The following is a 45902-nucleotide window of genomic DNA, read 5'->3' as shown; positions in this document are numbered from 1 at the left end:
CCGCTCCCACGTGACGGCGGTGTTTAACAGGTACAGAGCCTTTTCGTTAGGCTATGCCCCCCGTGGGGCCGGCTAGGTAATGCCTGGAACGAGGCAATGCGTAGGGTGGGTTAGGCGCATGACCACGGACTATCTGCTGTTGCATAGTCCGTGGCGCCGTAACCCACCAGAGCGGGTAGGCCGATTAACGCTGGGTGGGTTACGTGGCGCCCCCCATTACGCAGTTGCTTTGCCAGCCCGCCTCAGCGCCACTAACCCACCCTGCCGAATCTGCGTACAACAGTTAACGGCTACAGAGACATCAGTGCGGCTGGCGGTCGACGTTGTCCTGCAGGGCCTGTTGCGTCAGCCAGGTCAGGCGCAGGTGCAGTTGCGCGGCAAACGTGCGCGCCGCCAGTTCTTCGTGAAAAGTCACCGCGCGCCGGCCCATGCGCACTTGCCAGAGTTGCCGGCCGCGCTGCTGCAACGACTCGATTTGCACGTCCACTGGGTTCAATTGACTGGTCGATCCTTTGACGGCTGGTGACGGGTTTTGAGCAGCGACAGCAACACGCCGCCGGCCAACAGCCCCAAGGTTACGCTAAGCGAGACCAGGGCTGGAATCTTGCCGATAAAACCGTGCAGAAAAATCTTCCCGCCGATAAAGATCAACACCAGCGCCAGCGCGTATTTCAGGTAGATGAAGCGGTGCATTAGGGCCGCCAGGGCGAAGTACAGCGAGCGCAGGCCGAGAATCGCGAAGATATTCGAGGTGTAGACGATAAACGGGTCCTGGGTGATGGCGAACACCGCCGGCACACTGTCCACGGCAAAGATCAGATCGGCCAACTCGATCAGCACCAGCGCCAGCAGCAGCGGGGTGGCGTAGTGCAGCAGCTTGCCGCTGACGGGGTCGCGCAGGCGCACCAGAAAGCGCCCTTCATGCAGCTCGTCAGTCACGCGGATATGCCGACGGAGGAACTTCAGCATGGGGTTTTGCGCGAGATCGGGGTGCTGCTCTTCGCGGGTGAACAGCATCTTCACCCCGGTCAGCAGTAAGAAAGCGCCGAACACGTAGAGAATCCAGTCGAATTGCTGCACCAGCGCCGTGCCCAAGCCGATCATGATCGCGCGCAGCACGATCACCCCGAGAATCCCCCAGAACAGTACGCGGTGCTGGTAGCGCCGGGGAATGTTGAAGAAGCCGAGAATCATCGCCATGACGAACACGTTGTCCATCGACAACGATTGCTCGACCAGAAAGCCGGTGTAGAACTCCAGCGCCTTGGTCGCGCCGAGCTGCCACCAGACCCAACCACCAAAGGCCAGGCCCACGCTGAAATAGCCGCTGTAGAGCAGCAGGCTCTCGCGCATTTCGATTTCATGCTGGTCGCGGTGCAGCACGCCGAGGTCGAACACCAGCAGCGCGATGACGATGGCGAGGAAGGCCAGCCAGAACCAGCTGGGCGTGCCGAGGAAAGGGCTGGTTAAAAAGGCATGTAGAGCAGTCATAGGCCCTCCCTGTTGTCTGCCTAAGTTGAAAGTCAACTTAGTGACTCCGACATCACGGTGAGGATTCACCGCCAGAGGGGCCCGGCGCCACATGAAGTTAAGGCTAGAAGGCGCGGGCGTTACCTGCAAGCTGCGCGGGCATGGCCCGCGAGCGCGGACGGCGCAAAGGTTTCGTTAGTAAACCCAGACCTCGACGCGGCGGTTTTTGATGCGCCCGTCGTCGGCATCGTTGGCCGCCACCGGCAGTTCGTCGCCCAGCCCGGTGATTTCGCGGAAGATCACCCCTTGCTTGGCCAGTTCGCGGCGTACCGCCATGGCGCGCAACTTGGATAACAGCTCGGCGCGGGCAGGGTCGGCCTTGGGGTCGCCGAAGCCGACCAGCACGACTTTCTGACGCAACTTGTCCTGGCTTTGCAGGTAGGCGAATACCCGCTCGAGGTCACGCTGGGCCTTGTTGTCCAGGCTGGCGCTGCCTTCCTGGAAACGAAAGTTCACCGACAAGCGCTGCGCTTCACGGGCCAAGGCCTGGTACGCCTCGGGCATCGCGCTGCTGGGGGCGACGCTCACGGCCTGTACGGTTTGCGCAATAAACCCGCTCTGGTCGACGATGGTTTGTCCGCGCGGGCTGTGGGCAAAGCGCACCAGCGCCTGGGCCCAAGGGTTTGGCAGGTCGGGCTGGTTGTAGAGGAACAGTCGCCGCGATAACGGGTAGTCCTCGGTGGCGATTAAGGTCACGCTCGGCGGCATCGCCTGCGATTCGCCGGCGGCAATGGCCAGCGCCTTGGCCTGACGAATATACGGCAAGCCGATAAAGCCGATGCCCTGTGGGTCCTGGCTAACCGCGTCGGAGAGCTTTTCGCTGGACTCGAAGCGTTGTGCGGTGGCCGCCAGGGCTTTGCCGTTGGCACTCAGCACCAGCTCCTTGAAGGTGTCATAGGTGCCGGAGTTGTCGTCGCGGGCATACAGGTTGATGGGCCCGTTAGCGCCACCGAGTTGCGCCCAGTCCTGCACCTCGCCAGCAAAAACCTGCGCTAACTGCTCGATGCGCAGCGCCCCGAGCGGGTTGCTCGGGTGGAGGATGACCGCCAGGCCATCGATGGCGATGACCTGCTCGGCCTCGCGACTTTTCAGGTCGCCCAGCGCTGCCAGGCTGCTGAGCTCGCTGTCCTTGATCGGCCGCGAGGAGGCGGCCAGTTCGGCAGTGCCGTCTTTTAGTGCAGTAAAGCCCGTACCCGATCCATGGGCCGCGACCTCGATGGTCACGTGGCGGCCGTCTGCGCTGGTGCCGATGATTTTCTGCTCGTTCTCGGCATCGCCGGCGGTCACCCGAATGGCGCTCAGGCCCTGTTCCTCAAACAAGCCTTTAACCAGCGCCGGCGCCAGCTTGGCGCCGATGGTGTTGGAGCCTTGAATACGCAGTGCGCTGCTGTTGTCCGCAGGAATCGGCAGGGCGGCGAACACCGACCAGGGCAGGGCGTAGCAGATAAAACCAAGCAACAGAAACGTGGTGGTACGGCTCCAGGTTTCCCGTTCACAAGCAGGCAGGGCGCGCGACATGCGGCAAACACCTTGTATGGGTGGATGAAAGTGCCGCGACGATAAGACAAACAGGTGACTGCAATATGACAGCGAGCCGCCCGCCTGGTGGCTCTAACGCGGGGCGTCGGCGTGGTGCGCGAGAATCTCGTAGGGTGAGGCTGAGCCAACGACGTGCCCACTCAAGCTGTTGGGCTTCGCGTCGCTCAGCCAATCTACACGGCCTTAGCTCAGCTCCAGCCAGATTGGTGCGTGGTCGGAGGGCTTTTCCATGCCGCGCAGGTCGTAGTCGATGCCAGTGGCCTTGATGCGTGGTTGCAAGGCCTGCGAGGCGAGGATCACATCGATGCGCAGGCCGCGCTTGGGCTCGTCTTCAAAGCCACGGCTGCGGTAGTCGAACCAGCTGAAGCGATCGTTCACCGCGGGGTTGAGGTGACGGAAGCTGTCCACCAGCCCCCAGTTTTTCAGAGTGGCCAGCCACTCGCGCTCTTCCGGCAGAAAGCTGCATTTCCCGGTTTTCAGCCAGCGCAGGCGATTCGGCTCGCCGATGCCGATGTCGCAGTCTTGCGGCGAAATATTGATGTCGCCCATCACCACCAACGGCTGCTCGGTGTTGAATTGGTCGAGCAGCAACTGCTGCAAGTCGGCGTAAAAGCGTTGTTTGGCCGGGAATTTGGTCGGGTGGTCGCGGCTTTCGCCTTGCGGGAAATAACCGTTCATCACGGTGATCGGATTACCCTGGGCGTCGGCGAACGTGCCGTAGATAAAGCGCCGTTGAGCGTCCTCTGCATCGCCGGGAAAGCCCTTGTGCAGCGCCAGTGGCGCCTGGCGCGAGAGCAGGGCGACGCCGTAATGGCCTTTCTGGCCGTGGTAGTGCACGTGGTAACCCAGTTGCCGGATATCCGCCTCGGGGAATTGCTCGTCGGCGACCTTGGTTTCTTGCAGGCCGATCACGTCGGGCTGGTGTTTCTCGATCAACGCCGCCAATTGATGCGGGCGCGCACGCAGGCCGTTGATATTGAAGGAGACGATCTTCATGGGCGGCAAGTCCTGGGGGCTTTGTCTGGATAAGCTGCGATGCTAGCCGATCCGCTGGGCAGGCAGCCAGTTATCTGGCGGGCGTCTGGCTGCAGTGCTAGGGTGGCTGAATCAAGAACAACAAGAGGTCATCCTTATGCCCCAGCGCCTTGCCGAAGTCCGTTTGCTCGATGGCGGTTACGCCCGCGAGGCGCGCTCGCTGCTGTACCACGCTTATCGCCACGACCCGACCTTCGCCTATTTATTCGAGGCCGAGCGACCGGGTTACGACCAGCGCGTGCGTGCCACGGTGCGCGAGTTGGTGCAGCAGCATTTCAGTGAAGATTTACCCGCGCTCGGCTTGCTGATCGACGATCGCCTGATTGGCATGGCGCTGATTGCCCCACCGCAGCGGCGTCTGGATATCACCGAAAGCTGGGCCTGGCGCATGCGTATGTTGCTGACCACCGGGTTTCGCTGCACCAAGCGCTACCTGGAGTACCACGACGCGGTGCTTGCCTGCCTGCCGCCGGGGCCTTATCACGTGCTGCCGCTGATTGGCATTCATCCGGAGTTCCAGGGGCAACACCGCGGTGAGCAACTGCTCGAAGCGCTGCACAACTGGTGCGCCGAGGATGCCGGTTCGCAGGGGGTGGTGCTGGATACCGGCAACCCGCATTACCTTGAGTTCTACAAGCGCCAGGGGTACGAGGAAATCGGTGAAGTGGCGGTAGGACCGATCATCGAGCACGTGTTCTTCCATCCCAATCCACAGCCTGCGGTCAAGGCCAGCGCCTGATCGGCGAGCTTGATTGCCCCCCAGCAGTTACCGGCTGGCGCTGCCCAACATCTCTAGAATGCCGGCTGGCTCGTGTTAGCATCCGTTCCCATGATTGTGTTTTCCAGGTTCTGCGTCGGATTGGCGCTCTTACTGCTCAGCTCGTCGGTATTGGCCGAAGCGCGCTTGGTCGTGCGTATCCAGCCGGCCAACAGCGCGCTTAAAAGCAATGTCGAAGGTTATATCGGCAGCCTCGGCGAGCGCGATGCCGAGTCCTTGCAGCGCTTTCGCCGGGTGGCCGAGGCACAGGCGCACAAAGCGCTCCAGGCCTTGGGCTATTACCAGGCGCAGGTCGACAGCGAGGTGGCCGATCAGCAGCCGCCGCGTCTGACCCTGCGCATTGCCCCTGGCGAGCCGGTTCGCCTGCGTGAGGTCACCCTGCGCATCGACGGGCCGGCCAGTCGGCTCAGCGCATTTCGCCTGCCCAACAGCGCTCAGCTCAAGGCTGGGGCGGTACTCAATCACGGGCGCTACGAGGCCGCCAAACGGCATATCGAGAACCAGGCCTCGCGCTATGGTTTCTTCAAGGGGCGTTTCACCGAACAGCGCTTGAGCATCGATCCGCGCGCCGGCATCGCCGATATTCAGCTGGTCTACGACAGTGGTCCGCGCTATCGGCTCGGCGCGGTGAGTTTCGAGGGCGATGCGCCGTTCGACGAGACCTTGTTGCAGCGCATGGTGCCATTCCCCGCCGACAGCCCGTACGACGCCGAGCGCATCGCCGAGCTGTACCAGGCGTTGCGCTCCAGTGGCTACTTCGAATCGGTACGGGTCGATGCCAACCCGACTGAGGCGGATCAACAGCAGGTCCCCGTCAAGGTCCAGCTGCAAACCCGCAAGCCGCGCAGCATGGGGCTGGGGTTGGGGTTTTCCACCGACGTTGGGCCCCGCGGCCGAGCCAACTGGACGCGCCATTGGGCCAACCCACAAGGCCATAGCTATGGTGCGGAGATGGAGCTGTCGGCGCCGCGGCAGAACGTCGGCCTGTGGTACGACGTGCCCCTCGATCCGCCGTTGACCGACAAGTTGCGCTATGCCGGCGGCTATCAATACGAGGAACTCGCCGATACCGACAGCCTCAGCCGTTTGCTGACCCTCGGCCCGGAATGGCACAGCCAACTGGACAGCGGCTGGCAGCGGGTCATTTCGCTGAAGTGGCAGCGCGAAGAATACGAACTGGGCGACGACTCCGGTTTGAGTACCTTGCTGATGCCGGGCATCAGTTATGCCTACCTGCACAGCGATAATCAGATCGATCCGAATCATGGCTATCGCCTGCAATTCGACCTGGCGGCTGCCAAGGAGGGTCTGCTCTCCGACGCGGACGTCGTGCATGGCAATGTGCTGCTCAAAGGCTTGACCACCCTGGCGCGCAAGCACCGCTTGCTCGGTCGCGTGCAGTTCGGTGGCACCGAGTCCAACGGCTTCAATGCTTCGGTCCCGCCATCGCTGCGGTTTTTCGCCGGTGGCGATCAGAGCGTGCGTGGTTACGATTACCAGAGCCTGTCACCGGAAAACGCCGACGGCGACAAGATCGGTGGCCGCTACATATTTGCCGTCAGCGCCGAGTATCAATACAGCGTGGCCGAGCGCTGGCGCGTGGCGACCTTTATCGACCAGGGCAATGCCTTCAATTCGTTGGACTTCCCCAGCTTGAAGAGCGCAGTCGGCCTGGGGCTGCGCTGGGTGTCGCCGGTCGGCCCCTTGCGCCTCGACCTGGCTCACCCGCTGGACAGCGAAGGTGGCGTGCGCCTGCACTTTTCCATGGGACCTGAACTGTGAGGCGGGTGGTGAAATTCAGCCTGACGGCCTTGCTGGGCGTGTTACTGGTGCTGCTGGCGGTTATAGCGCTGGTGCTTGGCAGTAACGCCGGCAGTCGTTGGGCGTTGGCCCAGGTGCCAGGGTTGCAGGTGGACGACTTCAGCGGGCGCCTGGGCGGCGAGTGGCGTGCCCAGCGTCTGCACTGGCAGCAGGGCGCCAATCAGCTGGAGGTGACTGCGCCGATACTGGCGTGGTCGCCGTGGTGCCTGTTGCGCATGACGCTGTGCGTCGAGCAACTGCGCGCCGAGCGCATCGCCCTGACCTTACCGACCGACAGCGAAGCCAGCAGCGAACCGTTCAGCTTGCCCGAGGTAAACCTGCCGCTGGCATTACAATTGGGTGAGGTGCACATCGGCAGCCTGCAACTGAATGGTGCCGAGCAGTTGCAAGGCCTGCAGCTGGCTGCGCATTGGTCTGCCGGCGCTATTCAGATCGAGCGCTTGCGCCTGCAACGCGGGGATATGACCCTGGACCTGCGTGGCCGCGTGCAAGCCAATGGTCAGTGGCCGCTGCGCGTCGACGGCACTCTCGACCTGCCGGCGCCCGAGCAACAGGCGTGGCAACTGGCGCTGCACATCGAGGGTGAACTGTTGCGCAGCCTGGACGTAACGGCGGACAGCAGCGGTTACCTGGTTGGCCAACTGACCGGCAGCGTGCAGCCGCTGGCGGACCATCTGCCGGCGACCGCGCAACTGACGGCGAACGGCTTCACCGCCAGCCGCGAACTGCCGGCGACCTTGCGCCTGGACAAGGTTGTGCTGAACGCCAGCGGCGATCTGCACACCGGCTATGCGCTCGACGGCCACGCCGAGCTGCCGGGCGAGGGCGGCGCGGTGGCGCTGCTGTTGCAAGGCCTGGTCAGCGCCAGCGGCGCGCACATCGAGAGCTTGAGCCTCAGCGCCAGCCCTGAGCAGCGCGTGCAGCTCAGCGGCCAACTGGATTGGCGCGAGGAGTTCAGCCTCGACAGTCGTTTCGCTTGGCAGGATTTCCCCTGGCAGCGGCTCTATCCCATTGCCCAAGAGCTGCCTGTGGTCCTGCACACGCTGAGCGGCGAGCTGGCGTATCAGGCGGGGCACTACCTGGGCCATTTTGCCGCTGAGCTGGAGGGGCCTGCCGGAGCGTTCAGCCTGGCCAGCCCGCTGAGCGGCGACATGCAACAGGTGTTTTTGCCCGAACTGCAACTGCGCGCCGGCCGGGGCCGGGCGGATGGTCAGCTGAGCCTGGGCTTCGCCGACGGCCTGCGCTGGGATACCAACCTGCAATTGCAGGATTTCGACCCGGCGTACTGGCTGGCAGAACTGCCGGGCACCTTGGGCGGTCCGTTGCGCAGTCAGGGTGAGCTGAAGAATGAGCAGCTGAGTATGAGCGCGGACCTCGACCTCACTGGCCGTTTGCGCGGTCAGCCGGCCTTGTTCCAAGCCCGCGCGACAGGGGCCGGGCAGCGTTGGACGCTCGGTCATCTTGACCTGCGTCTGGGCGATAACCGCATCGATGGCAGTGCCGAGTTGAACCAGCGGCTGAGTGGACAGTTGCGCATAGGCTTATCGCGCCTCGGTCAGTTGTGGCCAAACATGCAGGGCCAACTCGACGGCCAACTTGACCTGGCCGGCAGCCTGCAAGCGCCACAAGGTCAGCTCAAGCTGCAAGGCCAACGCCTGGCGTTGGCCGAACAGCAGCTGCAGCGCCTGCAACTCGATGCGTCGCTCAACAGCCAGCAGCGCGCGCGAGTCGACCTGGATGCCACGGGCATCAGCGTCGGCGAGCGCAATCTGGGCCGGCTGACGGCTAGCGGGCAGGGCGATCAACGTCAGCAGCAACTGAGCGTAACGCTCGATGGTCCGTTGCTGAACAGCGCGCTAGCGCTCGACGGCAGCCTGAGCAACGGCGCGTGGCGCGGCCGCCTGAGCCGTGGCGAGGTGCAAAGCGGCGGCCAGGACTGGCGCTTGCAGCAACCGGCGACGCTGGTGCGCCTGGCCAACGGCCAACTGACCCTGGGGGCACATTGTTGGCGAGCGGCAGCGGCCAGCCTATGCGGCGACGAGCAGCGGCTGTTGCCCGAGCCGCGCTTGCGCTATCGCCTGGCGGATTTTCCCCTCGACAGCCTGGCGCAGTGGTTGCCGAAAGACTTTGCCTGGCAGGGCCAGCTGAATGCCGAGGTCAAGCTAGATTTGCCGTCCAGTGGGCCGAACGGACAGATCGTGCTGGATGCCGGCAGCGGCACCTGGCGCGTGCGCGAGCAAGAGCAATGGCTGGATTTCGCTTACGACAGCCTGCGCCTGAGCAGCCAATTGCAGCCGCAGCGGATTGACACGCAGGTCGAACTGCGCGGGCCAAAAATCGGCGAGTTGTCGTTGCAGGCCCAGCTTGATCCGCGTCCGGCGAGCAAGCCGCTGTCCGGCACGTTCCGCCTGAGCGGCCTGGACCTGGCGCTGGCGCGGCCTTTCGTGCCGATGGTCGAACGCCTTGCCGGGCAGCTCAACGGCAGCGGCAGCTTGGCCGGCAGCCTGTTGGCGCCGCAGGTCAACGGTAGCCTGCAACTCAGCGGCGGCGAGATTGCCGGTGGCGAGTTGCCGAGCAACTTCGAGGATCTACAACTGCAAGCACTGATCGCTGGCGAGCGCCTGCAACTCAGCGGTGGCTGGCGCAGCGGCGACAACGGCCAGGGCAGCCTGAATGGCGAGCTGGCCTGGGGCGCCGGGCTGACCGGCGAAGTGCGGGTGCGTGGCAGCCGTTTGCCGATCAGCGTCGAGCCGTATGTCGACCTGGAGGTCGAGCCGGACCTGACGCTGCGCCTCGACGCCGAACGCCTGTCGGTGGCGGGCAAGGTGCTGATTCCGCGCGGCCAGATCGTCGTGCGCGAACTACCGCCGTCGACAGTAAAACTCTCCGACGATGCGGTGATTGTCGGGCGCCAGACGGCTGAGCAACAGGCTGTGGCGATCGCTATGGATATCGATGTCGAGGTTGGCCAGGAGCGCCTGAGCTTCAGTGGTTTTGGCCTGAGTGCCGATCTGGCCGGGCGTGTGCACATTGGCGACGACCTCGATACGCGTGGCGAGTTGAACCTGAATAACGGGCGTTTTCGCGCCTATGGCCAGCGCCTGACCATCCGCCGGGCGCGCTTGTTGTTCGCCGGGCCGATCGATCAGCCGTTTCTCGATGTCGAGGCGATTCGCCGGGTCGACGAAGTGGTGGCCGGCCTGCGCCTGACCGGCAATGCCGAACAGCCGAAAAGCGAGGTGTTCTCCGAGTCGGCCATGAGCCAGGAGCAGGCGTTGTCTTACCTGGTGCTTGGCCGACCGCTGTCGAGCAGCGGCGGCGACAACAACATGCTGGCGCAAGCCGCGCTGGCGATGGGCGTGGCCGGTAGCGCCTCGGTGACCGGCGATGTGGCGCAGCGCCTGGGCATCGAGGATTTCCAGCTAGACACCGAAGGCAGCGGTAATAGCACCAGCGTGGTGGCCAGCGGTAACCTGTCGGAGCGCTTGAGCTTGCGCTACGGGGTGGGCGTGTTCGAGCCGGTGAACAGCGTAGCGTTGCGCTATGAGCTGAGCAAACGCCTCTATCTTGAGGCTGCCAGCGGTTTGGCCAGTTCCCTCGACCTGTTTTACAAGCGCGATTTCTAAGCCGGCGACACGTTGTTATGTGCATGCGCCGGCACTCCGCTAAAAGCAAATACGCCGTGTTAGCATCCGTCGCCCAACGGCGGCCTCTGTGTTGCTGGTCTTAGCGTCAATGGCGGATGAGTTTGGCGACGTGATCGCGCGGTTTATCCACGGCGCGGTTCTACTACCGGCATGGCAACCATGCCTGCACTGAGCAAGAAGAAATAAGGAGCTGCAAATGGAATTCATCAACGCGCTGGTCAACCAGATCAACGGCCTGGTCTGGGGGCCGCCCATGCTGGTGATGATCCTCGGCACCGGTCTGTTCCTCATGCTGCGTCTGAAGCTCATGCCGCTGACCCATATCGTCACGGGGTTCCGCCTGATGTGGCAGGGCCGTACCAAAGGTGACGCGGCCAGTGGCGAAATCAGCCCGTTCCAGGCGCTGATGACCTGCCTGGCCGCCACCGTCGGTACCGGCAACATCGCCGGCGTCGCCACCGCGATTTTCCTCGGCGGCCCTGGCGCGCTGTTCTGGATGTGGTGCACGGCGCTGGTCGGCATGGCCACCAAGTACTGCGAAGTGGTGCTGGCGGTGCATTACCGCGAGAAGGACGAGCGCGGCGCGCATGTCGGCGGGCCGATGTACGCGATCAAGAACGGTCTGGGCAAGAAGTGGGTCTGGCTGGGCACCGCGTTCGCCATCTTCGGTGGCTTTGCCGGGTTCGGCATCGGCAACATGGTGCAGGTCAACAGCATGGCCGACGCCCTGGAAGCCAGCTTTGCGATTCCCGCCTGGGTCACGGGCGTGGTGACCATGGTCATTACCGGCCTGGTGATCCTCGGCGGTATCCGCCGTATCGGTAAGGTCGCCGCCTCGTTGGTGCCGTTCATGTGCGTGGCCTATATCGTCGCCTCAATCGTGGTGCTGGTGGTGCATGCCGATGCGATTCCCGGCGCCTTCGAGCTGATCTTCACCCACGCCTTCACCCCGGTCGCGGCCACCGGCGGCTTCGCTGGCGCGGCAGTGATGGCGGCGATCCGTTTCGGCGTGGCGCGCGGCATCTTCTCCAACGAAGCGGGCCTCGGCACCGCCGGTATCGCCCAAGCGGCCGGCACCACCAACAGTCCGGTGCGCTCGGGGATGATCGGCATGATCGGCACCTTCATCGACACCCTGATCATCTGCTCGATGACTGGCCTGGCGATCATCTGCTCCGGTGTGTGGACCAGCGGCGCCAGCGGTGCGGCACTCTCGGCGGCAGCGTTCGAGTCGGCCATGCCGGGCGTGGGCAGCTACATCCTGACCATCGCCCTGGTGGTATTCGCCTTCACCACCATCCTTGGTTGGAGCTACTACGGCGAGCGCTGCTGGGAATATTTGGTCGGCACCAAGGCGATCATGCCGTTCCGCATCGTCTGGGTGCTGGCGGTGCCGTTCGGCGCCGTCGCCCACCTGGATTTCGCCTGGCTGGTGGCGGACACCCTCAATGGCTTGATGGCGATTCCCAACCTGTTGTCCTTGCTGCTGCTCAGCCCGATCGTGGTCAAGCTGACCCGCGAGCATTTCGCCAAGCCGTAGCGTCGCGGCACTGATCTGTATGCCTTAGCGGTGGCGCGTCGACTCTGGCGGCGATCCGCGCGCGCCAACGTCTTATGGGTGTGGTTTTAGCCGTGGAAAATCTTCTTTTTCGACGATTTTCGCGGCTAAACCCGCATATAAGCGCCGTGTGTTGGCCGTGTAGCAGGGGCCTTGGCCGCGAGTTCCTGGGCTGCCTTGAGCGCTTTGCCTGCACCGCTCGCGGTCAAGACCGTTGCCACAACAGCCTGACTGCTCATGCCGCATGCTCGGTATCGAGATTTAAGCGGAGCAGCGTCTTTTTAAGTGCGCCATGTTCTACTCTGGCTTATCGTTTTCCTTCAAGAACAACCCACCCACCTAAATAAGAGGACTTCCTCATGGCTCAAGTAACCCTGCGTGGCACCCCAGTAGACGTCGCTGGCGAATTGCCGCAAGTCGGTCAGCAAGCCCCGGCCTTTACCCTGGTTGGCACCACCCTGGCCGATGTCAGCCTGAGCAGCCTGGCCGGCAAGCGCAAAGTGCTGAATATCTTCCCAAGCATCGACACCCCGACCTGCGCGACCTCGGTGCGTAAGTTCAATGCCGAAGCCAGTACGCTGAACAATACTGTGGTGCTGTGCGTGTCGGCTGACCTGCCGTTTGCCCAGGCGCGTTTCTGCGGTGCCGAAGGTTTGGAAAACGTGATCAACCTGTCGACCATGCGTGGCGCCGAGTTCCTCAAGGCCTACGGCGTAGCCTTGGTCAGCGGCCCGCTGGCTGGCGTTTCCGCGCGGGCCGTGGTGGTGCTGGACGAGCATGACAAAGTCCTGCACAGCGAGCTGGTAGGCGAAATCGGCAGCGAGCCGGACTACGCTGCCGCCCTGGCCGTACTCAAGTAACACCCGGCAACACACTAACGGCCTCCCTTGGAGGCCGTTTTTATTTGTGGCTCAGGGGCTTAGCAACGTAAGCAGTAGGTAAATAGCCGGTAAAGAGACTTTGCTTCGGGCCTGACACTGCTTATCGTTCAGGCTCCCAAAGGAAGTGACTTGTGCCATGCCTGAGACAAACGCAACGCCCAACGCCTCGAAGTCGTCACGCCAGTGGTTGCTTGGCCTGATTCTGTTGGCGCTACTGATCGGTCTGATCTGGTGGTTCTGGCCCAGCACGCCGGAGCCGCAGGCAGGAGGGCGCTGGGGCGATGGCGGTCCGGTTCCCGTGCGTATCACCACGGTCAGCCAGGACGACTTTCCCATCGAGTTGAAGGCCCTGGGCACGGTCACCGCCTACAACACGGTGAATGTGCGCGGTCGGGTGGATGGCGAGTTGGTCAAGGTGCTGTTCCAGGACGGTCAGCAGGTCAAGGCCGGCGATTTGCTGGCAGTGATCGACCCACGGCCTTATGAGGTCGCCTTGCAACAGGCGCTGGGCGTACAGCAGGAAAACCAGGCGCAGTTGAAGAACGCCGAGATCGACCTGGCGCGTTATCGCGGTCTGTATGCCGACGATTCCATCGCCAAGCAGACCCTGGATACCCAGCAAGCGCTGGTCAACCAATACCGTGGCACCTTGAAAAGCAATCAGGCGACCGTCGCCGAGGCGCGCCTGAACCTCGATTTCACTCAGGTGCGGGCGCCGATCACCGGGCGCCTGGGCCTGCGCCAGGTCGACATCGGCAACCTGGTCAGCTCGGGCGACGAACTGCCGCTGGTGGTGATCACTCAGACGCTGCCGATCTCGGTGATGTTCACCTTGCCGGAAGCCGAGTTGCCGGCGGTGTTGCAACAGGTTCGAGGCGGGCAGAAACAACTGCTGGTCGAGGCCTGGGATCGCAACGAGCAGTTCAAGCTGGCCGACGGCCAACTGGACAGCCTGGACAACCAGATCGACATCGCCACCGGCACGGTGAAGCTCAAGGCCCGCTTCGACAACGCCGAAGAAATGCTCTTCCCCAATCAGTTCGTCAACGTGCGTCTGCGTGTGCAAACCCGCGAGAACGCCACCTTGATTCCAGCCGCCGCACTGCAGTTCGGCGCCAGCGGTACTTTTGTCTATGTGGTCGATGACGAGAGCCAGGTGCAGGTTCGCCCGATTGTCGCGGGCCCCAGCAATGGTCGGTTTACCTTGATCGAGGAGGGCGTCAAGGTGGGTGAGCGCCTGGTGCTGGAGGGCACCGATCGCCTGCGCGATGGCGGTCAGGTCGAAGTGATTGGCGAGGGCCAGGCACCGGCCACGCCGCCAAGCGCACCCGTGGCGCAAAAAGACGCATGAACGCCTCTCGCCTGTTTATCCTGCGGCCGGTCGCCACCACGCTGATCATGGCGGCGATTTTCCTCAGTGGCTTGATCGCCTACCGCATGCTGCCGGTCTCGGCGTTGCCGGAGGTGGATTACCCGACCATCCGCGTGCTGACCCTGTACCCCGGCGCCAGCCCGGACGTCATGACCAGCGCGGTGACTGCGCCGTTGGAACGCCAGTTCGGCCAGATGGCCGGCTTGAAACAGATGTCCTCGACCAGCTCCGGTGGCGCCTCGGTGATCACCCTGCGCTTCAATCTGGACGTGGAGCTGGATGTCGCCGAGCAGGAAGTGCAGGCGGCGATCAACGGAGCGAGCAACCTGTTGCCCAGCGACCTGCCGGCGCCGCCGGTGTACAACAAGGTCAACCCGGCGGATACGCCGGTGATGACCCTGGCCATCAGTTCGAAAACCCTGCCGCTGCCGCAGGTCTTTGATTTGGTCGATACCCGTTTAGCGCAAAAACTCGCGCAAACCAGCGGTGTCGGTCTGGTCACCCTGGCCGGCGGCCAGCGCCCGGCGGTGCGCATCCGCGTCAACCCCGAGGCCCTGGCGGCCTATGGCTTGAACCTCGCCGATGTGCGTGCGCTGATCACCGCGAGCAACGTCAACCAGCCGAAAGGCAACTTCGACGGCCCGACCCGGGTGTCGCAGCTGGACGCCAACGACCAGCTGAAAACCCCGGACGAATACCGCGAGCTGATCCTCAGTTACCAGGACGGCGCCACCTTGCGCCTGAAGGATGTCGCCGAGATCGTCGACGGTGCGGAGAACAACCGTCTGGCGGCCTGGGCCAACCGCAACGAGGCGGTGTTGGTGAACATCCAGCGCCAGCCCGGGGCCAACGTGATCGATGTGGTCGATCGCATTCAAGCATTGCTGCCCAACCTCACCGAAGGCTTGCCGGCGAATGTCGAGGTCAGCGTGCTGACCGACCGCACCCAGACCATCCGCGCCGCGGTGACCGACGTGCAGCATGAGCTGTTGCTGGCGATTGCCCTGGTGGTGCTGGTGACCTTCCTGTTTCTGCGCAAGCTCTCGGCAACCCTGATTCCGTCCATCGTCGTGCCGCTGTCGCTGATCGGCACCTTTGGCGTGATGTACATCGCCGGTTTCACCATCAACAACCTGACGCTGATGGCCCTGACCATCGCCACCGGTTTCGTGGTGGACGACGCCATCGTCATGCTGGAAAACATCGCCCGCCACCTGGAAGAGGGCGAAACGCCGTTGAATGCGGCGCTGAAGGGCGCTCGGCAGATCGGTTTCACCCTGATCTCGCTGACCATCTCGCTGATCGCGGTGCTGATCCCGCTGCTGTTCATGGCCGATGTGGTCGGCCGGCTGTTCCGTGAGTTCGCCATCACCCTGGCGGTGGCCATCCTGATTTCCCTGGTGGTCTCGCTGACCCTCACGCCGATGATGTGCGCACGCTTGCTCAAGCATGAACCCGAGGCCGAGCAGGGGCGTTTCTACCGGGCCAGCGGCCAGTGGATCGATTGGCTGATCAAGCATTACGGCATCTGGTTGCAGTGGGTGCTCAAGCGCCAGCCGCTGACCCTGTTGGTGGCCATCGGCACCCTGGCGTTGACCGTGGTGCTGTACCTGGCGGTGCCCAAAGGCTTCTTCCCGGTGCAGGACACTGGGGTGATTCAGGGCATTTCCGAGGCGCCGCAATCGATTTCCTTCGGCGCCATGAGCGAGCGTCAACAGCGTTTGGCCGACGTGATTCTGCAAGACCCGGCGGTCACCAGCCTGTCCTCCTACATTGGTGTCGACGGCGACAACCCGACGCTGAACAGCGGGCGCATGCTGATCAACCTCAAGCCGCATGCCGAACGCGATGTCACGGCCAGCCAGGTGATCGAACGGTTGCGCCCTGAATTGGCCAAACTGGCCGGTATCGAGTTGTACCTGCAACCGGTGCAGGACCTGACCATCGAGGATCGGGTCAGCCGCACGCAGTTCCAGTTCAGCATGGAGTCGCCGGACCTGGCGCTGCTCGAAGAGTGGGTGCCCAAGCTGGTGGGCGCGTTGCGTCAGCAGCCGCAACTCACCGATGTCGCCAGCGACCTGCAGAACCGCGGTCTGCAAGTGTTCCTGCATATCGACCGGGACATCGCCGGGCGCCTCGGCGTGAGCGTCGCCGACATCGACGACGCGCTGTACGACGCCTTTGGCCAGCGGCAGATTTCCACCATCTACACCCAGGCCAGCCAATACCGCGTGGTGCTGGAGAGCGAGAACGCCGGCAGCATCGGCCCGGCCGCGCTACGGCAGATTCACGTGGCCACCGCCGCCGGCACCCAGGTGCCGCTGTCGTCGCTGGCGCGTATCGAGGAGCGCGCGGCGAGTCTGTTGATCAACCACATCGGCCAGTTTCCGGCGGCGACCCTGTCGTTCAACCTGGCCGAAGGCGTGGCGCTTGGCGACGCCGTGGCGGTGATCGAGCAGGTGCAGCAGGACATCGGCCTGCCGGCCGGCGTGCAGACCCAGTTCCAGGGCGCCGCCGAGGCCTTCCGCGCGTCGTTGTCGAGCACCTTGCTGCTGATCCTCGCCGCCATCGTCACCATGTACATCGTGCTGGGGGTGCTCTACGAGAGCTACATCCACCCGATCACCATCCTCTCGACCTTGCCCTCGGCGGGCGTTGGCGCCTTGCTCGCGTTGTTGCTGACGGGTAACGACCTGGGCCTGATCGCGATCATCGGCATCATCCTGCTGATCGGCATCGTCAAGAAGAACGCGATCATGATGATCGACTTCGCCCTGGAGGCCGAACGCAACCAAGGCATGGCGCCGGAAGAGGCGATCTACCGCGCTGCGCTCTTGCGCTTCCGCCCGATCCTGATGACCACCCTGGCGGCGCTGTTCGGCGCCATACCGCTGATGCTGGCCTCCGGCTCCGGCGCCGAGTTGCGCCAGCCGCTGGGCCTGGTGATGGTCGGCGGTCTGCTGCTCAGCCAGGTACTGACGCTGTTCACCACGCCGGTGATCTACCTGTACTTCGATCGTCTGGCGCGGCGCATGAGCGGGCGCAGCGCAGCGGGGTTGGCGGTATGACCCCTGTGCTGCCTGCCATCTGTGGGAGCGGCTTCAGCCGCGAATTCAGCGGCGTCGCGGTATCGCGGCTGAAGCCGCTCCCACGGGGCCAAGGACTCCGCTGGCCATGAACCTGTCCGCGCCCTTTATCCGCCGGCCGGTGGCGACCCTGCTGCTGAGCCTGGCGATTCTCCTGCTCGGTGGTGTCAGCTTCGGCCTGTTGCCGGTGGCGCCGTTGCCACAGATGGATTTTCCGACCATCACCGTGCAGGCCAGCCTGCCCGGCGCCAGCCCGCAGATCATGGCCTCCAGCGTGGCCACGCCGCTGGAGCGTTCGCTCGGCACGATTGCCGGCATCACCCAGATGAACAGCCGCAGCAGCCAAGGCAACACGCGGATCATGATCCAGTTCGACCTGGATCGCGACATCAACGCCGCCGCGCGCGAGGTGCAGGCCGCGATCAACGCCGCGCGCGAGTTGCTGCCCAGCGGCATGCGCAGCATGCCGACCTACCGTAAGGTCAACCCGTCGCAGGCACCGATCATGGTGCTGTCGCTGACCTCCGAGATTCTCGAGAAGGGCCAGTTGTACGACGTGGCCTCGACCATCCTGGCGCAGAAACTCTCGCAAGTGACCGGCGTCGGTGAAGTGCAGATCGGCGGCAGCTCGCTGCCGGCGGTGCGCGTGGCGCTGGAGCCGCGCTTGCTCGACCAGTACGGCATCGCCCTGGACGAGGTGCGCCAGGCGATTACCGAGGCCAACGCCAAGCGCCCCAAAGGCGCGGTGGAAGACGCCGAGCGGCATTGGCAGGTGCAGGCCAGCGACCAACTGGAGAAAGCCGCCGACTACGAACCGATGATCATCCGCTACCAGGACGGCGCCGCCGTCCGCCTGGGCGATGTGGCGACGGTCAGCGATGCGGTGGAAGACCGTTACAACAGCGGTTTCTACAACGACGAAGACGCCGTGCTGCTGGTGATCAACCGGCAGACCGGGGCCAATATCATCGAGACCATCGCCAGCATTCGCGAGCAGTTGCCGGCGTTGCGCGCGGTGATTCCGGCGAGTGTCGACCTGGAAGTGGCGATGGACCGCTCGCCGGTGATCCGCGCCACCCTGCTGGAAGCCGAGCACACCTTGCTGATCGCCGTGGCCCTGGTGATTCTGGTGGTGTTCGCCTTTCTTGGGCGTTGGCGCGCGGCGCTGATTCCGGCACTGGCGGTGCCGGTGTCGCTGGTCGGCACCTTTGCGGTGATGTACCTGCTGGGCTTTTCCCTGAACAACCTGTCGCTGATGGCGTTGATCATCGCCACCGGGTTGGTGGTGGACGATGCCATCGTCGTGCTGGAGAACATCTCGCGGCATATCGAGGCCGGTGAAACGCCGATGAACGCGGCCTTCAAAGGCACCCGCGAAGTGGGCTTCACCTTGCTCTCGATGAACCTCTCGCTGGTCGCGGTGTTCCTCTCGATCTTGTTTATGGGCGGCATCGTCGAACGGCTGTTCCGCGAGTTTTCCATCACCCTGGCCGTGGCCATCGTGGTTTCCTTGCTGGTCTCGCTGACCCTCACGCCGATGCTCTGTGCGCGCTGGCTCAAGGCCGAGGAGCCTGAGCGGCAGCCGAACGCCTTGGAGCGCTTCGGCAGTCGCCTGCAAGAACGCGTGCTGGGTTTTTACCAGCGCAGCCTGGATTGGGCGCTACGGCATTCGTTGCTGATGCTGTTCAGCCTGCTGGCGACCATCGCGCTCAACGTTTTTCTGTTCGTCAGCGTGCCGAAAACCTTCCTGCCGCAGCAGGACACCGGTCAGTTGATCGGCATGATCCGTGGCGACGACGGCCTGTCGTTCCAGGTCATGCAGCCGAAAATGGAAATCTACCGCCGCGCGGTCCTCGAAGACCCGGCGGTGGAGAGTGTGGCAGGGTTTATCGGCGGCGGCGGCGGCATCAACAACGCCTTTATGATCGTGCGCCTGAAGCCGATTGCCGAACGCGACGTCTCTGCGCAAGAGGTGATCAACCGCCTGCGCCGCAGCGTGCCGAAAGTCGCCGGCGGGCGGATGTTCCTCATGCCCGATCAGGATTTGCAGATCGGCGGGCGCGAAGGGCGCAGCTCGGAGAACGAATACATGCTGCTCTCCGGCGACCTCGATGAGTTGCGCAAGTGGCTGCCGAGCGTGCGTGAAGCCTTGCGCGCCTTGCCTGAACTGACCGACATCGACGCCAAGGAAGCCGAGGGCGCGCAGCAGATCCGTCTGGTGGTCGACCGCGACACGGCCAAGCGCCTGGGCGTGGACATGAGCATGATCACCGGGGTGCTGAACAACGCGTTCAGCCAGCGCCAGGTGTCGACCATCTACGACAGCCTCAACCAGTACAGCGTGGTGATGGAGATCAACCCGCAGTACGCCCAGCACCCGGAGGCGCTGGATCAGATTCAGCTGATTACCGCCGAGGGCGCGCGCGTGCCGTTGTCGACCTTCGCCCGCTGGGAGCGCAGCCTCGAAGAGGATCGCGTCAACCACCAGGGCCAGTTCGCGTCCGAGAACATCGGCTTTTCCCTGGCCGAAGGGGTCAGCCTTGAGCAGGCCACCGTGGCGATCGAGCGGGCTGTCGCGCTGCTCAACCTGCCGACCGAGGTGCAGGGTATGCTGGGTGGCACCGGCGCGGCCTTCCAGCAAACCCAGGACAACCAGCCCTGGATGATTCTGATGGCGTTGGTGGTGGTGTACATCGTCCTGGGGATTCTCTACGAGAGTTACATTCACCCGCTGACCATCCTCTCGACTTTGCCTTCGGCCGGCGTCGGCGCCTTGCTCGCCCTGCAACTGCTGAACACCGAGTTCAGCCTGATCTCGCTGCTCGGGCTGTTCCTGCTGATCGGCATCGTCAAGAAGAACGCCATTCTGATGATTGACCTGGCGTTGCAGTTGGAGCGCCAGCAGCACCTGAGCCCCGAGGAGTCGATCCGCCGCGCCTGCCTGCTGCGTTTCCGGCCGATCATGATGACCACCCTGGCGGCGATTCTCGGCGCCTTGCCGCTGATGCTCGGCAGCGCCGAGGGCTCGGAAATGCGCCAGCCGCTGGGCATCACCATCGTCGGCGGGCTGATTCTCAGCCAGTTGCTGACGCTCTACACCACCCCGGTGGTCTACCTCTATTTCGACCGCCTGCGCCACCGGGTCAACCGCTGGCGCGGCGTGCGCACCGATGCCGCCTTGGAAACCCCGTTATGAGCCATACACCTGTTGTCGGACGCGTTTTCTCCCTGATCGCCTTGAGCCTGGCCCTCAGTGCCTGCGCCATCGGCCCGGACTACCAGCGCCCGCAGCTGGCCACGCCAGCGCAGTTCAAACAGATCGAGGGTTGGACCGTCGCGGTGCCCAGTGATGCCTTGGCACGCGGCGCCTGGTGGGAGTTGTATGGCGATGGCGAGCTGAATGCCCTGGTCGGCCGACTCAACGTCTCCAACCAAAACCTCGCCGCCAGCGAAGCGCAGTACCGCCAGGCGCGCGCCTTGGTGCGTGGCGCGCGCGCGACGTTCTACCCGACGCTGTCCACCAGCGCCGGGGTGACACGGGCCGGGCAGGGCGGTGGCGACAGCACGTTGCGCACCTCGGACGGTTTCAGTGTCGGCGGCTCGAACGCCGCGAGCATCTCGAAAAGCTACGACCTCAGCCTGAATGCCGCCTGGGAGCTGGATATCTGGGGCAAATTGCGCCGCTCGCTGGAATCCAGTCGCGCCGACTTCGAGGCCAGCGCCGCCGACCTGGCAGCGGTGAAGCTGAGCTTGCAGGCCGAGTTGGCGCAAACCTACCTGCAACTGCGCGTGCTGGACGATCAGCAACGCCTGCTGGACGCCACGGTCGCCGCCTATGCGCGTTCGCTGAAACTCACCGAGAACCAGTACAACGCCGGCATCGTGCCGAAATCCGACGTGACCCAGGCGCTGACCCAGCTGCGCAGCACCGAGGCGCAAGCCATCGACCTGACGTGGCAGCGCGCGCAACTGGAGCATGCGCTTGCCGTGCTGATCGGCGTGCCGCCGAGCGAGCTGAGCATCGCCACCCGCGAACAATTGCCGGCCTTGCCGCAGATTCCCGTGGCGTTGCCTTCGCAACTGCTCGAACGGCGCCCGGACGTGGCCGCCGCCGAACGGCGGGTGATTGCCGCCAACGCGCAGATCGGCGTCGCAGAAGCAGCGTGGTACCCGGACCTGACGATCTCGGCCAGCGGCGGCTATCGCGGCAGCAGCTTCGCCGACTGGATCAACCTGCCCAATCGTTTCTGGTCGCTGGGCCCGGACCTGGCCATGACCCTGTTCGACGGCGGCGCCCGCAGTGCCGAGCTGGAACGTAGCGAAGCGTTCTACGACCAGACGGTGGCGCAATACCGCCAGGCGGTGCTCGACAGCTTCCGTGAGGTGGAAGACTACCTGGTGCAACTGCGCGTGCTGGAGCAGGAAGCCGTGGTGCAGCAGCAGGCGCTGGACGCCGCGCGTGAGTCGTTGCGCTTGATCGAAAACCAGTACCAGGCCGGCACCGTCGACTTCAACAGTGTGGTCAACGTGCAGGCGACGGCCCTGAATAACGAGCGCAGCACCCTGACATTACTCGGCAGCCGCCTGACGGCCAGCGTGCAACTGATTGCCGCGCTGGGCGGCGGCTGGCAGGTCGAGCAACTCCACGAAACGTACGGGGGTTCAGCGAATAGCCCAGCCGACTGAGCAATCAATGCGTGTTTTGAGTAACAGTTCACAGGGCTTTTCGCTAAAATCGCCAGCACTTGCCGTTGTTACGCGGCTGCAAGTGGTCTGCACGGAACATAAGTGGTCGCTAATACGGATGTAGGCAGCGGGCGGCAGGCGCAATGGCCTGCCCCGGTCATCCACACAGGCTGCTCAGCTGCGTCTTGAGAGTTGCGATGCTGATTGGTAGCTACGATTTTTCCCTGGTTCTGATTTCCCTCTGCGTGGCGATTCTGGCGTCCTACACGGCACTGGATCTGGCTGGGCGCATCGCCACCGCGAAAGACGCCGCCGTACCGCTGTGGATCGCGGGTGGCGCGGTGGCCATGGGCATCGGCATCTGGTCGATGCACTTTATCGGCATGCTGGCCTTCAGCTTGCCGATCCCCCTGGGCTACGACCTGGCCATTACCTTGCTGTCCCTGGCGATCGCCATACTCGCCTCGGGCTTTGCCCTGTGGCTGGTGAGCCAGCCGCAGATGCCGCTGTGGCACTGGCTGCTCGGTGCCCTGGCGATGGGTGCCGGGATCAGCTCGATGCACTACATCGGCATGCATGCGCTGCTGATGCAGCCGGGCATCGACTACGACTCGCTGCTGGTCGGGTTGTCGTTGCTGATCGCCGTTGCCGCCTCGGCAGCCGCTTTGTGGATCGCTTTTCGTCTGCGCCGGCATACGCCATTCGTCAGAGTAGCCCGTGGCGGCGCGGCGCTGATCATGGGCCTGGCCATCGTCGGCATGCACTACACCGGCATGGCCGCGGCGAACTTCCCCGTCGGCAGTTTCTGCGCCGCGGCCGGCAAGGGCCTGGATGGCGGCTGGCTGGCCAGCCTGATCGTCATCGTCACCCTGGCGGTATTGGCCATCGCCTTGCTCACCTCGGTGCTCGATGCGCGGATGGAAGCGCGCACCACGGCCTTGAGCAGTTCGCTGGCCGAGGCCAACCGGGAGCTGACGCAACTGGCGCTGCACGACAACCTGACCAAGCTGCCCAACCGCCTGCTGCTGGAAGACCGCATCGAGCAGAGCATGCTCAAGGTCACGCGCAATGGCGGCCACTTCGCGTTGATGTTTATGGACCTGGATGGTTTCAAGCCGATCAACGATGCCTTTGGCCACCACGTCGGCGATCTGTTGCTGCGTGAGGTGGGCCAGCGCCTGCGCGAAAATCTGCGCGCCCAGGACACCCTGGCGCGGGTGGGCGGCGATGAGTTCGTCTTGCTCGCCGAACTCAGCGAGCCGAACGACGCGGTCAACGTCGCCGGGCAAATGGTGACGTTGGTCAGCCAGCCGTTTCAGGTTGGCGAGCACCAGTTGCGCGTGTCCACCAGTGTGGGAATCGTCTTGTACCCCGGCGATGGCGACGATCGGCAAACCCTGCTGATGAATGCCGATGCCGCGATGTACCACGCCAAGGGCGCCGGCAAGAACGGCTACAGCTTCTTCGAAACCTCGATGAATACCAATGCCCGCAACCAGTTGCAGCTGCTGCATGATTTGCGTTCGGCACTCGAACGCGAAGAGTTCTGCCTGCATTACCAGCCCAAGTTCGACGCCGCCAACGGCCAGCCGATCGGTGCTGAAGCCTTGCTGCGTTGGCAGCACCCCGAACGCGGCCTGCTGGCGCCGGATGACTTCATCGGGTTGGCGGAAAGAACCGGCCTGATCATCGCCATCGGCGACTGGGTGTTGCAGCAGGCCTGCGGGCAGATGCGCCAGTGGTACGTGCAGGGCTACCGCGAGTGGCGCGTGGCGGTGAACCTCTCGGCGTTGCAGTTCTGCCATGCCGGTCTGGTCGAGAGTGTGGCGCAGGCCCTGGCGCTGAATCAGTTGCCAGCCAATTGCCTGACCCTGGAAATCACCGAAACCACGGCGATGAGCGATGCCGATGCCAGCATGCATGTGCTCAAACAATTGGCCGAGATGGGCGTCGACCTGTCTATCGACGATTTCGGTACCGGGTATTCCAGCCTGCTTTACCTCAAGCGTTTGCCCGCCAACGAGCTGAAGATCGACCGTGGCTTCGTGCGCGACCTGGAGCACGACAGCGATGATGCGGCGATCATTTCCGCCATCGTCGCCCTCGGCCAGGCCCTCAACTTGCGCATCGTGGCCGAGGGCGTGGAAACCCTCAGGCAGCAGGATTTCCTCACCGCGCTGGGGTGCAACTCGCTGCAAGGCTTCCTGCTTGGTCATCCTTTGCCGGCCGAGCAATTCATGCAAGCGATCACCGAGGCCCAGGTGGCCGCCACCATTAAGGATTGAAATGAGCGTTTGTGCGTTACCCAGCGAGCGTTTGCGCATGCTTGGCTGGACGTTATTGCTGATTGCCTTGGGCCTGAACCTGCGACCGATCCTCACGTCGGTCAGTCCGTTGCTTAACGATATTCGCCTGAGCGCCCAACTGAGTGTGCAGGCCGCGGCGTTGCTGACCACTTTGCCGGTGGTGTGCATGGGCCTGGTGGCGCTGCTCAGTGCTGCGGTCGAGACGCGCTTGGGCGAGGGCCGGGGCATCGCCCTGGGGCTGCTGTGTATTTTGCTGGCCTGTGCGGCGCGCGGCGTCATCGCCGATGGCACCTTGCTGCTGGGCACGGCGTTGCTCGGTGGTATCGGCATCGCCTTGATTCAGGTGCTGGTGCCTGGCTTGGTCAAGCGCCAGTTCGTCGGTCGGGTGGCGCTGGCCATGGGCATCTATTCGGCGGCGTTGATGGGCGGCGGCGGGTTGGCCGCCTGGCTTAGCCCGCGCCTGGCCAGCCAGCTGGGCAACTGGCAAGCGGGGTTGGCCGTGTGGATAGTGCCGGCGTTATTGGCCCTGTTGCTGTGGTGGCGCGCGCCCTGGCGCATGTCCCCGGCGCAGCCTGCCGGGCACACCGTGCAAACCTTTATGCGCAACCGCCGGGCCTGGCTGCTGGCGTTGTATTTCGGGTTCAGCAATTGCGGTTACATGACGGTGGTGGCCTGGCTGCCAGCCTATTACCAGCAACTGGGCTGGAGCAGCCAGGACAGCGGTTCGTTGCTGGCGCTGATGACCGTGTTTCAGGTGTTTGCCGCCCTGGGTATGCCGGCGCTGGCGCAGCGCATGCGCGAACGCCGGGGGTTGTTGAGTATCAGCCTGGTCGCACAATTGCTCGGCTTTGCCGGCTTGCTGTTCCAGCCGCACAGTGCGCCGCTGCTGTGGGTCGCGTTGATCGGCTTCGGCCTGGGCGCCTGTTTCGCCCTGAGCCTGATCCTCAGTCTCGATCACGTGCACGATCCGCGCGCGGCTGGGCAGTTGGCCGCTTTCGTCCAGGGTTTCGGTTTTCTGATTAACGCCCTGGCGCCTTCGGTCAGCGGCTGGTTGCTTGAGCGCAGCGGTGGCTTCCATGCCACCTGGCAGCTGATGCTGGCGTGCAACGTGGTGATGCTCGGGGTGACGTGGCGCTTCAGTCCGTCCAGCTATTGGCGCATTTTTAGCAATCAGCGCCAACGCAGTAGCCACTAACAGGCCGTTGCAAAGGCCATGTGCCCATGACGTGTTGCATGAGCAGTCAGGCTTTTGTGGGCGCGGTCTTGACCGCGAGCGGTTCAGGCCGCGCGCTCAAGGCAGCCCAAAGAGCTCGCGGCCAAGGCCCCTCCCACTGCTGGTAAACGAGCATTTTGGCCTCGCATTCGAGGCCATTGGCGACGTCGGTAGCTGGCAGACAGTCGCTCGGCGTCAGTTGCGCTGTTTGCGGTTGACGGTCTGCGCGGCCTTCATCACGTCGGCACCGATCGCCGGTTCGAACTGCTGCCATACGGGGCGCATCGCGCTGCGCCAGGCTTCGCGCTGTTCGGCTGTGAGGGCGATTACCTGGCTGCTGCCGGAGGCTTCGATGCGCTGGCGATCTTGCTGGTTAGCGGCTTCGGCCTGGCGGTTCACCGCGTAGGTGACTTCGTCGATGATGCCCTCCAACTGCATGCGCACCTGGTGCGGAATGCCGTACCAGAAGCGTGGGTTGCTCACCAGCATGTAGTCGAGCACGCCATGGTTGGTCTCGGTGATATAGGGCTGCACGCTGTGCAGTTTCTGGCTGTAGATATTCGACCAGGGGTTTTCCGCGCCTTGTACCTGGCCACTTTGCAGGGCCGTGAAGACTTCGGCGAACGGCAGTTTCTGCGGCACCGCACCCAGCTGGTTGAACTGCGCCTCGAGGACCCCAGACGGCTGGATGCGAAAGCGCAAACCCGCAGCATCGGTGGGCATTTGCAGGGCCTTGGTCGCCGACAATTGCTTCATGCCGTTATGCCAGTAAGCCAGGCCAACGATGTTGTGGTCCTCCATCGAGCGCAGCAGTTGACGGCCTTTGGCGCGCTTCTGGAAACGGTTGACGGCTTCCAGGTCGTCGAACAGGAAGGGCAGATCGAAGACTTGCAGTTGTTTGGTGTATTTCTCGAACTTGGCCAGTGAAGGCGCCAGCAGTTGCACCTCGTTGTTGCGCAAGGCTTCCAGTTCGTCGGCATCGCCGTAGAGCGAGGAGTTGGGGTAAACCTCAACCTTGACCTTGCCCGCCAGGCGCTCTTCGACCAACTGCTTGAACAGCAGGGCGCCCTGGCCTTTGGGCGTGCTGTCGGCGACGACATGGGCGAACTTGATCAGGATGGGGCCTTGCTCTTGCGCACTGTGGGCGCCGGCAGAGGCTAACGTCAGGGCGCAGGCGGCCATGACGACGATCGACTTGAACATGCGGTGTCCTTTTATTGTTATCGGTCTTATCTGGACGGTGCGCGTACGCGCTGAACCGTCATCCTTATTGCCGCTGTGGCCTGCGCTTGGCAGGTGTTCACGGCTGTTGTGCCGCCGGGTCGTGCCAGCTCAACGCCCGCTGTATATGGCAATGCCTGTGCCAAAAACCTGGCGACTGTCGAGGCCTTGATTCGTCAGTCGATTGGCGTGACCCAGTTCGCATCGGGTGGCGAGATGCCGCCACCCGTCGCCGGAATATCAGCGGTATTCCGCTTATCCATGAGGCTGCTTAGCCGCCAGCGCGCACCCCGATCCAGGCGGCGAGTCGCGCAGGCGTTTGCCACGGCCGGCTAGACAATCGGTCGAACGCACTTGCCCCAGGGCGGCTATACCACTGATTACGGACTTGTAGGGCACCCACAACCGCGTAACTGTTCAGGCAACACGTACGTGGGCGGTCGCCTTGTCCTTGGCCTCACGTGCAGGAGTCGTCATGTCCAAAGTAGCCATAGTCACTGGCGCCTCACGCGGTATTGGCGCCGCCATTGCCAAACGCCTAGGTGCCGATGGCATCAGCGTGGTGGTCAACTACGCCTCGCGGCCGGCGGATGCCGAGCAGGTGGTGCGCGATATCACCGCTGCCGGCGGCAGGGCCTATGCCGTGCTGGCCGATATCAGCGATTCGGTGGCGGTCGAAGCCTTGTTCGACCAGGTCGAGCTGGCGTATGGCGGGATCGATATTCTGATCAACAACGCGGGCATCATCCAACCCGATATGGTCAACCTTGCCGACACCGACGATGCGCTGTATCAACGCATCTTCGCGATCAACACCAAAGGCACCTTCAATACCCTGCGCCTGGCTGCCAGGCGGCTGCGCGATGGCGGCCGCATCGTCAACTTGTCCAGTTGCGTGGTTGCCCTGGCGTTGCCGGGCTACTCGGTGTACGCGGCGTCCAAGGCCGCGGTGGAAAGCCTGACCGGCATCTTCGCCAAGGAGCTGCGTGGGCGGAATATCAGCGTCAACGCGATTGCTCCCGGGCCAACGGCGACCGAGCTATTTGTCAGCGGTAAAACCGCGCAGATGATCGACGAGCTGGCCAAACAGCCACCGATGGAGCGCCTGGGTACGCCGCAGGACATCGCCAATGTGGTGGCCTTCCTGGTCAGCGAAGAGGGCGGTTGGATCAACGGGCAGACGTTGCGGGTCAATGGCGGAATCGTCTGAGCCTGGCTTCAGCGGTTTTTCGCGGCAATCCACTGCGACATGTATTGGCTGCTCTTATGCAGGTGATGACGCAGCATGGCGCCGACGAAATTCTGCCGCCGCAGTTCGTCGCGCTGCTCGAACAGCCGGTGCAGGCGCTCGATCAACAGGGTGCCCTGGGCATCGCGGTCGAAGTGCGCGGCGAGGATCGCTGAACCGCGTTGCTGGGCCCGCTGCCAGTGGCTGGCATCGTCATACAGCGCCACGGCCGCGTCGGCGAAGGCCGCGGCCGTGGCAACCCGCGCGCCGCCCCAGGGCAACTCGCCGTGCATGCCTTCGCTGCCGATGGCGGTGGTCACGCTGGGCGTGCCGCAGGCCATGGCATCGGCCAGTTTGCCCTTGATTCCCGCGCCAAAGCGTAGCGGCGCCAGGCACACCCGCGCCTGGCTCATCACCCGATGCGCATCGTCGGCCCAGCCGAGTACATGAAAGCCCTGCCGGGCATTGTGCAGCGCCGTGGCCTTGGGCGGCGGGTAGGCGCCGTAGACGTGCAGTTGCGCCTGCGGCAAGCGCTGGCGGATCAACGGCCACAGCGCATGTTTGAGCCACAGCACCGAATCCCAGTTCGGCGCATGGCGGAAATTGCCGATGCTGATGAAATGCTCGCGCTCGGCGAAGCCCGGCTGGGCGGTGTCGCTGGGCATCAGCATCAAGGTGCAGTGCTGCAATTGCGCGGCGGGTACGCCGAACTGGATTTGCAGCAGCTGCATTTCGAACGAGGAAATCATCAATGTCAGGTCGCTGCGGTAGATCGCGGCGATCTCGCGCTGCGCCGTATCGCTGCCGGCCATGGCGGCGTACAGCGCCTCGGCGTTGGCCTCGACGGCGCCGACTTGCTGCTTATCCGCCTCGTTGGCGCAGGCCTGCTGCGTGTTTTTCAGCAGTTGCTGGCGGGCTTCGCGCAGGCTGTGCAGGTCGCTGGTGTCGAGCACGCGCAGTGCATTCGGCCAGGCGCGCTCGACGCGCCAGGCGAATTGCTCTTCGGTGAAGAAACGGTCGAACAGCACCAGATCCGGCTGCAACGCGGCGACCATGGCATCGAAGCTGTCGCAGTTGAGGGTGATGGCGACCTCGGGGATCTCCAGCGCGCGCAAATCGGCGCGGTGTTCCGACAACGCCGCCGCGCTGGCGAAGGTCACCTGCCAGCCCTGGGCGCGGAACAGCACCAGCAGCTCATGCATGCGACTGCCCGCCGCCGAAGAGCACGGCTCAGGCCAGACGTAACCGATAACCAGGATTTTCTTCATGCAACGCCGCGCTGATCAGGCGAAAGGGCGGCGATTATAGCGCCCGGCATGTCCACCGCGCGTGACCTTGGCGGACAAGCCTTCGGCATGTCCGCCCTACCACCGCGATGTGCGCTGCTCGGCGTTACCTCTTGCACCTCCGTAGGGCGGACATGGCGCAGCCTTGTCCGCCGCTGGCGATAAACGCGCGCGCAAAAAAAGCCCCACGGCAAGGAGCAAAACCGTGGGGCTGGAAGTGGTTGGAGTATCCAACCCAGGAGAGTCGGGCAGGCGGGTCAGGCGTTGGGCTGCCAACCTCCGCCCAAGGCTTTGTAGATGGCGACGATGCCGCGATACAGCTCGATTTCACCGACGGCCTGGCTGTCTTCGGCAGCCAGGCGCTCACGCTCGGCATCCAGCAGCACGAGGAAGTCCACGCTGCCTTCGCGGTAGCGCACCGCCGCTTGTTCGGCTGCGGCGCGGCTGGCTTGCGACTGACGCACCAAGGCGAGTAGGCGCTGCTGACGTTTAGCGTAGTCGCTGAAGGCGTTCGCCGACTCCTCCAGGGCCAGCAGCACTTGTTGCTCGTACTGCGCCAGGGCGCCGTCAGCATCGGCTTCGGCACCGCGTAAACGGGCGCGCACGCTGCCCAGGTCGAAGGCCGCCCAGCTGATAGTCGGCGCTACGCCCCAGGCGCGCGCCGCCGATGAACCCAGCTGCGAGCCGCGCCCGGCGGTAAAACCGAGGAAGCCGCTGAGGCTGACCCGCGGGAACAGGTCGGCGGTGGCCACGCCGATAGTGGCAGTCGCCGCTGCCAGTTGCCGTTCGGCGGCGCGGATATCCGGGCGGCGGCGCAGCAGTTCGGCCGGGTCGCCAATCGGCAGGGCCTTGGCGATGGCTGGCAACGCTTGCGCGGAGAGGTCGACGCCGAGTTGTTGCGGATGCTGGCCGAGGAGGGTGGCGATGCGGTTCTGCGCACGCACCTGTTCGGCTTGCAGTTGCGGCAGGCTGGCTTCGGTAGCGGCCAGACGCGCGTCGGCGCGCAATACATCCAGTTCGCTGCCGAGCCCAGCATCGCGCAGTTGCTCGGTGATGGCCCGCGACTCCTGCTGGTTCGCCAGGTTTTCCCGGGCGATACGTTCGCGCAGTTGTGCACCGCGCAGGTTGCCGTAGGCATCCACCAGCTCGGCGATCAGGCTGACCTGCACCTGGTAGTAGTCGGCTTCGGCGACTTCGATCTGCGCGTCGCTGGCTTCCAGTTGACGCTGGATGCGGCCGAACAGGTCGAGCTCCCAGGCCATGTCCAGGCCCAGGTCGTAGCGCTCGGCATTCACTCGCCGCTCGGTGACGCCGGGTTGCTGGGCCTTGCCGATTTCACTGCTGGCGCGGCTGGTAATGGTCGGCAACTGGTCGTTGGCCACGTCGTCGCGGATCGCCCGCGCCGCGCGCAGGCGGGCGAAGGCCACACGCAGCTCGCGGTTGCCGTCGAGCGACTGCTGCACCAACTGGTTCAGTGTCGGGTCATCGAACTGCTGCCACCAGAGCGCCTCGAAACGAGTGCGGTCGTAGTGCGTGGTTTCAGCACTGCTCAGCTTGGCTGCTTCGGTCGACGGGGCCTGGTAGTCCGGGCCGACGGCGCAGGCTGTCAGCGCCAGGGTTAGCAGGCTGATGGCCAGAGGCTTGGCGTTGAGGGTTTTCATGCCTGCACCTCCAGCAAACGTGCGGCTTTCTGCGCTTCGCGTTTCTCCACGAAGGCGCGGATCAGCACATAGAACACTGGGGTCAGCAGCAGGCCGAAGAAGGTCACGCCGAGCATGCCGCTGAACACCGCGACGCCCATGGCATGGCGCATTTCTGCGCCGGCACCGGAGGACAACACCAACGGTACCACGCCCATGATGAAGGCGAAGCTGGTCATCAGAATCGGCCGCAGACGCAGGCGGCAGGCTTCCAGCACCGCGCTTAAACGGTCCATGCCTTCTTCCTGTTTCTCCTTGGCGAACTCGACAATCAGGATGGCGTTCTTACAGGCCAATCCCACCAGGACGATCAGGCCGATCTGGGTGAAGATGTTGTTGTCGCCACCGGCCAGGATTACCCCGGTGATGGCCGACAGCAGGGTCATCGGCACGATCAGGATCACCGCCAGCGGCAGGCTCCAGCTCTCGTACTGGGCGGCCAGCACCAGGAAGGCCAGCAGCACGCAGAGCGGGAAGACGAAGATCGCGCTGTTACCGGCGAGGATCTGCTGGTAGGTCAGGTCGGTCCACTCGAAGCTCATGCCGTTGGGCAACTCGTCCTTGAGCAGCTTGGCGATCGCCGCCTCGGCCTGGCCGGAGCTGTAGCCGGGGGCGGCCGCGCCGTTGATTTCGGCGGTGAGGAAGCCGTTGTAGTGCATCACCCGATCCGGACCTGAGCTGGCGCTGACCTTGAGGAAGGCTGACAGCGGGACCATTTCGCCACGGTTGTTGCGCACCTTGAGCTGACCGATCTGCTCCGGCTCCAGGCGGAACTGCTGCTCGGCCTGCACGTTGACCTGATAGGTACGGCCAAAACGGTTGAAGTCGTTGGCGTACAGCGAGCCCAGGTAGATCTGCATGGTGTCGAAGATGTCGCTGATCGCCACGCCATGGGTCTTGGCCTTTTCGCGGTCGATGGCGGCATCGATCTGCGGCACGTTGACCTGATAGCTGGTGAACACCGACATCGGGTCCAGCTCCGGCAATTGGCGCGCCTTGGCGATGATGTTCTGGGTTTGCACGTAGAGCTCGTCGTAGCCCAGGTTGCCGCGATCCTGCACCTGCAAGCGGAAGCCGCCGATGGTGCCGAGGCCTTGTACCGGAGGTGGCGGGAAGATCGCCAGATAGGCTTCCTGAATACCCGCGAACTGGCCGTTAAGCTCAGCGGCAATCGCCCCAGCGGACATGCTTTCGTCCTGGCGCTGATCGAAATCTTTCAGGGCGACGAAGACGATGCCGCTGTTCGGGCTGTTGGTGAAACCGTTGATCGACAGACCCGGGAAGGCGATGGTGTTGGCCACGCCTGGGTGCTTGCCGGCGATTTCCGACATTTGTTTCATCACCGCTTCGGTGCGATCCAGAGTCGCGGCGTCCGGCAGTTGGGCGAAGGCCACCAGGTACTGCTTGTCCTGCGCCGGCACGAAACCGGTGGGCGTCGTGGCAAAGCCCAGGTAAGTCAGACCCATCAGCCCGGCATAGACGAACAGGGCGATGCCGCTGCCGCGCAGTACGCGCTTCACGGTGCCGACATAGCCATGGCTGGCGCGGTCGAACGCGCGGTTGAACGGCTTGAACAACCAGCCACCGAACAGCTTGTCGAGCAGCTTGGAGAAGCGGTCCTTCGGCGCGTCATGGCTTTTCAGCAACACGGCGGCCAGGGCCGGAGACAGGGTCAGCGAGTTGATCGCCGAGATCACCGTGGAGATGGCGATGGTCAGCGCGAACTGCTGGTAGAACTGCCCGGTAAGCCCGGAGATAAAGGCCGTGGGGATAAACACCGCGCACAGCACCAGGGCCGTGGCGACGATGGGGCCAGTGACTTCCTTCATCGCCTGCTTGGTGGCTTCCACCGGGGTTTTGCCCAGGCTGATATTACGTTCGACGTTTTCCACCACGACGATGGCGTCGTCCACCACGATGCCGATGGCCAGCACCAGGCCGAACAGCGACAGCGCGTTGAGCGAGAAGCCGAACATATGCATCACGGCGAAGGTGCCGATCAGGGAGACCGGCACGGCGGCCAGCGGAATGATCGAGGCGCGCCAGGTTTGCAGGAACAGAATCACCACCAGCACCACCAAAATGATGGCTTCGAGCAGGGTGTGCACCACGGCCTCGATGGAGCCCCGCACGAAGATGGTCGGGTCATAGACGATTTCGTAGTCCACACCCTGGGGGAAGCTCTGCTTCAGCTCGGCCATGCGCTCACGCACCGCATCGGAAATCTCGATGGCGTTGGAGCCGGGGCGCTGGAATACCGGGATGGCGACTGCGGGTTTGTTGTTCAGCAAGGAGCGCAGGGCGTATTGGCTGGAGCCCAGCTCGATCCGCGCGATGTCTTTCAGGCGAGTGATTTCGCCGTTTTCACCGGCGCGGATGATGATGTTTTCGAACTCTTCCTCAGTGACCAGACGGCCCTGGGTGTTGATCGACAGCTGGAAGCTGTTGCCCGCATCCGAGGGCGGCGCACCGAGCGAACCGGCAGCGACCTGACGGTTCTGTTCGCGAATGGCGTTGACCACATCCGAGGCCGTGAGGTTGCGCGAGGCCACCTTGTTCGGATCGAGCCACACGCGCAGTGAGTAGTTGCCGAGGCCGAACAGTTGCACATCGCCGATGCCGTCCAGGCGCGCGAGCTCATCCTTGATATTCAGCGCGGCGTAGTTGGACAGATAGAGCATGTCGTAGCGGTCGTCCGGCGAGGTCAAGTGCACGACCATGGTCAGGTCGGGCGAGGCCTTGTCCACCGTTACGCCGAGGCGCTGCACTTCGGTGGGCAGCGTCGGCATGGTCCGCGTCACGCGGTTCTGCACCTGCACCTGGGCTTTGTCCAGATCGGTGCCGAGGGCGAAGGTCAGGGTCAGGGTCATCTTGCCGTCGGCAGTGCCCTGGGACGACATATAGAGCATGCCTTCCACCCCGGTAATCGCCTGTTCCAGCGGCGAGGCGACGGTTTCGCCGATCACCTTGGGGTTGGCGCCGGGGAAGGTGGCGCGGACCACCACGGTCGGCGGTACCACTTCCGGGTATTCGCTGATCGGTAACTGGAACAGCGAGATGGCACCGCCGATCAGGATCAGCAGTGACAGCACGGCGGCGAAGATCGGCCGCTGAATAAAGAATTGCGAGAAGTTCATCGTCTTCTACCTAATTAGCCGCGTGGCGCAGTGCTGGCGGGGCTGTTTTCCACAGCGACCCGGCGGCTGTTCTGGCGTTCGATGGCCTGGCGTTGCTCGGCCAGCAGCGCTTGGGTCTTTTCATCGGCCATGGGCACGCTTTGCGGATCCACCGTGGAGCCGGGGAAGGCGCGCTGCAGGCCGTTGACCACGATCCTCTCGCCCTTGGCCAGGCCGCTACGCACGATGCGCAGGCCTTCCAGCTTTGGCCCCAGCTCGATGGCGCGGTACTGCACGGCGTTGTCCTTGTCGAGCACCAGGACGTACTTCTTGCCCAGATCGGTGCCGACCGCTTCGTCCTTGATCAACGCCGCGGCGTATTGGCCGCTGCCGACCAGCTTGAGGCGGGCGTAGAGGCCAGGGGTGAAGCGCCCGTCACGGTTGTCGAACACCGCGCGGCCACGGATGGTGCCGGTCTGCGGGTTGACCTGGTTGTCGAGAAAATCCAGCTGGCCCAGGTGCGGGTGACCGTCTTCGCTGGACAGACCCAGGTACACCGGGCTGGCATCGCGGGTCTGGCCGCCGGCCTGGCGCGCCAGCTCGACGTATTTGAGGAACACCCGCTCATCGGCATCGAAATAGGCGTAGACCTTGTCGGTGCTGACCAGGGTGGTCAGCAGGCTCTGCCCGGCATTGACCAGATTGCCTTCGGTGATTTCCGCCCGGCTGACGCGCCCATCGATCGGCGCGCTGACCCGGGTAAAACTCAGGTTGAGGCGGGCGTTATCCAGTTCCGCCTGGATGCCGGCAACCGCCGCCTTGGCTTCTGCTGCGGCGCTGGCGCGGGCATCGGCCAGTTCGGCGGAGATGGCGTTGCTCTGGCGCAGACGCTCACCGCGATTGGCTTCGCTTTGCGCGCGAGCTTGGCCGGCGCGGGCTTGTTGCAGCTGGGCTTCAAGGCGTTTGACCTCGGCCTGGAACGGCCGTGGATCGATCTGGAACAGCAGGTCGCCTTTGTTCACCAGGCTGCCTTCGACGAAGCTCACCTGGTCGATGAAGCCGGAAACACGCGGGCGGATCTCCACCGACTCGGGTGCTTCCAGGCGGCCGGTGAATTCATCCCATTCGTTGATCGGTTGTTCGATTACTTCAGCCACGCTGACCTTGGCGGCCGGCATCTGTTGCGTGGCTTCTGGCGCCTTGCCGCAGGCACTGAGCAGCAAGAGGGCCGCCAGGGCCAAAGGGAACTGCCAGGTGTTTTTGTTGGACTGTTGCATGGTTGCTTCCGCCAGCCGGTTTTGTGGATCGGCGGAGTTTGCTGCGGGTCTGTGTGGCGCACGAATCGAATGCCATGAAGATGACTATCATCAGCAATGATGGCAGCGCGAGTTATATCGATAATGCGCTATAGCGGTGCTGGATGCACCGAGTTAGAGCACTTGCGCGCGGCCATCGGCAAGGCTTGGCGACGCAGCGATGGGGTTGGGTAGCGCCGATTTTGGGTGAAGCCCAGGGCCGCTACGCCAGGCTGTCCGGGTCGCCACAGAACATCTGAATGCGTGAACGCAGCCAGCGCTCAGCCGGGTCGTTGTCCTGGGCGCCGCGCCAGGCCATGGACATCTCAAAGCTATTAGTTTCGAAGGGCAGCTCTTCGGCGCGCAACCCGCCCGCGGCAGTCAGAACCGCCGCGGTATAGTCGGGTACCACCGAGAGCAGATCGGTGCCGGCCAACAGCGCGCCCAAACCATTGAATTGCGGAACCGCCAGCACCACTTTGCGCGTGCGGTTGATCTTGGCCAACTCGTCGTCGACGAAGCCGTTGAGGTCGCCGGCAAACGACACCAACGCATGTGGGCGGGCGCAATAGTCATCCAGGCTCAAGGCGCCCGGTACCGAGTCGGCGCGTAACAGTTTGGCTTTGCTGCGGCGCAAGGTTTTGCGCTTGGCATTGGCCGGCAGCTCTTCGGTGTAGCTGACGCCCACCGAGATTTCGCCGGAGGCCAGCAGGTTGGGCATCAATAAGTAGTTGGCACGCCGCACCACCAGCACCACGCCGGGCGCTTCGGCGCGCAAGCGGCGCAGCAAGGCGGGGAGCAGGGCGAATTCGACGTCGTCGGACAGGCCGACGCGAAATATCGCATTACTGGTGGCGGGGTCGAAGTCGGCGGCGCGGCTGACCGCGGTGGAAATCGAATCGAGTGCCGGCGAGAGCAGGGCGAAAATCTCTTGCGCGCGGGCGGTCGGCTCCATGCTGCGGCCCGTACGCACGAACAGTGGGTCGTCGAACAGGCTGCGTAACCGGGCGAGGGCGGCGCTGATCGCTGGCTGACCGAGAAACAGTTTTTCTGCCGCGCGCGTCACGCTGCGCTCATGCATCAAGGTCTCGAATACGATCAACAGGTTCAGGTCGAGGCGGCGCAGGTCGTTACGGTTCATCCGATTACCATTCGAGTTGAGCGGGCCTTGACGCGGTGCACTTGTCATCACCGTCGTGCGATGAGAGCCTTGGCTGGCCAATAGTACGAGCAGTCAGGTCGATAAGGAAAGACGCGCGCTGCACGCTGTGTTGCGCAGCAACGCGGCTCGCGGCGAAACCTCAGCAGCTGCGCCAGCCTTGAATCACTGCCAGGCATAACAACTATCAATAGTGGCCGGTGGTGTTGATGTCCATCAGCGGATAGAGTCCACAGTCAATGAAGTGTTAATCCGTGATCAGAGCCTGAGGTTAACGATGTCCCGCATGATCCGCTTCCATAAATTCGGCGACGCTGACGTGCTCCAGTGCGAAGAGTTGCCAACCCCCATTCCCGGCCCCGGCGAAGTGCTGGTGCGCGTTCAGGCAGTCGGCCTGGGCTGGAAAGATGTGTTGTGGCGCCAGAACCTGGCCGCCGAACAGGCGCAACTGCCCGCAGGCGTGGGCTTCGAACTGTCCGGCAGCATCGAGGCCGTGGGCGAGGGCGTTGACGACCTTGAACTCGGTACGCCGGTCGCCAGCTTCCCGGCCAGCACGCCCAATCGCTACCCGACCTGGGGCGATCTGGTGCTGATGCCGCGTTATGCACTGACCCGCTACCCGGATGTGCTGTCGCCGCTGGAAGCCAGCGTGCACTACACCGCCTTGCTGTTTGCCTACTTTGCTTTGGTCGATCTGGCCAAGCTGAAACCCGGTCAGCATGTGCTGATCACCGAGGCCAGCCATTGTCTGGCGCCGCAGACCGTACAGATGGCCAAGGCACTAGGGGCCAAGGTCATCGCGTCCACCAGCGAGGCGGCGAACCGTGAGTTTCTGCGTGGCTTGGGGGCCGACAAGATCGTGGTCACCGAAGAGCAGGACCTGGTCCTGGAAATCGAGCGCTACACCGAGGGCAAAGGCGTCGAGATCATTCTCGATCAATGCGCCGGCCCGCAGATGAAATTGCTCGGCGATGTTGCCGCGCCGCGCGGCAAACTGATTTTGTACGGCGTCAACGGCGGCAACGATACGGCCTTTCCAGCCTGCGCCGCGTTCAAGAAACACCTGCAGTTTTTCCGCCACTGCGTGCTGGATTTCACCGGGCACTCGGAGTTGGGCATCGAGCAGAATCAGGAGGCGGTGCAGCGTGCCTTGCAGCACATCAATCAGCTGACGGCTGATCGCTTGTTGCAGCCGACCATCGACAAGGTGTTCGCCTTCGACGACTTCGTCGCGTCACATCGCTATATGGAAACCTGTCCGAGCCGTGGTCGGGTGGTGCTCGAACTGCCCTGAAGCACTCACGCCGGCTAGACGAATACAGGAGCGCGGATGGCTTGCCCACAAGTGTGCAGTGGCGCGACGCTGCAATGCAGCTTCGGCGTTGCGCCGACTGTATTGAATGTCCTGCCAATCAACCGAACCCTGACCAGTGGTATGCCGGCGGCGAACATCATGGATCATATTCCGTTGGTCAATATTGCCACCTTCGGCATGTGTCAGAGCCCGGCCAACCCCATGGTGGCGGCAGCAACGGCGGCGGCATTGGGTGTGCTAACGCCGATGCCATGCATACCCGTGACCGCTGCGCCGTGGATTCCCGGAGGGGCGCCGACGATGTTATTGGGCAACATGCCGTCGCTGGATGCCAACAGCATGCTGATGTGCAGCTGGGGCGGGGTGATCAAGATTCTCGTGCCCGGCCAAGTGCAAATGCTGATTCCCTGAGCCGATCAGGCATCGTGCGGGTCTGACCCTCGCAACCACCACCAGCGAATTCTCGACATCGGTTTGCCTTGCGCATCCAAGGGCCTGCCATCGTTGGCGAACATCCGGCTGGGCTCGAGCATTTGCCCCTGTAAGTAGTGCGTGCTCAGCGCCACTTTGCCGTTGGGGTGAAAGCGCCGATACGGCCCCTCGCGTACACCGTCGCGATAGTGTTCCAGTTCAGCTTGGGTGCCGTCCGCAAAGTAGCTGCTGGCCTCGCCATGCAGGAGGCCATGGCGGTATGTAGCCTTGCGTTGCAGCCAGCCTTCGGCGGCGTAGAAGCTGGCCACGCCATGGGCTTTGTCCTGGTGGTAGGGCATGTGCGCGGCAACCTTGCCGTTGGGGTGATACAGCACCATGGGGCCCTGCAAGAGGCCTTGGCTGTAACTCAAACTGGCTTGGGGTCGGCCCGAATCTTCGATGCGCAGCGGGCCATCCAGCTGGCCGTCCTGTAGACGGCCGGAGAGCTGGGTGTCTCGGCGAGTCAGTTCGATTTTGCCTGTATGCGCCACTGCAACTCCCTCAGTTAACCTTCACCAGGCCGCCCTTGAGGGTCAGCATGCCGCCACCATCGACGGTTTGCTCGGCGCTAGCCTTGTTGGTCAAGCTGATGCCCGCATCGTTGGTGAGGGTGGTGCCGGCTTTATTGTCCAGCGAGGTGCCGGCCTGGTTGGTCAGCGATGTGCCGGCTTTCTGGGTAATCGAGGTGCCGGCCTGGGCCGTCATCGAGGCGGCGCTTTTACTGGTGAAGTCGCCGTCGCTTTGTAACGTCAGGGTGCCACTGACCTTGATGGTCAGGTTACCGTCCACGGTCAGGCTGTAGTTGCCACTGACCTTGTGCGTGTAATTGCCGCCCGTGCTGTGGGTCTGGTCACTGCCGACCGTCACTGTGCGGGTATCTTTGACGTCCAGGCTGTCGCTACCGGTTTGGATGGTGACGCTGCGTTTGCCCTGTTCCAGGGTGATGCTTTCGTCGCCGTCCTTTACCGTGCGGGTGCGGGCGTTCTGCACGGTGAGGGTTTCATCGTGGCCAACGGTGGCTGTGGTGTCGTTGAGCACATTGATATTCAGGTCTTTCTGCGCCTGTAGGAACACTTCCTCGCTGTCCTTCTTGTCCTCGAAACGCAACTCGTTAAAGCCGACACCGCCTTTCGATGAGTTGGTCTTGATCCCCGACTGCGTCTGGTTGGCGGGTAGCGCATAGGGCAGGGCGTTATCGCCGTTGTACACGCACCCGCTGACCAGTGGGCGATCCGGGTCGCCGTCGATAAAAGTGACGATCACTTCCTGGCCGATGCGTGGGACGAACTGCATGCCAAAGCCTTTGCCGCTCCAGGGCAATACCACGCGCACCCAGCAGGAGCTGGTTTCGTCGTTCTGGCCGTCTCGGTCCCAGGGGAACTGGATTTTGATCCGACCGTATTCGTCGGTCCAGATTTCCTCGCCTGCCTTGCCGACGACGATGGCCGTTTGTGTGTGCATGCGCGGTTTGGGGGTAATCCGTGGCGGCCGGTAGCGGGTGCTCTTGGGGATCGCCACGAAGCGGTTGCGATACTGTGCGTGGCTGGCCTCGTGGGTCACCGTGGTGATGACCCAATCGATATTCAGCGCTGCGTCATCGTGGCCGCTCAAGGTGAACCAATGCCCCGGCACCAACCAACGGCAATCGCTTTCGCCGACGAAACGCTTCTCTTGGGTGCGTAACGCGTCCACCCGTAATTTGCCCAGCGCATCGCCGCGGGCCTTGGCGCTATAACCGCCGGGGTGTTCGTACACCGACAACGGCCCGGCCACTGCTTCGGCTTGACCATAGAGCGACGTGCTCGGCGTAGTGAACGCGTAATCGGTGGCGCGATAAACCCCGGACACCGCCTGCACGCATAACTGCCCGGCGCGGATGCCATGCAACTCGCGAACGCCAATCTCCTGGCCTAAATAGGCGATGGTTGTGACGTTGGGGCAGGCTGGAAACGCATCGTTACTGTCCGCCAGCACCAGGGTATGTTGGCCGTCGGCGTGGGTGAAAAACCAGAAGATCCCTTCCTCCTCCAGCAAACGCGAGACGAAAGCAAAATCCGTCTCGGTGTACTGCACGCAGTATTCGCGCGGGGTGTAGCTGCCGGTGAGCTTGAGTTGGTAATCGCTGAAACCGTGTGTGTCGAAAATACTGGTGACGATGTCGCTGGTGCTCTTGTTCTGGAACACCCGGTTGTTGCTGGCCAGGGTCAGCCACCAGAGCCAGGGGCGGAGGATCAGTTGGTAGCGCTCGACGCTGGCGTCTCCCGGCAGTTGACCAATCTGCGCACAGAGCGCATCGAGCGGGCGCTGCTGGTCGTCGTTGTGCAGGGTTGCGGTCAGGTGCGAGGCCACCGCATCGCTCATGCTCAGTGCCGTGGCGCTATAGCCATGCAGCGTCAGGCTGCCGAGGACATTCAAGGCTTCCTCGCCGGCGAAGTTTTCCGGGTAGAGGTCGCTCAGTGCCGAGGCGCTGAGCGAGAGACTGGTGGTGGTGTCGGTGGGGCGGGGCATATGACCCTCTAGTGCTGATGCAGGACAAGAACTGCGATGTGTTCGTCGGCTTGCTTGGCGTGCTCCTTACCAATGCATTCGGGCGCACAGCGTGTCGTGGATGCTAGTTGTTGCGGCGGCTCTATCTTGATCGACGTTAAAAGCGGTGTGATGGGGCGAGTACGCCATGATGTGATCCAGATGGTTGGACACACCAAGGAAGTCGTCAAGGGGCGTGTAGTTGTAATAATTTTTGGCCAGTGCAGCGGATGTTGCATTCATGTCGCCGGCAATGATGATGAACTGCGGTATGAAGCCAAGGAAGTTCTGAGGGTTGTTCAATATCTGACTATTTTCGAAGGCAATATAGGCATCAATCAAGCCGCCGCCCTTCATGGCGCCGACAATAATATTAAGCATTGAGGCGCCAAGCGGCGCGTGCCATGTGAACAGTAATATGGAGGCGCCCCCGACCGTGATAACGGTGTAGGCGGGGGTTCTGGCCGGCGGGGTCCAGCAGCCTGGCGTAATAACATTCCGCGCCGCTGAAAGCGTGAATTCTGGATCGGCAGCATAATCCCATAATTGAATGGGGTTATTGACCGTCACGACGGCATTGCGTGTGGCGCAAATATAGCCCTTGCCGCCACCCCCCAAATTTTCCTGAATATGATGAACGGTATAGCCAGCCAGGCCATTCAAATAGGCACTTATGGCGCCGCCAGGGGCCTGCTGTGCTTCTTGGATAAGAAATACATCAACATCCGGTTGCAGTGGGTATGCCGCAGCAATTGCCTGGCATTCGTTGTCCAGCTCTAGGGCTTTTGCCGCGTCTTCACCTGTGCTGTTCCAGGTCAATATTCTTAAATCTGGCATGGTTGTCGAGGCCGGTAAGGGTTGTAGTCGAAATTGGGTGGTGTTTTCTACGCCCGTCAGATTGGTTGAAAATCTATGTGTCCACTTCCCTGGTTTTCTATGTGCGGATTAACTAATTAATTTAACAATGTGCCCGAAACTTTATGCTTCCCGCAGGTTTGAGCGCTGTGTGCCGGCAAAACGCACGATGAGCTGCTATTTCTTAAGATAGATTTTATTGTTTTGAAACAGAAAATTGTAATTCATCCTTAATAGGGTGGCGATTTCCAGCGCTGTCCACGTCGGTCTGTTTTCCCCGCCCTGGTTGTACCAGAGTAACGATCCAGCTCCATGGGTTTCGCAGAGAGAAAGAAATACGTCGGATTGGATGTTTGGTGTTTGCTGGAGCGTGACTAGTATATCGTTCGGAATATTATGGTAAGGGTTGCTGCTTTCAACGAGAAGTTCAAATATTGTTTTTCCCGTTATGCCCCCTTCGACCCATGAAACATTCAGGCCCCATGACCAGTTGGCGGCGTCAAGAATCTGGGTTATTGGTGCCTTCATTGAAACGAATTGTCTGCTGCCTAGAATCAGCCCTTTGGGGCTGGCATCGAATGCTTTTTTATTTACGGTAGTGGCGTCGCGCTCGATAATGTCAGGGTCTGTCATCTGTGATAATTTTTTATTCAGAATAGCCTCCTCCTCCATTAACGACACTAGGGTATCTATGCACAGTTGGATTTCTGTATGGAGATGAAAGCTATCATTGGGGTTGTACTTGAATGTTGATTCCTTGAATTTTTCTTTAAACTGCTCCGCGTACGATTTTTCTTTGGTTTTTATCAGTATGCGAATATCGCTGATGGATTTTCTTTTCTGGGTGAGCAGATTGTAAGCCAGCTCGTACGCCAGGCGCTCATTGCTTAGTATTGTTTGTGCAATAAGCCCGGTATGTTCAGTCCATTTTTTTTGCTCGCCGCAGTTCGTGCACATTGAATATTCTGGTAGCACTTTGCTGCCAGGGTGAATGGGTATGGTATTCAGGTGGTAAGCTGGAAATTTAGCCTCGCGAATGTATTGGCATTTGCTGCATTGAACCCACGGCATACGGCGATCCTTCAGACTTACTGCGTTGAATTGTCTACGTACTAATGTCGCTAGCTGATGTTCATTCCAGTACCCACTCCGCCAACTTTCCCGTTACTTGCGTCATCAATACATTCTCGATATCCCGCGCCCCGGCAAAGCTGCACTTGGCCAGTACGGCCTTGACGATCCCTGCATCGAACTCGAATTGTTTGCCGGTTGCCGTTTTGTATCGTTCACGCAGTTTCTCCAGCTTGGCCAGGACGATGCTTTCCAGGGTTGCTGCGTCCAATGGGTGGTAGGGCACCACGGTCATGCGGGCGAGGAAGGCGGGGCGGAAGGCGTGTAGCAGGACGTTGTGCAGGTTGGCATTGAAGGTGTCGCTGCCCAGTTGGGCGCTCGGGGTGTCGAGGATCAGTTCGGCGCCGACGTTGCTGGTAGCGAGCATCACGGTGTTCTTGAAGTCCACCACCAGGCCGGTGCCATCTTCCATCACGCCCTTGTCGAACACGTTGTAGAAGGCCTCCAGTACATCCGGGTGGGCCTTTTCGATCTCGTCGAGCAGCACCACGCTATAAGGCTTGCGCCGCACGGCTTCAGTGAGCACGCCGCCGCTGCCGAAACCGACGTAGCCGGGTGGCGCGCCTTTAAGTTGGCTGACGGTGTGGGCTTCCTGGTATTCGGAGAGGTTGATGCTGATCAGGTTGCGTTCGCCGCCATACAGCGCGTCGGCAAGGGCATAGGCGGTCTCGGTCTTGCCAACGCCTGTTGGTCCGAGCAGGAGGAAGACGCCAACCGGCTTCTGCGGATCGGTTAGCCCGGCGCGGTAGGCTTGGAGGCGTTGGGCTATCGTATTGAGCGCAATATTCTGCCCCATCACGCGTTGCCCCATGCGCTGCCCAAGGGTGCGAATGGCATGGGCTTCGTCGGCGAGCATCTTGCCGACTGGGATACCGGTCCAGCCGGCGATAACCGCGGCTACCGTTTTCGAGTCGACTTGTTCCGGCACCAGTGGGTCGTCTTGGCGGATCGCCTCCAGGCCGCTTTCCAGGCGCGCCAGTTCGGCTGCCAGGTGATCGATACGGCCATCGAGTTCTTCATCGGGCTTGGCCGGATCGACGCTTTCGCTGAGCGCGAGCAACTCATGCCGTGTCTCCAGCAATTCACTCACGGCCTTGCGCTCATCGGCCCAGCGACTGTCCAACTCACGAATCGCAATAGCATTGGCGATCGATTCGTCTTCCAGCGCGGTAATCCGTTCGCTGTGTTCCAGGCCAGTGGCCTGTTCACGGCGCAAGCGCTCCAGCTCTTCCTGCAAGGCGTGTTGGCGATGGCGCAGGCTTTCCAGCGGTGGCGGCACATCGTGCTGGGCGAGGGCGACGCGAGCACAGGCGGTGTCCAGCACGCTGATGGCTTTATCCGGCAGTTGCCGGCCGGAAATGTAGCGGTGGGACAGTTTCACCGCGTCGTGAATGGCGGCATCCAGCACCTGCACGCCATGATGCTGCTCCAGCTTGGCGGCCACGCCTCGCAGCATGTCCACGGCAGTGGCTTGGTCCGGTTCTTCGACTTGTACCAGCTGGAAGCGCCGAGCCAGGGCCGGGTCTTTTTCGAAGTACTTCTTGTATTCCAGCCAGGTGGTGGCGGCGATGGTGCGCAGTTCGCCACGCGCCAGGGCCGGTTTAAGCAGGTTGGCGGCGTCGCTCTGGCCTTCGGCGGCCCCCGCGCCAATCATGGTGTGGGCCTCGTCGATGAATAGGATGATCGGTTTCTCGGCGCTGCGTACCGCATCGATCACGCCCTTCAAGCGTTGCTCGAACTCGCCTTTTACCCCGGCGCCGGCCTGCAACAGACCGAGGTCGAGGACGCGGACGCTGACCTCTTTCAGCGGCGGCGGCACGTCGCCGGCGGCGATGCGTAAAGCCAGGCCTTCGACCACGGCGGTTTTACCGACCCCCGGCGCGCCGACCAGGATCGGATTGTTCTGCCGACGGCGCAGGAGAATATCGATGGTCTGGCGAATTTCAGCATCGCGCCCGACGATAGGATCGATTCGCCCGTTGTACGCGTCGGCGGTCAGGTCCTGGGTGTACTGATCGAGAATTGGTGGAGCGGGGGACTCTTTACCGGCTTTCCCGGGCTGTGCCCGGACTGCTCCGGCAGGGCGCTCACGGGATGCCTGGGTCCACTCGTCGAGGTTGTTGCGTAAGGCTTCTCGCGGGATACGTAGCAGTGACGAGGCGCTGTTCAACAGCAAGCTGCGCCGCTCTTCGCGATCAAGCAGGGCCAGTAATAACAGCCCGGAGCGGATCGTTTCCTGCCCCAGGACACTGGCGTGCACCACTGCATCTTCGAGCAAGCCAACAGCCTGGGTTGAGAGTGCCGGCGTGCGGGTACAACCGGACTTGAACAATTCCAATGCTTTATTGATCTCGGCGCTGAGCGCATCGCGCTCCAGGGCAAAACGTGGAAGCAGACAGGCAAGATCGCCACCCTCGATCTCCAGTAACTCCAGCAATAGGTGTTCGATTTCTACGTAGTGGTGGGTGCGCTGCATACAGCGTTGAGCTGCCCGCTCCATGGCACGTCGGCAATCGGTGTTGAGGCGTCCGATGAGATTACCCAGTTCCATAATCAGGCCATCTCCGGCTGGCGCAGCCGAGTATCAATGCGCTGCACACGATTCGAGAGCTGCCGGTGCAGTGTGCCGCCCCAGCCGAGCTTCGTTGCAACCTTGTGTTTGAGCGTGATGGGGCCTGAACCGTTGACCAGCAGGCTCAGCGCGCAGTCCATATCCGGGCCGAAGTAGAACGCTGCAAGACTGGCGAGCTGCGGGTGGGCTTCACCATCGGGCAAGAAGCGTTCGGCTTGTCGGGGGTCAAGAGGGCCGAGGGTCAGCCGAATGCCAGCATGCTCATCCCATACCCGCGTTCCAGCGATCGCGTTGCGGCCCAGTTTCAGGTTGCGGCCAGCGCGTCCCAGGCAACTGCGACTGGCAGGCGGGATGCTGCGCCAAGCCCCTTCATAGGCTGAAATCTGCATCGGCAGGCCAAAGTGCTGGCGAACGATGGCGGCAAAGCCGGCCAGGGAGCGGCGTCCGCCCGAGAACAGGGCCGTACGGGCAAGAATGGCAGCATCCGGCAGCGTCTGGCGCTCCTGCAGCGCTTTCGGTAACAATCCGGTAAGCGCCCGCAGCTGGGCTTGAACCGGACTAACGGCGGGAACCGC

Annotated in this window: 30 protein-coding genes; 14 read left to right on the top strand and 16 right to left on the bottom strand. The window is 62.8% G+C overall.

Going from position 1 to position 45902, the window contains the following annotated elements; all coding sequences use genetic code 11:
• Positions 1-301: 301 nt before the first annotated feature.
• From B3M58_RS09945 to xthA, 4 genes are all read right to left on the bottom strand, one after another.
• Complete coding sequence (locus B3M58_RS09945; protein WP_339628542.1) at positions 302-487, bottom strand: hypothetical protein; 186 nt, start codon at positions 485-487, stop codon at positions 302-304.
• 5 nt (positions 488-492) lie between these two features.
• A complete protein-coding gene (locus B3M58_RS09940; RefSeq protein ID WP_296218726.1) occupies positions 493-1491 on the bottom strand; it encodes a TerC family protein in 999 nt (332 codons plus the stop codon).
• Positions 1492-1665: 174 nt separating this feature from the next.
• The gene (locus B3M58_RS09935; protein WP_296218725.1) at positions 1666-3048 is read right to left on the bottom strand and encodes a phosphate ABC transporter substrate-binding/OmpA family protein; all 1383 of its coding nucleotides are present in this window, start codon (positions 3046-3048) and stop codon (positions 1666-1668) included.
• Positions 3049-3252: 204 nt separating this feature from the next.
• Positions 3253-4065, bottom strand: coding sequence for an exodeoxyribonuclease III (xthA, locus tag B3M58_RS09930; protein ID WP_296218724.1), 813 nt, complete (start codon positions 4063-4065; stop codon positions 3253-3255).
• A 136-nt stretch (positions 4066-4201) separates the two neighbouring features.
• Between xthA and B3M58_RS09925 the strand changes: the two genes are divergently transcribed.
• From B3M58_RS09925 to B3M58_RS09875, 11 genes are all read left to right on the top strand, one after another.
• Positions 4202-4843, top strand: a complete 642-nt coding sequence (locus B3M58_RS09925) for a GNAT family N-acetyltransferase (protein WP_296218722.1) — start codon at positions 4202-4204, stop codon at positions 4841-4843.
• 90 nt (positions 4844-4933) lie between these two features.
• Positions 4934-6664 carry an autotransporter assembly complex protein TamA gene (locus B3M58_RS09920; protein WP_296218721.1) on the top strand — a complete coding sequence of 577 codons (1731 nt, stop codon included), beginning with the start codon at positions 4934-4936 and terminating at the stop codon, positions 6662-6664.
• Positions 6661-10329, top strand: coding sequence for a translocation/assembly module TamB domain-containing protein (locus B3M58_RS09915; protein WP_296218719.1), 3669 nt, complete (start codon positions 6661-6663; stop codon positions 10327-10329). The genes B3M58_RS09920 and B3M58_RS09915 overlap by 4 nt, the downstream gene beginning before the upstream one ends.
• 217 nt (positions 10330-10546) lie before the next feature.
• On the top strand, positions 10547-11890 hold the full coding sequence (locus B3M58_RS09910; RefSeq protein WP_296218718.1) for an alanine/glycine:cation symporter family protein: 1344 nt from the start codon (positions 10547-10549) through the stop codon (positions 11888-11890).
• A 377-nt stretch (positions 11891-12267) separates the two neighbouring features.
• On the top strand, positions 12268-12768 hold the full coding sequence (gene tpx, locus B3M58_RS09905) for a thiol peroxidase (protein WP_296218717.1): 501 nt from the start codon (positions 12268-12270) through the stop codon (positions 12766-12768).
• Between the two features lie 157 nt (positions 12769-12925).
• Positions 12926-14140 (top strand): MdtA/MuxA family multidrug efflux RND transporter periplasmic adaptor subunit, encoded by a 1215-nt coding sequence (locus B3M58_RS09900; protein WP_296218715.1) that lies wholly within the window; start codon positions 12926-12928, stop codon positions 14138-14140.
• Positions 14137-17229: an MdtB/MuxB family multidrug efflux RND transporter permease subunit gene (locus B3M58_RS09895; protein ID WP_296218714.1), complete on the top strand. Its 3093-nt coding sequence runs from the start codon at positions 14137-14139 to the stop codon at positions 17227-17229. The genes B3M58_RS09900 and B3M58_RS09895 overlap by 4 nt, the downstream gene beginning before the upstream one ends.
• Positions 17230-17335: 106 nt before the next feature.
• Complete coding sequence (locus B3M58_RS09890) at positions 17336-20443, top strand: multidrug efflux RND transporter permease subunit (protein ID WP_296218712.1); 3108 nt, start codon at positions 17336-17338, stop codon at positions 20441-20443.
• The gene (locus B3M58_RS09885) at positions 20440-21933 is read left to right on the top strand and encodes an efflux transporter outer membrane subunit (protein WP_296218710.1); all 1494 of its coding nucleotides are present in this window, start codon (positions 20440-20442) and stop codon (positions 21931-21933) included. The genes B3M58_RS09890 and B3M58_RS09885 overlap by 4 nt, the downstream gene beginning before the upstream one ends.
• A gap of 197 nt (positions 21934-22130) precedes the next feature.
• On the top strand, positions 22131-24218 hold the full coding sequence (locus B3M58_RS09880) for a putative bifunctional diguanylate cyclase/phosphodiesterase (protein WP_296218709.1): 2088 nt from the start codon (positions 22131-22133) through the stop codon (positions 24216-24218).
• A 1-nt stretch (position 24219) separates the two neighbouring features.
• Positions 24220-25434: a CynX/NimT family MFS transporter gene (locus tag B3M58_RS09875; protein ID WP_296218708.1), complete on the top strand. Its 1215-nt coding sequence runs from the start codon at positions 24220-24222 to the stop codon at positions 25432-25434.
• 213 nt (positions 25435-25647) lie between these two features.
• Here the strand turns inward: B3M58_RS09875 and B3M58_RS09870 are convergent, their stop codons facing one another.
• Positions 25648-26655: a TRAP transporter substrate-binding protein gene (locus B3M58_RS09870; protein ID WP_296218705.1), complete on the bottom strand. Its 1008-nt coding sequence runs from the start codon at positions 26653-26655 to the stop codon at positions 25648-25650.
• A 493-nt stretch (positions 26656-27148) separates the two neighbouring features.
• On the opposite strand from B3M58_RS09870, the gene B3M58_RS09865 reads away from it, so the two are divergent.
• Positions 27149-27883: an SDR family oxidoreductase gene (locus tag B3M58_RS09865; RefSeq protein WP_296218704.1), complete on the top strand. Its 735-nt coding sequence runs from the start codon at positions 27149-27151 to the stop codon at positions 27881-27883.
• A gap of 8 nt (positions 27884-27891) precedes the next feature.
• On the opposite strand, the gene B3M58_RS09860 is transcribed toward B3M58_RS09865, so the two are convergent.
• The 5 genes from B3M58_RS09860 to B3M58_RS09840 form a co-directional block, all read right to left on the bottom strand.
• Positions 27892-29169, bottom strand: a complete 1278-nt coding sequence (locus tag B3M58_RS09860) for a glycosyltransferase (protein WP_296218703.1) — start codon at positions 29167-29169, stop codon at positions 27892-27894.
• 275 nt (positions 29170-29444) lie between these two features.
• Complete coding sequence (locus B3M58_RS09855; protein ID WP_296218701.1) at positions 29445-30848, bottom strand: efflux transporter outer membrane subunit; 1404 nt, start codon at positions 30846-30848, stop codon at positions 29445-29447.
• Positions 30845-34024 carry an efflux RND transporter permease subunit gene (locus B3M58_RS09850; RefSeq protein ID WP_296218700.1) on the bottom strand — a complete coding sequence of 1060 codons (3180 nt, stop codon included), beginning with the start codon at positions 34022-34024 and terminating at the stop codon, positions 30845-30847. Before B3M58_RS09850 ends, B3M58_RS09855 begins: the two co-directional genes overlap by 4 nt.
• Before the next feature lie 14 nt (positions 34025-34038).
• The gene (gene mexE, locus B3M58_RS09845; RefSeq protein WP_296218698.1) at positions 34039-35280 is read right to left on the bottom strand and encodes a multidrug efflux RND transporter periplasmic adaptor subunit MexE; all 1242 of its coding nucleotides are present in this window, start codon (positions 35278-35280) and stop codon (positions 34039-34041) included.
• Between the two features lie 241 nt (positions 35281-35521).
• Complete coding sequence (locus B3M58_RS09840; RefSeq protein ID WP_296218695.1) at positions 35522-36439, bottom strand: LysR family transcriptional regulator; 918 nt, start codon at positions 36437-36439, stop codon at positions 35522-35524.
• Positions 36440-36734: 295 nt separating this feature from the next.
• Between B3M58_RS09840 and B3M58_RS09835 the strand changes: the two genes are divergently transcribed.
• Together B3M58_RS09835 and B3M58_RS09830 are read left to right on the top strand one after the other, a co-directional pair.
• Positions 36735-37751 (top strand): zinc-dependent alcohol dehydrogenase family protein, encoded by a 1017-nt coding sequence (locus B3M58_RS09835; protein ID WP_296218693.1) that lies wholly within the window; start codon positions 36735-36737, stop codon positions 37749-37751.
• 36 nt (positions 37752-37787) lie between these two features.
• Positions 37788-38183, top strand: coding sequence for a DUF4280 domain-containing protein (locus B3M58_RS09830; protein ID WP_296218691.1), 396 nt, complete (start codon positions 37788-37790; stop codon positions 38181-38183).
• Between the two features lie 5 nt (positions 38184-38188).
• Here the strand turns inward: B3M58_RS09830 and B3M58_RS09825 are convergent, their stop codons facing one another.
• The 6 genes from B3M58_RS09825 to B3M58_RS09800 all read right to left on the bottom strand — a co-directional run.
• Positions 38189-38734, bottom strand: coding sequence for a toxin-antitoxin system YwqK family antitoxin (locus B3M58_RS09825; RefSeq protein ID WP_296218689.1), 546 nt, complete (start codon positions 38732-38734; stop codon positions 38189-38191).
• A 10-nt stretch (positions 38735-38744) separates the two neighbouring features.
• Positions 38745-40751: a type VI secretion system tip protein VgrG gene (tssI, locus tag B3M58_RS09820; protein ID WP_296218688.1), complete on the bottom strand. Its 2007-nt coding sequence runs from the start codon at positions 40749-40751 to the stop codon at positions 38745-38747.
• Positions 40752-40817: 66 nt separating this feature from the next.
• Positions 40818-41606: an endonuclease/exonuclease/phosphatase family protein gene (locus tag B3M58_RS09815; RefSeq protein WP_296218687.1), complete on the bottom strand. Its 789-nt coding sequence runs from the start codon at positions 41604-41606 to the stop codon at positions 40818-40820.
• A gap of 195 nt (positions 41607-41801) precedes the next feature.
• Positions 41802-42695, bottom strand: a complete 894-nt coding sequence (locus tag B3M58_RS09810) for a hypothetical protein (protein ID WP_296218686.1) — start codon at positions 42693-42695, stop codon at positions 41802-41804.
• Between the two features lie 61 nt (positions 42696-42756).
• Positions 42757-45306: a type VI secretion system ATPase TssH gene (tssH, locus tag B3M58_RS09805; protein ID WP_296218685.1), complete on the bottom strand. Its 2550-nt coding sequence runs from the start codon at positions 45304-45306 to the stop codon at positions 42757-42759.
• Between the two features lie 2 nt (positions 45307-45308).
• The coding region (locus tag B3M58_RS09800) for a type VI secretion system baseplate subunit TssG (protein ID WP_296218684.1) at positions 45309-45902 on the bottom strand (594 nt) is incomplete at its 5' end.

Source organism: Pseudomonas sp. UBA2684, from assembly GCA_002354655.1.
Lineage (GTDB): Bacteria > Pseudomonadota > Gammaproteobacteria > Pseudomonadales > Pseudomonadaceae > Aquipseudomonas.
The sequence above is the reverse complement of the archived record's forward strand: the minus strand, read 5'-3'. Positions and strand labels throughout refer to the sequence as shown.

What these genes read in the sequence shown, in the direction of transcription:
- B3M58_RS09940 (WP_296218726.1), bottom strand. Translation starts at nt 1,491, where the DNA reads ATGACTGCTCTACATGCCTTTTTAACCAGCCCTTTCCTCGGCACGCCC.
- B3M58_RS09935 (WP_296218725.1), bottom strand. Translation starts at nt 3,048, where the DNA reads ATGTCGCGCGCCCTGCCTGCTTGTGAACGGGAAACCTGGAGCCGTACC.
- xthA (WP_296218724.1), bottom strand. Translation starts at nt 4,065, where the DNA reads ATGAAGATCGTCTCCTTCAATATCAACGGCCTGCGTGCGCGCCCGCAT.
- B3M58_RS09925 (WP_296218722.1), top strand. Translation starts at nt 4,202, where the DNA reads ATGCCCCAGCGCCTTGCCGAAGTCCGTTTGCTCGATGGCGGTTACGCC.
- B3M58_RS09920 (WP_296218721.1), top strand. Translation starts at nt 4,934, where the DNA reads ATGATTGTGTTTTCCAGGTTCTGCGTCGGATTGGCGCTCTTACTGCTC.
- B3M58_RS09910 (WP_296218718.1), top strand. Translation starts at nt 10,547, where the DNA reads ATGGAATTCATCAACGCGCTGGTCAACCAGATCAACGGCCTGGTCTGG.
- tpx (WP_296218717.1), top strand. Translation starts at nt 12,268, where the DNA reads ATGGCTCAAGTAACCCTGCGTGGCACCCCAGTAGACGTCGCTGGCGAA.
- B3M58_RS09900 (WP_296218715.1), top strand. Translation starts at nt 12,926, where the DNA reads ATGCCTGAGACAAACGCAACGCCCAACGCCTCGAAGTCGTCACGCCAG.
- B3M58_RS09895 (WP_296218714.1), top strand. Translation starts at nt 14,137, where the DNA reads ATGAACGCCTCTCGCCTGTTTATCCTGCGGCCGGTCGCCACCACGCTG.
- B3M58_RS09890 (WP_296218712.1), top strand. Translation starts at nt 17,336, where the DNA reads ATGAACCTGTCCGCGCCCTTTATCCGCCGGCCGGTGGCGACCCTGCTG.
- B3M58_RS09885 (WP_296218710.1), top strand. Translation starts at nt 20,440, where the DNA reads ATGAGCCATACACCTGTTGTCGGACGCGTTTTCTCCCTGATCGCCTTG.
- B3M58_RS09880 (WP_296218709.1), top strand. Translation starts at nt 22,131, where the DNA reads ATGCTGATTGGTAGCTACGATTTTTCCCTGGTTCTGATTTCCCTCTGC.
- B3M58_RS09875 (WP_296218708.1), top strand. Translation starts at nt 24,220, where the DNA reads ATGAGCGTTTGTGCGTTACCCAGCGAGCGTTTGCGCATGCTTGGCTGG.
- B3M58_RS09870 (WP_296218705.1), bottom strand. Translation starts at nt 26,655, where the DNA reads ATGTTCAAGTCGATCGTCGTCATGGCCGCCTGCGCCCTGACGTTAGCC.
- B3M58_RS09865 (WP_296218704.1), top strand. Translation starts at nt 27,149, where the DNA reads ATGTCCAAAGTAGCCATAGTCACTGGCGCCTCACGCGGTATTGGCGCC.
- B3M58_RS09860 (WP_296218703.1), bottom strand. Translation starts at nt 29,169, where the DNA reads ATGAAGAAAATCCTGGTTATCGGTTACGTCTGGCCTGAGCCGTGCTCT.
- B3M58_RS09855 (WP_296218701.1), bottom strand. Translation starts at nt 30,848, where the DNA reads ATGAAAACCCTCAACGCCAAGCCTCTGGCCATCAGCCTGCTAACCCTG.
- B3M58_RS09850 (WP_296218700.1), bottom strand. Translation starts at nt 34,024, where the DNA reads ATGAACTTCTCGCAATTCTTTATTCAGCGGCCGATCTTCGCCGCCGTG.
- mexE (WP_296218698.1), bottom strand. Translation starts at nt 35,280, where the DNA reads ATGCAACAGTCCAACAAAAACACCTGGCAGTTCCCTTTGGCCCTGGCG.
- B3M58_RS09840 (WP_296218695.1), bottom strand. Translation starts at nt 36,439, where the DNA reads ATGAACCGTAACGACCTGCGCCGCCTCGACCTGAACCTGTTGATCGTA.
- B3M58_RS09835 (WP_296218693.1), top strand. Translation starts at nt 36,735, where the DNA reads ATGTCCCGCATGATCCGCTTCCATAAATTCGGCGACGCTGACGTGCTC.
- B3M58_RS09830 (WP_296218691.1), top strand. Translation starts at nt 37,788, where the DNA reads ATGGCTTGCCCACAAGTGTGCAGTGGCGCGACGCTGCAATGCAGCTTC.
- tssI (WP_296218688.1), bottom strand. Translation starts at nt 40,751, where the DNA reads ATGCCCCGCCCCACCGACACCACCACCAGTCTCTCGCTCAGCGCCTCG.
- B3M58_RS09815 (WP_296218687.1), bottom strand. Translation starts at nt 41,606, where the DNA reads ATGCCAGATTTAAGAATATTGACCTGGAACAGCACAGGTGAAGACGCG.
- B3M58_RS09810 (WP_296218686.1), bottom strand. Translation starts at nt 42,695, where the DNA reads ATGCCGTGGGTTCAATGCAGCAAATGCCAATACATTCGCGAGGCTAAA.
- tssH (WP_296218685.1), bottom strand. Translation starts at nt 45,306, where the DNA reads ATGGAACTGGGTAATCTCATCGGACGCCTCAACACCGATTGCCGACGT.